We start from the raw sequence: 57,671 nt of genomic DNA, 5'->3' as shown, positions 1-57,671 counted from the left end.
AGGCGATTTGCAGGTTCCTGAAGAGACAGTAATTGAGAAGAAAGCATTGACTGAAAGTACAAAACTGTTGGATGGTTTCACATGGAATGATTCAAGAGGAAAAGAAATGTGGCCTACGCCTACGGAAGAGAATTTTGGAACCAAGATTGCTGCTGATGCGTTAGCTATTTATGGCTTGAGCATGACATATACAGTTGTTGAAGGCAGTAACCGTACTGATTTTGAAAAATATTTTGATACTACTGATGGCTATACCAATGGTGTATTGACTGAAGATGCAGTTAAGGATATTAAATTGAATAGTGATTTCTTGAAAATTATGGATGGTGGTCTTATTGCACCTATTACGGTAAAAATTGATGTTAAGGCTACTTCTGCTTGGGGACAGGTAATAGAGAATGGAACTACTACCATGACTATCACATATCCGATTGGTACTAAGAAATAAACTCATAAATTGAGAATATTTCTCTATAATACAAGCATCTCCCCTCTATTGACGTTAGGTGTTAGCAAGAGTGGGAGATAGCTTTTAAAAAACAGACTTATACTAGTCTGAATTAATAAATCTATCTTCATGTAATAGTATGAAGATGTTTTCCTGAGTACTCAGATGGAAAGTTCATGCTTGTGAAAGTATATCTTTTTTGTCTGATACTTAGAAAGGAAGATGTCTCCCTTATTTCCCACAGACATCTTCTTTTATATTCTCGAAGCATCTTCCGTATTGCGCTAGAATTAATATGCTAGTCCCTTATTTCCCTATAGATAAGAAGATGTTTTGAGAACACAGAAAGCCCGGGCTTGTGAAAGTCCGGGCTTTTTTGATTATAATGGTGATTTCCAAAACTTCTTTTGTATCTTATTCTAAGGCGACCCGTTGAAACGAGTCAGGTTACAAATCCCGCTGATAAGCCAGATAAATGTTTCGGGGTATAACCCTAAAAAACTTATATCTATCAGATGTTTTTCGGGGTATAACCCTAAATGATTTGGAGAAAAGGAGTATATTTGTGGTTAGAAGTGTAAATTAACAATATTGGAAGCTATGATTGAGAGAGACTTATACATGAGACAAATTATTCCTTTTATAGACCAGCCGTTCGTAAAAGTGATTGCAGGTATCCGTCGCTGTGGGAAATCTGTGGTTCTTCAACAGATTCAGAATGAGCTCTTGAAGAGAGGTGCGGATAAAGAACACATCATTTATATGAACTTTGAAAGTTTTGAATGGATAGATATTACGGATGCCAAATCGTTGTATGCTTATATGAGCGAAAAGATAAAAGGGGGGATTGGGAAATATTATATCCTATTGGATGAGATACAAGAAGTGGAGCATTGGGAAAAAGCTGTCAATTCATTCATGGTGGATTGGGAAGTAGATATTTATGTGACAGGCTCCAACTCTCGCATGCTCTCATCCGAATTGTCCACTTATTTGGCGGGACGGTATGTAGATGTCCATATCATGACGCTTTCTTTCAAAGAATATTTGGATTTTCACGGGTTGTCGGCTTCCGCAATGGGCCGGACGGATTTGCGGGAAGAATTCAAGAAATATCTGCGTATGGGCGGTTTTCCTGCTATCCACACGGCGCACTACCCTTATGAAGCTATTTACAAGATAGTATATGACATCTATTCCTCTGTAATATTGCGTGATACGGTACAACGTCATGGCATCCGCAATGTCGATTTGTTGGAACGTATTGTCCGGTTCGTTTTTGACAATATCGGTAACAGGTTAAATGCCAAGAATATTGCCGACTATTTTAAGAATCAGCAGCGAAAAGTGGATATTAATACCATTTATAACTATTTGAATGCGCTCGAGAGTGCTTTCATTATCCAACGTGTGCAACGCTATGACATCAAAGGCAAGGAGTTGTTGCAAACCAATGAGAAATATTTTGTAAGCGACTTGTCTATAATCTATGCGGTGATGGGTTATAAAGACCGTTTGATAGCCGGAGCATTGGAGAATCTGATTTATGCGGAGATGAAACGTCGCGGATATAATGTTTATATTGGCAAGCAGGATGAGAAAGAAGTGGATTTTGTGGCTTTGCGTCGTGAAGAGAAAATTTATGTTCAAGTGACTTATCTGTTGGCATCGCAGGCTACCGTTGACAGGGAATACGCTCCTTTGCTGGCTATTGCTGATCATTATCCCAAATATGTAGTGAGTATGGATGAACTGTGGCAAGATAATATAGAAGGAGTGAAACATAGGCATATCGCTGAATTCCTGTTAGAAGAAAATTGGGGATGATAATACTAAAAAAGGCGACTCGTCGCAACGGGCCGCCTTTTCTGTATAGTATATCAAAATATGTATAAAATTTAAGTTTCTTCGCACACTACCATTTTCATCCCTTGATAAACGACTATGATTTTGTGTAGAGTCGTTGTTCCGATTGCCTTTTGCACCGTTTCACTGGCAGCATAGCGGTTGGCTTGTGCGATAGCTTCCTGTCGGAGTTGTTCCACCTTTTCATCACTGTCCTTTCCTTTGGCATACTTTAATTCTATAATGTAGGAATGAAGCATGTCTTGGTAGATTTCCAATAGGGGGGACATGAAAATATCGGCATATCCTTCCTGGTTATCTTGTTCGGAGATGGGGCGATAAAAACGGTTTTGGGCGGTCATAGCTAATGTGAATCCATGTACGTATGCTTCACCCTTCTGCTTGTCACGCTGGGAAGAGTATCGGTGCAGGCATTCGGCAATATAGTCGAAATAGGCTTTCCAGTCGCCATCATAAGCCATCGCCGAGGCGAGTTCCCCCTTCTCCCAATTATCAAAACGGAGGTTTGCTTCGTTGTAGGTATCCAATAAGTAACTGTACAACTGTTCGCGCACCACCTGATTGGGGATAGTCAATACTGTTTTACCACGTTTGGTTCCACTGATAGTCAACATTCCGAAGTAGAACAACAGGCTGACAAAGTTATCCGGTTCTGCAACCGATTCGGCAGGAAATCCGGTTTTTAGTTCACCGGTGATATATCCTTGCTGTACCAATGTCTGGATGGTCGAGGCATCATGGGCAAATTCTTTGTCTTTGCGGATAAGCATCCGTAGTTTGTTATAATCTACACGGATATTTTCTTCTACCATATTACGGGGCATTTCTCCGCCGTTACGAATGTAATTATCTACGAAGTAGAGTACCATATTTGAGTTGTACATCGTTGTCCTGCCATAACTGTTCTCCGAAAAGCAGTAGTTGTCATACCACGGTTTCATTGTTTCTATCAACTTGTCGGTAGAATGATGGAACTCGCAAGTAGTGGCATAATAATCCAACATCGCCCGTACTTCTTCTTCGGTGAATCCGGTCATTTCGTTAAATTCAGCAGAGAGCGAATAGTTGGTACCGATGTTGAATCCACTGGTCAGGTCGTCCATAGTGACGGGACTGACACCTGTCACGAAGCATCGTTTGATAGTGGAATCCGTGCCTGCTTTCACCGTATCGAAGAAGCTGCGCAGATAACCGGTTCCGTGTGTCTCGCTCTTATAATCTTCGAGACAGGAAGGCTCGGACAGAATCTTGTTTGTGAAGTGGTCGTATTCATCAATGAACAGATAAATCTGTTGATTGGTTTTGACGCATTCTTTATATAGATAATCCAGTTGCTCTACAGCGCCTTTCTTCTTATTCATTTCTTCCTTTATTCCCTCGGGAAGATATTGGGCATATACATCGCAGAAAAAGTTGAACTCAGTGTTGCAATGTGCGTCTAATGACTGTCGGTAACTTTTCAGTTCGGCGTTTACTACGGCAAAGTTCAGGTAAATAATGAGATATGAATTTCGTTCGGGAGTGGGATGCTTTCCTATATACAGGCCGCCATACCATTTCTCAAACTTATCTGCTTCCAATATATTATAATAATGTCGGAGCATAGAGATTGTCAAGCTCTTTCCGAACCTGCGCGGACGGATATAGAAGAAATACTTGTTCGCATTCTCTATGAGAGGGATATAATGTGTCTTGTCCACGTAATAACAGTCATCTTCGCGGACATCGATAAAGTTCATCATTCCATACGGAATACGCTTGCGCTTTGCAGGTAGGTTCATAACTCTTTCATTTTCTCACAAAAATAAGAATAAAAAATGAGATTTCCGGTGATTGTACGATACAAAAAGGCGACCCGTTGCAACGAGCCGCCTTTTCTGTCTATTTGATTTCGAATTCTTCCTTCATGTCGATTTCCTCTCCATGTGTATCATAGAACACATATTGCAGGAATGCGAGTTTCTGACTTGGAATAATCTTGATACCGAATCCGTACTTCATCTGCCACTTCCGTTTCAGGGAAACGAGTCCCTGGTTGATGTAAGCGGCCACATACGGATGGACGTGTAACGAGAATTTCTTAACCTTCAGTTTATTGACCAGGTAATCAATTTTACTCTCCAAAGTGTCCGTAAAGAGAATGGACGACTTGATAGTGCCTTTGCCGAAGCAAGTAGGGCAGGTTTCGGTCGTGTTGACGTCCATTGCCGGACGCACACGCTGGCGTGTAATCTGCATCAGCCCGAATTTGCTGAGCGGCAGAATATTATGCCGTGCCCTGTCTTTCTGCATATTGGCACACATTCGTTCATAAAGCTTCTGACGGTTTTCGGCTTCATTCATGTCGATGAAGTCCACGACGATGATACCACCCATATCCCTTAACCGCAGTTGGCGCGCCAGTTCGTCGGCGGCTCCCAGGTTTACTTCGAGTGCGTTGCCTTCCTGTCCGTTGGCATTCTTGGTGCGGTTACCGCTGTTCACGTCTACTACGTGAAGCGCCTCAGTATGCTCAATAATCAGATAAGCACCACTCTTGTAAGAGATAGTTTTACCAAACGATGATTTAATCTGCTTGGTGATACCGAAATTGTCGTAAATGGGAAGCTGGCCTTTGTACAGTTTCACGATATTAGCCCGGTCGGGCGCAATCAGTGATACGTAGTCTTTGATTTCATTGTACACAGCCTCGTCGTTGACGTGAATATTCTCAAAAGAAGGGTTGAAGAGGTCGCGCAACAAACCTACGGCACGACTGGTTTCTTCATAAATCAACGTCGGATACTTGGTGGCTTTCTGTACTTTTGCCATCGCATCTTCCCAATGCTTTACCAGGACTTTAAGCTCTCCGTCGAGTTCGGCTACGCGTTTGCCTTCGGCTACCGTGCGGACGATGACACCGAAGTTTTTCGGCTTGATGCTCATCAGCAGTTGTTTCAGGCGGGCGCGTTCTTCGCTCGATTTAATTTTTTGTGATACGGAAACCTTGTCGTTGAAAGGGATGAGCACGAGGTAACGTCCGGCAAATGAAATTTCGGAAGTCAGTCGCGGCCCTTTCGTGGAGATCGGTTCCTTTACGATTTGCACCACTACTTCTTGTCCCACCTTGAGTGTGTTGGATACAGTTCCATCCTTGTCGAGGTCGGGAAGCAGGGTTGCCTTGCTGATGGAGGCCAGCTTCTTTTTGTCGCTTAAAGTCTGCTTTACAAACTTTTCGAGTGAGTTAAATTGAGGACCCAAGTCAAGATAATGAAGGAAAGCGTCTTTCTCGTAACCGACGTCTACAAAGCATGCATTCAGTCCGGGCATCAATTTCTTGATACGTCCCAAATACATATTGCCCACAGAAAAGGAAATGTTTCTTCCTTCGCTCTGAAGTTCTACCAGGCTCTTGTCTTCGAGAAGGGCGATGGACACCTCTTTGGGCTGTACGTCAACTACTAGTTCACTTGTCACTGTTTTGTTTCCTTATTATTGGTTGAATCTCATTTATATGAACAACTTTTTTGACAAATTGTTCATTTTGGGTTAGCTACTTAAACAAAGAACAAACTTGAAAGACATTGGCTTCGCAAGTTTGTTCTTTATTTCTGTGTGATCCAGACTTAAAAATTATTTTTTGCTTTTATGTCTGTTCTTTCTTAGTCTTTTTTTACGCTTGTGCGTAGACATTTTATGTCTTTTTTTCTTTTTTCCGCTTGGCATAGCTTCACATTTTATGGGTTAATACTCTTGTTTATTATTTCTTTACTGAAATTGTAAATGTCTTAGCCGGTTTGAAAGCCGGAATGTTGTGCTCGGGGATGATAATCGTAGTATTCTTAGAAATATTACGAGCAGTTTTCTGTGCTCTTTTCTTCACTACGAAACTACCGAACCCACGCAAATATACATTCTCGTCGTTTGACAATGAATCTTTTACAGCGTCCATGAATGCTTCAACTGTTGTAAGAACTGTCTGCTTGTCAATCCCAGTTTTCTTTGTAATCTCGTTTACAATATCTGCTTTAGTCATTTTTCCTTAAAAAAATATTATTACTATTATGTTATTGCTAATTTTTTGGACTGCAAATATATAGCTTTTTAAGCTCCTAAAAAAATATATTATGCACATTTTTCTAAAAAAATGGTGGCGTTGAGTTTTCTTAGAGCCAAAAGAGTTACTTTTGTGTGGCTTTTGAACAGCATATACAAGATAAATGTTAGATGATACATGATGACCGGGCCTATGAACAAGTTCAATGAAACAATTATAGAGTGGTATAAAGAGAATAAGCGTGAGCTGCCCTGGCGGGAGTCTTCCGATCCGTATCTGATATGGATTTCGGAGATTATCCTTCAGCAGACACGTGTGGTGCAGGGGTATGATTATTTTATGCGTTTCATCAAGCGCTTTCCCGATGTGCGGACGTTGGCTGACGCAGACGAGGACGAGGTGATGAAATATTGGCAGGGATTGGGATATTATTCACGTGCCCGGAATCTTCACGCTGCCGCAAAAAGCATGAATGGAGTTTTCCCGAAAACGTATCCGGAAGTGTTGGCTTTGAAAGGAGTGGGGGAGTATACGGCGGCGGCCATCTGCTCGTTTGCTTATGGCATGCCTTATGCGGTGGTGGACGGAAATGTGTATCGTGTGCTTTCACGTTATTTCGGCATTGACACGCCGATTGATTCGACAGAGGGAAAGAAACTTTTTGCAGGGTTGGCGGACGAGATGCTGGATAGAAAACAGCCGGCTCTCTACAATCAGGGAATTATGGATTTCGGAGCGATTCAGTGTACGCCGCAATCACCTGATTGTTTGTTTTGCCCGTTGGTGGATAGTTGTTCGGCTCTTGCGAAAGGGTTGGTTGCCAAGCTGCCTGTGAAGCGGCATAAGACGAAAACGACGAACCGTTATTTCAATTATATTTATGTACGTGCGGGCGCGCATACCTTTATAAATAAGCGGACGGCAGATGATATTTGGAAGAACCTGTTTGAACTACCTTTGATAGAAACTCCGGTGGCTGTGCCGGAAGAAGATTTTTTAGCTTTGCCTGAATTTCGGGCGTTTTTTGCGCCGGGGGAGCAGCCGGTAGTCCGTTCGGTGTGCAGGGAAGTGAAGCATGTATTGTCCCATCGGGTGATTTATGCTAATTTCTATGAAGTGACATTGCCCGGAGAAACGGCTTCTTTCAGTAAGTTTCAGAAAATAAAGGCGGAAGAATTGGAGCAATATGCTGTTTCAAGGTTGGTGCACGCTTTTATTGAGAAGTATATTGATTCGAAATAAAAGTTACAACAATTCTTGCATCCTATTGTTATTCTGTTTAATTTTGGCAGCGCATTTGAAACTAAGAATTATAAACTTGATACATATATGTCAGTAAATAAAGTGATATTGATAGGAAACGTGGGACAAGATCCGCGGGTGAAATATTTCGATACAGGCTCGGCTGTGGCAACTTTTCCGTTAGCTACGACAGACCGTGGCTATACATTGCAAAATGGAACCCAAATTCCTGAAAGAACGGAGTGGCATAATATCGTTGCATCCAACCGTCTGGCTGAGATTGTGGATAAATATGTGCACAAAGGTGACAAATTGTATCTGGAAGGAAAGATTAGAACACGTTCTTACAGTGACCAGTCGGGAGCTATGCGCTATATCACCGAGATTTATGTGGATAATATGGAAATGCTGTCTCCGAAAGGCGCTAATCCGGGAGTTGCTGCTTCTGCACAACAGCCTGCCGCCGGCCAGCCGCAGCAAATGCAACAGCAATCACAACAGACGCAGCAATCGCAAGCCCAGCCTGTACAAGATAATCCGGCAGATGACTTGCCGTTCTAGTAATGTGATAGTGTGCCAATAGGTTTTCGCGAGCAGATTGGCACATTGTCTTTTGTTAAACTAAAATATATACTCTTTGGACTCAGATGGTTATTTAAGCCAATTGGCTGACATTTTCAACGGTATTACCGTAAACACTCCTTCTATCTCTGCTATTATTGCCATAGTACTGGCAGGTGTGCTCCTGCTGGCTTCCGGTTTTGCTTCGGCTTCTGAAATCGCTTTTTTCTCGCTTTCTCCTTCAGACCGGAATGATATTGATGAACGGAATCATACTTCCGATGATAAAATAAGTGCCCTTCTTGGCAATTCCGAACGTCTCCTGGCGACGATACTGATTACTAATAATTTTGTGAACGTAACCATTATCATGCTCTGCAACTTCTTCTTTATGAATGTTTTTGTATTTCATTCTCCGTTGGCAGAGTTCTTGATACTGACTGTGATACTGACTTTTCTGTTGCTCCTGTTCGGCGAAATCATGCCGAAGATTTATTCTGCACAGAAGACATTGGCTTTCTGCCGTTTCTCCGCGCCGGGCATTTATTACCTGGAAAAGATATTTTATCCGATAGCTACTGTCCTGGTACGCTCTACTGCTTTTCTGAACAAGCATTTTGCCAAGAAAAGCCATAATATTTCAGTTGACGAACTGTCACATGCATTGGAGCTTACGGATAAAGCGGAACTTACCGAAGAGAATAATATCCTGGAAGGAATTATCCGTTTTGGCGGAGAAACCGTGAAAGAAGTGATGACATCACGCCTGGATATGGTCGATTTGGATATTCGCACGTCTTTCAAGGAAGTGATGCAATGTATCATTGAAAATGCTTATTCGCGTATTCCTGTCTTTGCCGGTTCGAGGGATAATATCAAGGGGGTGTTGTATATCAAAGACCTTCTGCCTCATGTGAGCAAGGGGGATAATTTCCGTTGGCAGTCGTTGATCCGGCCTGCGTATTTTGTGCCGGAGACGAAGATGATTGATGATTTGCTGCGTGATTTCCAGGCGAATAAGATTCATATTGCTATCGTTGTGGATGAATTTGGCGGAACTTCCGGACTGGTGACGATGGAAGATATTATCGAGGAAATTGTAGGGGAGATTCATGACGAGTATGACGATGAAGAACGTACATATGTCGTGCTGAATGACCATACCTGGATATTCGAGGCAAAAACGCAGTTGACGGATTTCTATAAGATTGCGAAAGTAAGCGAAGATGAATTTGAGAAAGTGGTAGGGGATGCCGATACATTGGCGGGTATGTTGCTCGAAATTAAAGGCGAATTCCCGGCATTGCACGAGAAAGTGACTTACCACAATTATGAGTTTGAAGTCTTGGAGATGGATAGCCGCCGGATTCTGAAAGTCAAGTTTACGATTCTGCCTGACGATACGGAAACATCGGAAGAAAAAGAATAAGTCATGAAGGAATAATCACGGAAGGACAATCCCAAGAGAATAATTACGGAAATATAATTTCAACCAAGCATAAGATGGCGTTATTCCTGCAAAGTAGAACCAATGATATACAGTGGGCTGTATGGAAGATGGAAGAATCTTTGGATACATTACTGGCTCTTCTGCCCGAAGCGCGAAGAATTTCCTGTGAGCAGGAACTGAACCGTTTTGTCTCTGAACGCCGGAAGATGGAATGGACATCTGTTCGTGTGCTGCTGTATTCAATGCTTCGGGAAGATAAGGAAATTGCTTATTCTTCAGAAGGCAAACCTTATCTGGCCGATCATTCTTTCTTTATCAGTATTTCTCATACGAAAGGGTATGTGGCTGTGATACTTGGTTCTCAGGCTCCTGTTGGCATTGATATTGAGCAATACGGTCAACGGGTTCATCGGGTGGCCGACCGTTATATCCGTCCCGACGAGCAGGTAGGAGTTTATAAAGATGATACAGTATGGGGACTGTTGCTGCACTGGTCTGCAAAAGAAGCTATCTTTAAACGGATGGAAAATGCCGACGCCGATCTCCGCAAACTCCGTTTGACACAGTTTGTTCCTCAGGAAGAAGGTACGTTTCAAGTTCAGGAGTTCGTGACGGAACAGCAAAAACTCTATACAACGGGTTATCGCATCCATCCGGATTTTGTGCTGACATGGACTCTGGATTGAATATAAAATAAAAGAGAAACGGTGAATAATGAATGGGAAATTTCCCTTCTTATTCACCGTTTCTCTTTTGGTTACTTATTTTTCCTTACTTATCTTTTCTTGCTTGCCGGGCTTTTTCTCATTCAGCCGGTAGCTTAATGCTCCTGACGGACATTTGCTGATTTGTGCAATTAATTCTTCCGTTGTCGCATTCTCAATTTGCACCCACGGCCTTTCTTTCGGATGATAGACGTTGGGTAACATCTTTACGCATATTCCGGCATGCTGGCATAATTCCGGCTGCCATACAATAGTCAGTTCGCCATTGGTATATTCAACTTTCTTTCCCATAGCTATACTTATTTAATGTGAATACCACGCATTACAATTCTCTTCCATTCAGGATGCTTATGGATATATCCGGCCACAAACGGGCAGAGCGGCACCAGGCGTAAACCTTGTTTCTCTATGTCCGTCAATACCTTTTCAGCAAGTTGCGAACCGATTCCTCTTCCGCCCAGTGAAGCAGGTACTTCCGTGTGAACGAGATAGATTTCTCCGTTATTTGATTTAATATAGTCTATTTCAGCTATCTTGCCATCAATCTGAAATTCATACCGATGTTTTTCTTCGTTGTCTATTAATTTATAATCTTCTGCCATAATTTTTACGTATTAAGTTTGAGCGATTATAATATAAACACTTTGGAAGAACTTTTGTTTATACGGACAATTGTTGACGGAGATAACTTTTCCTGTTTATATGGGCTTTCCTTGTTTACACGGACTTTTCCTGTTTATACTGACAACCTTTCTAGCTGGACTGTGAAATGTCGCATCAACGGAGCTTCCCAAGCGATACGTACTCCGCGGGTAATGCTTTCTCTTCGTTCATATACATTTTTGAGGGCGGCTATTACGTTCATATGATTGTCAGTGTACACTCTGCGGGGGATGGCAAGACGTAGTAAATCGAGTCCGTTGAATCGGTTTTCATGAGTAACCGGGTCACGGTCGGCAAGAATATAGCCGATTTCGCATCCACGGATACCGGCTTCCAGATAGAGCTCAACAGTCAGTGTCTGTGCCGGAAATTCTTCCTTGGGTACGTGTGTCAGCACTTTGGGCGCATCGATGAAAATGGCATGACCGCCGGCAGGACGCTGATAGGGGATTCCGTATTCATCCAGTTTCTTTGCCAGGTATTCCACTTGCTTGATACGTGTTTCTAGATTATCGAATTCGGTATTTTCATCCAGTCCGATGGCGAGTGCGTTCATGTCCCGTCCGTTCATTCCACCGTAAGTGAGATATCCTTCGTATTGTACGCAGAAACCTTTTGCGCCTTCATACCAGTCTTCACGCCGTGTGGCTATGAATCCGCCCATATTGACGATTCCGTCTTTTTTGGCGCTCATTGTCATGCCGTCGGCAAGGGCAAACATCTCTCGTGTAATTTCCTTAATAGATTTATCCCGATAACCTTCTTCGCGCATTTTGATGAAGTAAGCATTTTCAGCAAAGCGGGCGGAATCGAAAAGTACCGGTTTGCCGTATTTATCGGCAATGGCTCGTACTTCGCGTAAGTTCTGCATAGATACGGGCTGTCCGCCGGCTGTGTTGTTGGTAATGGTTACGATGATAAAAGGGATGCGTTCGGCGTATTGAGTCAGAGCTTTCTGTAATTTATCAGGGTCTACATTTCCTTTGAAGGGGATTTCAAGTTGTGTCTCTTTGGCGGCATCAATGGTACAGTCTAGTGCGGTGGCATGACGTCCTTCGATATGTCCTTTGGTGGTGTCGAAGTGTGAATTGCCGGGTACGATGTCTCCTTCGTGCACAAGATAGGAGAAAAGGACATTTTCTGCGGCACGTCCCTGGTGAGTCGGAATGATATATTCAAATCCGGTCAGTTTCGTAATCATCTCTTTCAATTTGAAGAATGATGTCGCACCGGCATAACTTTCATCACCGAGCATCATTCCCGCCCATTGGCGGTCGCTCATGGCTCCTGTTCCTGAGTCGGTGATGAGGTCTATATAAACTTGTTCTGATTTGAGTTGGAAGACGTTGTAATGTGCTTCTTTAATCCATTGCTCGCGTTCTTCACGAGTACTTTTACGGATGGGTTCTACCATCTTTATTTTCCATGATTCAGCAAAAGGTAATTCCATTGTAGTATATTTAAGTGTTTTGTGCGACGAATGTAGCTAAAACTGCTTTAAATACCAAAAGAATGATAGCTTTTTGTTAGAAAATAATGGACGAAAAATGTATTCGTAGAGAAATGTATAAAGAAAGAGTAGAAACTTTAGGCAAAGAGAAAGAATCTGAAATGATAAAAGAGCTAAACTTTTGAAATAAGAAGTTTAGCTCTTTTCTTTTAGATAAAGAATAAATTCAATTATGTAATATGATTATTCGAACGATTTCTTGTTATTAGTTGTAAGATATCGGGGATAAATATAAAATTGATAGTTTGGCAGAAAAATGTTTTATTTTTCTATTAGAGTAATGTCATCAAGACAAAAATATTTACTTGTATTCATGTATTGATCCATATCAGTAGAAGTAGGGACAAATTTTATTTTAACAGCTTTATGTAAAGCTGATAAATCGAACCAAATCCAGTCACTTATAGGTTTGTCCGTATTACTCTTATAGTCAGCTAACAAGATCTGAATATTACCAATCTCTTCGTCATTTTCATTGTAACCAGTTGCAGTTACTGTATATTTATCTCCTTTAACAAAAGGTCTTGCGGTATTGTCGCCTTCAGTCATACCGATGTAAGCGCTAGCGCTATTAGTAATCCAAGCCCCTTTTATACTATAGTTAGGATCATTGATAGTCATGATTGCTAACGTACTGCCAAATTCTGCATCACTGTATGTACTTAAATAAACTTTTCCAGTTTTGGCTTTTCCGCATTGTGGCTGTGCATTGTAGGGATGATTAGTTTTATTCATATAAGTAAATCCTGCAAAACTGTATCCACTTCCCCAGTCAGCATAGAAGTGATCAAATGTGACAAGTCCTTTGGGATCTGTGATTGAGTACTTGTACATAGAGTATGGATCGGAAGGATTGACTTTGCTTCCCTGGTCAGTAGTAAATTCACTTTCGGTTTCTGTAAGCTGGCTTTCGAAACTAATGACAACTTCTTTTTTATCACCATCTTTTGTTTCATCGTCACTATCACTACATCCGCAAAAAGCGAACACAGATACTAATAAGAATAAAGATAACTTTTTCATGTTTTTGCTCTAATTTTGATTATTAATTGTTTGATTATTTTTCGTAATGTAAGTCCTCTACAGTGACGACTTCGGTAGATATTTCTCCTGTCCAGCCTATGTCTTGATTGACGGCAGTATAGATTTTTACGAAGTCTATTTTGTCTAATAACACAGGTTGTCCGTTTTGGTCTACTGCCCAGTCTATTTTAAATTGACAGTATTCGGTTTTGTTGGGATGATTATCTGCATATCCCCAAGGGTAACAATAGCCTACCCAAACATTGCCTTCTTCCATAGCATTGTCTTTTAGACGTGTCCCATGGAACGTTATTTCGTTTTCTTCTATCCAGTTCGGATAATAAGAATCTTGTTGATGGAATGTGTTACGTTTGACGAATCCCTCTTTTCCTAAATTATCTTTCCATCGGACATCGCCATTGACCGGTTGGGGACGATAATAGGTGATTTCGTAATTACGTATTTCTGTATCTTTTCCATACTCACTACCTGCCAACTCATACCATTCATCGTCAGGTATCCCATTATTATTTATATCTTTCGAGACTAATACTATTCCCGGTTCAGCGCTTCCACCGAGTGCTCCCGTTCCAGTATTCTTGTTGTAAGTGGCATTTCCCCATATCTTGAAATCATATTCCCCTTCGATATTAGGGATTGGTTGAGGAAATCCTACTGTTATTGTTCCACCGAATCCGCCTAATGAGATAACTGATTTTTTCTTTAGCTTTTCTGTGGCACGTTCTAAAACTTGTTCGGTAGTAAATCCATTTTCATAAGCCGACGTACTCGTATTGATAAACTGTCCGGGAGCCGGTTTATATTCCCATACTTTATTGGCGAAAGCCAATGAATTTTCAGTTTCTTCGGTATTATCATCAATATCACTTTGTGAAGCTTTGTCGCTAAATACAATCGTGTTAGGATTCAGTCCGATATTATTCAGACGGAATTGTAGTTGTCCTTGTTGGTTGAAACAGAGCAAATCTCCATATATGGTATAATCATAAGCATCTGTGATATAAACGTTACCACTGTAAGGGTTCACATTGATACCGTAAGGAGTATCAATGCTTGTTCCATCCGTAATGAAATTCTCACGAACGGTTTTTCCTGTTTTCAGATTGAATGTCTTGATAGAAGATGTTTGCGTACTATAATTATAATTGTATAGATAGGCTATTTCTCCGTCAATGGCAAAGTTTTGTACTTTCTCATTGTAGTGAGTTACTTCATTTGTTTGACAGTCTATTTTGGCAAAGTTGTAATTTCCTGCTTCTACATCTTCTCCGCGGGTTGCTACATAAACGGTTGTTCCATCCGTACCGGCTACTATTTTACCAGGATTCGATCCTACTGTAATTTTATTAATCTCTTTGAATGTAGCAATATCGACGACAGATACAGTATTGTCTACGCCTGAACCGGATGCATGATCCAAGCCACCGGAATTGGAAATATATAACTTTCCGTTTTGTACACAAATTCCGTCGGGATTATGTCCTACTGATGCGACGCCATCTATAGTGAGGGAAGTTGTATCAATTCGTGTCACTGTTCCATCGTATGAACATACATAGGCTTTTTCTTTATGGAAAGCAATGTATCTTGGCTCTCGTGAACTTCCGTTTTCAGCCTGTATTTGAATTTGCTTCAAAGAGTTTCCTGTACGGAAATCTACTACTTCTACTGTACTGGAAACATTGACAATGACATATATCTTGCCGCCATAAATAGCTAAATCATTTGCCGTATCTCCCAATCCCCGATGATTGATTGTATTAAAATAGTTGCGTACCATTCTCTGGTTGCCAAAAGAGAAACGCATCAATGAACTGTTGTTCTGATTGAATAGTCCTTCACACAGCACATAGAGTTCGGCCGTATCCGTTTCGGTCGGGTCACCCGCAATATCCGAGGTAAAAGGCTTGTCTTCCATATCATCACAAGCTGTGAATAATAATAGCAGCGGCAGACAGAACCAAAATATATATGTTAATTTCTTTTTCAAATTCATATCCTGCTTTTAGTATATTATTTTTAGCGTTGCTCTTACCGAACGTCCCGGCATAGGGAAGTATCGTACTATCTCATAATTCTTATCCATCAGGTTCAGTACTTCTACACTGAGCGAACTTGTAACTTTTCTTATCCGGAAGTCGCGGCTTGCCGAGATACTGTGGTCACTGTAACTATCCAGTCGGTTTGCTGCGATGTTCTGTCCCACTGTATAGCGTTTTCCCGAATAAAGGAATGAGTAAGACATATTTATCCATGGAGTTTCGATTCCTGCCTGCCCTGAAGCTGAAACACGGGGAGTATAGGCTATCTGATGTTTATAAGTCGATTTATCCTTATTCGAATCAGGGTCAGTGACATCCAACGCCCGTTGATATGTATAATTACCGGACAGGTTGATGCGTATTTTCTCCCAAGGTTGAAGAGACAAGTTTCCTGTGACGTCGATACCTTTAATATCTACGCTTCCCAAGTTTCTCATACTCCATATTGCAAGGTTCTTGGTGGGATAGGCGATTATTTTATCCGTTACTTTGTTATAGTATGCATCAACGGTTGCAGAAAGATAAGGAAGGAATGAGCATACATTCTTGCTGTATGTCAGACCGATATTATATTGCCTGGCATTCTCAGGCTTTAGTTTGGTGTTTCCCACTTCCTGATAGTATAAGTCATTGAAACTAGGCAGGCGGAAAATGTCTTTATAGAAGAAACGGATACGGAACTCTTCGTTACGGAACGGCTTGAATGAAGCGCTGACATAAGGCGTTAATTTGCGGTGATTGCCGGCACTGCCGCCTTCTTTCACATCTTCATTGATGATGGTTGCCAGGGCGGATGCTGAGATTGTCAGCCAGTCATTCACGTACTTTCCGGCAAAAGCAGTTAGCCATGAGTAGCGGGTGGGTTGCGCAAAATTAGCAAGATTAGTATCCATGGTATTGATACTTCCATCTGTAGAAAGAGAGAATGAAAGATTACTCAGCAATCTGTATAATACCGATGCTGAAAGATAATATTCCTGCTGATAATAACTGTTCTCCGTTTTCCCTAAAGAGTTTTTAGTGTCGGGGTCTAAATAGCGTTGATAACTCCAGTTCCACTTGGCGGAAGTTTGGAATACCCATTGCCGGCTGAACTCTTTCTTGTATTGGCTTTGTACGAATGTATTCTTGTCCCAAAGATGCTGCGCAGAGTAGTCGTTATAAAGTGTAGTGGCTTTCGGCAGTCCCCGTGAAGATTGGAAGTAATAAGCTTTCAGCCGCCATTGTTCTTTGTCGGAAAAATTGCCGTAAAGTCCGGCTTCGGCACGGAAAGTCTGCACATCGGTATTCTTTCGTTTCTCTCGTGACGTCAGGTCGCCTGCTGTATTTCCGTAGTGCAGGGTATATGGATATTGTCCGTCCGAAGACATCCATTCGCCATTGGCTGTGACTGTCCATTTGGGGTTGAGTTGCTGCTCTATCAGGACGGACGGATTAACCAGTCCCCACGAACCGGTCTTGAAGGCGGCACTGATATTCGTGCGCTTTCCTTTTTTGAAACGGGGAGTGAGTGTCTGTATATTCAGTATTCCTGCGGAAGCAAAGAAACGTGCCGGTTGGAAGATATTGTCGCTCTGGCCGTTGCTGAGTGATAGCTGGTCTACATTGTCAAGAGAGAAACGACCGATGTCTATCTGTCCGGTTTGACAGTCGGTTACGGTGATTCCGTCATAACCTACGGCTGTATGCTGTGCTCCCAGGCTACGTATGGATACGGTTTTCAGTCCGCCGATACCACCGTAATCTTTCACGGTCACTCCGGCAAAGTGCTTTACTGCGTCGGAAACCTGCAAAGCGTGCAGATTCTTCAGTGCATCTTTGGATAGTACCTGCAACGGAGCGCTGGAGCGTACTTCTCTTGTTTGATAAATATCGGAAACGGTTATTTCGGGGATGGAGTAGGTATGCGTTGTATCCACTTTTTGCTGTTGCGCGAAAAGTGTTGCGGATAAAAGTTGGCAGCAGAATGCCGCGCAGATGCTTTTGTATGACATGATATGTTTCATCCTTATCCTACTAGTCTGTTTTTTCACTTTTAAAAAGTGTCCGGGCGAAATCCCTTCGACCGGACACGCATAAATAAACTTGGCAGAGTTTATTAATTAAAACACACTTTCTCTGAATCAGAGTGATGAATGAAATGATAGACGAATTGTCCGGGTCATTAGACTCAACGCTTTTTCCTCGAAAGCAGTGAAATTGGGTGCATGGCAGGTCTTCTGACTTGTTCCTGTTGCGGGCGCCTTCCCGGAAGTTTCTTTCCAGTGGCTAAAAGTAGGTTGCTCGCAACGAACATATGGAACTTACAGCAGCGGGACTGTTCAGGATTTACACCTGATTCCCTTTTAATCGCTTTCCTCGTGTGTTTTGAGGTCTGCAAACCAATGCGTGGCAAAGATAGGGAGTTTATTTGGCTTTTGCAAAGGGAGCGTTCTTTTTCTTTCGTCTTGATACGAAAGAAAAAGAACCAAAAAGAAAGAATCAAGGCTGCGTTTTTTCAGCTACTCCGGTGTTTACTCCGGCTAAAGGGCAGAAACTCGCTACGCTCAAACAGTCTGCCCTTCTTGACGCCGGAGAAAACACCTGCGCTTGACGCTGAAAAAAACGAGGCCGGGAAACCATGCGGCGTGGGCATGTGTTGTGTGGGCGTGTGCTACGGCATGGATGTGCGGCGTGGAAACTGTTTATTGTTCGCCTTTCATTAGTAGGTATTCCTCGATGGCTTGGACAGGAGCATCCTTCAGAAGTACCGTTTTATCCTTGTTCAATAGGTAGAGGGTGGGGATGGCTTTCAGGTCATACAGTTGTTGTTCTTTGATGATGAATTTCTTGTCGTACCCGTTAATCCATTCTTTGGGGAATTCGTTTAGATGCTTTTTCCACTCATCCAGTTCTTCGTCGGGGTAGATGGAAAGGACTATCAACTTCTTTTGTGCTAAAAGCTGGTTGATGATGGGGGAGTTTTTTAATGCGTCTATTGTTTCTGTACAGGCATGGCATCCGGGGTTGTTGATGAATAATAATGTATAGTCTGCTTTTTGTTGGTAAAGAGAGCCTTGTGTGCCGGAAGCTAGTGTGTAGTTGAAATCCAGCGCTTTGGTGCCGATACGGTTCTTCTGTGCTAATTCGCGACGGGCTTTGGGGCGCACCTTTTCTATTTCTTCCAATATGGGAGAGGCCAACATTGCGTCTAATACGGGAATGTAGAATTCTTCGTTACGCATTGGGGAGTTAGGGTCATACAGGTATTTGTCTGCCAGGTCGGTGATGTAAGTGAATACTTTCTTGTCTACATTTGTCCGTTCGATTGTTTTCCGCATCGCTTCCTGTGCAGTTTCCAACGGAACATGATTCAGAATGTCACAATAGTCCGCCCAGGCTTGTTCGGTAACTTCGGGGTGGTGAATGTAGTTGGTGTCGGCAAAGTTCACATTATCCCAATAATGCTTGACAAGGAAGTCGGCACGTTGATCCGGTGCTGTCATCATTGCGGGGATGGATGGCAGGGCAAAGGTCTTGATAGTATCCTGCGCTACTTCGTTTTTGTTTAAGCCGGAAGCATTACCGTTTTTGCAGGCACAGAGACAAAGAAGACATACAATCGGAAGAATATTTATGTTCGTTTTCATGATTGACTATTATTATATTGAACTTCTATGAATTACATGAAAGACAAAGATAATGCCTTTTCATCTTATTCAAAGAATTTTTCTTCCTTTTCTTCTCTGACCTCTTTTTTGTTTTCTTTCCTGTTTCTTTTCAAAGAACCTTTTTTATTAAACCCTTACTTTTTGAAAAACTTTACTTCTCCTTTGCCAATGTAAATACAAATTCCAGTCCACCACCCTGACTGTTTTTGGCAGAGATGCTGCCGCCATGAATGATAACCGCATTCTTCACGATAGCCAGTCCGAGTCCTGTTCCGCCTAACTTTCGTGAGCGACCTTTGTCTACCCTGTAGAAGCGTTCGAAGAGACGGTTCAGATGTTCGGGTGACACACCTACGCCCGTATCGGCAAAGCTGAAATAGTAGTAACTTTCATCTTCACGGAAACAGTTGATATTAATCTGAATGTTTGTGCCTGCATATGCAATGGCATTGTCCATCAGATTACGGAAAATAGAATAAATCAGAGAATAATTTCCTTTGACTTGTATGCTTTTCTTTAAGGAATTAATCACTGTGATATGCTTCTCGTCCAGTTCCAGTGCTACTTCGTTGATGATGTTTCCTACCAGTACGCTGATGTCCACACGCTCCATATCAATCATGTTGGCGGCTTCATCCATGCGGGTAAGCACAGAAATGTCACGCAATAACCGGCTCAAACGATTGCTTTGCGCATAACAACGTTCAAGGAACACATTAATCTTCTCACGTGGAATGTTTTCATTGCTGACAATAGTCTCCAAATATCCCTGAATACTGCTGACGGGCGTTTTCAACTCATGCGCAATATTCTGCGTCAACTGACGTTTCAGATTCACCTGTTCTTCTTCCTGGGTGACGTCATTGATTGAAATCTCGAAGCTCGCATCCTGGAAGATGATACATTCGACGATAAACGTGCGTCCGTTCTTGTTGATGGTGATGGACATTCTTTTCTCATCCTTACTTCTCGAACGTTGTTGCCGGTTCTTGTTGATAAAATGTATGATATCTTTCAATTCACTGATGGCGAAAACTTCCTCTGTCGTTTCCAGGTTGGAATCCGAAATTAGATTGCTGTATTGGGTAAAGAGATTATTGACAAGAATTTCCTTCTTATCCTTCGTAAATACTCCCAGACCTTCATGTGAAATCTGAAGATGGGTAATCAGCTTTTCACGTTCGATGTAAAGGGCTTCTTTCGTTTCGTGCAGGCGTTTGTAGATTTGGATGATATGCTGTGAGATTTCTCCCAGTTCATTGTGCGGGAAAGCCGATTGTATGGCCATTTCGATAGGCTCGTTCCGGTCGGCACGCATGGCAAACTCACGGAGTTGGCTGATGGAAGTCCCTAACTTATTCGTGAACTTGTAGAAGATAATCATTAACAGCGAAGTCACGATAACCGTAAACCATAAGTAATGTCGGTCGGCTTTCAGGTTATTGATAAGACTTACATTATAAGGTAGAGCCGAACGGACAATATAGTCTTTATAACGTGTCGCCGAATAGAAATAAGGGACACCGGTTGTTTCCGAGGTACGGCGCACATCAAATCCGTTGCCATGCTTCAGCGCTTTCTGAACTTCCGGACGGTTCAGATGGTTTTCCATCTGTTCGTCATGGTTCGGATAACTGTCGTAAATCACATTTCCATTCATGTCGATAAGCGTCACACGCAAATCTTCAAGGATATGATTATTGATATAATCGTTGACAGCCGCATTGTCAAGCGGTTGTGAGTCCAGTCGTTCGTAAAGCCGGCTGTTGTAATCTTGCAGCTTCGTGTTCAGCAGTTCTATTTTATATTCCCGTTCACGTTGGTACTGATAGGCTATGAAGCAGATGACGAATACCAAAAATAACGAGATAACCGAAAGGAATAGCTTTTGGCTGAAAGAAAGGAAATGTTTTTGAGTTACAGGCAGGTTCATAGTTGCTAATTATTCAGCTTCAAAACAGTATCCGTATCCGAGACGAGTGACGATGCATTTGCCGTAAATCCCTATCTTCTTGCGCAAACGGGTGATGTTCACGTCGATAGTACGGTCTAGTACATACACTTCGTCGCTCCAGATACGTGCCAGAATATCTTCACGTGAGAATACACGTCCCTTATTCTGTACCAGCAGAAGCAATATTTCAAATTCTTTTTTAGTCAGTGATACTTCTTCATCGTCGATGCTCGCTTTCTTTTTCGTGATGTCGATGACAAGCGTCTGATAAGTAAGCCGTTCCGGCGCTCTTTCTGTTTCAGCAGTAGCCGTACGCCTCAGCACAGCCTTCACACGCGCAATGACTTCACGAAGCGAGAAAGGTTTCGATATATAATCGTCCGCACCCAGGTTGAATCCGGTTACCGTATCGTTCTCAGTATCCTTTGCCGTGATAAAGATGATAGGCACTTTGGCCGTTTTCTTGTCTTTCTTCAGCATGTTCGCCATCTTGAATCCGGAGATTTCTCCCATCATCACATCGAGGAGAATTAAATGATAACTACTGATGTCCGTCTTCAATGCTTCCTCGGCAGAGTTTGCTGTATCTACCTCATAACCTTCGTTTTCAAGATTGAATTTCAGAATCTCACAGAGGTCTTCTTCATCGTCGACAACTAAAATACGGGTTTCGTTCATAAGATATATGTATTAATGTGATATGACAAAGTTACGTTTTTATTTTAACCTTTGCAAAGATGGGGAGACTTTGTTACGGACAGATGAAACAGGTGTTACAATCCTATTACATTCTCCGAATTGGGGAATTTGGTACAGAACAGGAAACTTTTTATGGATGGCAGGAGGAAAAAACGCCCGTTATTTGTTATCTTTGTTAGCGAGATAGGATAAAAATGCTTGATGATAGCATAGAAATATTTGATAATAGCATAGAAATGCTTGATAATAGAAACTACCGACAATGATAAAAATTGACTTGAAACGGCGGAGACGCGAAGTGATAGGTGCAGTGATTGTACTGTTGCTCCTGCTTGGCGGTGTGTCCGTCTTTAAATATACTTCCTTCAATACAGGCTTTGAGATAGCAGACGATTTGGGCGGGAATATTTTCCCCTCGGCTATTCTGTCCGTAGCCACTACTGATGCGCAAGTTATCATTCCGTCGGATTCCACCTATTTGGGAAATCCGAAATCCTGTATTGCCATCCGGCTGAAATCAAAGACTGCATATAGTCGCGTACGGATCGAAGTGGCAGAAACGCCTTTCTTTTCCCGTTCCGTTTCCGAGTTCGTCCTGAACAAACCGCGGACGGAATATACCATTTATCCTGATATTATCTGGAATTACGAAGCATTGAAGAATAACGCGCAGGCAGAGCCGGTGAGCGTTGCCGTAACTGTCGAGATGAACGGGAAAGACTTGGGTCAGCGTGTGCGCACATTCTCCGTTCGTAGCATCAATGAATGTCTGTTGGGGTATGTGGCGAACGGAACGAAGTTTCATGACACAAGCATCTTTTTTGCCGCCTATGTCAATGAGGAGAATCCGATGATTGACCAGTTACTCCGTGAGGCGCTGAACACCCGCATTGTCAACCGTTTCCTCGGTTATCAGAGCAAGGCTAAAGGAGCGGTGGACAAGCAAGTATATGCCCTTTGGAACATTTTGCAGAAACGCAAATTCCGTTATAGCTCCGTTTCCAATACCAGCCTTTCAAGCAATGTCGTATTTTCGCAACGTGTCCGCACCTTTGACGACGCACTGGAATCCTCGCAAATCAACTGTGTGGATGGTAGCGTACTGTTCGCCTCGCTGCTTCGCGCCATAAATATCGACCCGATTTTAGTACGTACTCCGGGACATATGTTTGTGGGATACTATACTGACAATTCGCATACCGACAAGAACTTCCTGGAAACAACGATGATTGGCGACGTCGACTTGGACGACTTCTTTCCCGACGAGCAACTGGATTCCACGATGGTGGGCAAATCACAGAATGAAATGTCCCTGCTCACCTTCGAGAAATCCAAACAATACGCCAATAAAAAGTACAAGGAGAATGAAGAAGGTATCCATTCCGGCAAGCTGAATTATATGTTTTTGGAAATTTCCAAAGAGGTACGCAGGAAAATACAGCCGATAGGTAAATAGTTTCTTATCTATCTTCATGCAATTTCCCTATTTTATTGTATTTTTGCCAAGTAATCATTTAATGAAAAAGGATGCAAGGCAAGAAATTTATCTCTCCCGGAGCATGGTTTTCTATGAACTATCCATCGGACTGGAATGAGTTTGAAGATGGCGAAGGCTCTTTTCTTTTCTATAATCCCGATGTATGGTCGGGCAATTTTCGTATTTCCGCATTTAAGGGAAAGGCTGGTTATGGCAAAGACGCCGTCCGGCAGGAACTGAAAGAGAACGAATCGGCTTCACTTGTGAAGGTCGGAACGTTGGAATGTGCGTATAGCAAAGAGATGTTCCAGGAAGAAGGAGTTTATTATACTTCCCATGTATGGATTGCAGGCATTGACAATATTGCTTTCGAATGTTCCTTCACCGTTCCCAAAGGCGGAATCGTGAAAGAAGCCGAAGACATACTCTCTACTTTGGAAATACGGAAGGAAGGAGAGAAATACCCGGCCGAACTGATACCTGTCCGCCTTTCCGAAATCTATCAGATTAATGAAGGATACGAATGGGTTGTATCTACCGTAAAACAAGAACTGAAAAAAGACTTCCAGGGCATAGAAGAAGACTTGGAGAAACTTCAGCAAGTGATTGACAGCGGCAAGATAGGTGCGAAGAAGAAAGAAGAATGGCTGGCAGTCGGCATCACAGTCTGCGCGATTCTTGCCAACGAAGTGGACGGCATGGAATGGCAGACATTGGTTGACGGCAACCGTGAAGCCCCTGTGCTCCAATATGAAGGCCGAATCATCGACCCGATGAAACTGGCATGGAGCAAAGTAAAGGCAGGAGAGCCTTGCAACGTCATTGAAGAGTATAAATCCGTGATTATTAATCACTAATCACTAACCCGTTAATCACTAATATACGTGGCAGTACCTTATTTACAGATAGATAACCTGACCAAGTCTTTCGGCGACTTGGTTCTTTTTGAAAATATATCTCTTGGCATTGCCGAAGGCCAACGCGTAGGATTAATAGCAAAGAACGGCAGCGGAAAAACCACCTTATTGAATATCATCGCCGGAAAGGAAGGCTATGATAGCGGAAGCATCGTTTTCCGCCGCGACCTTCGTGTGGATTATCTGGAACAAGACCCGCAATACCCCGAAGAACTGACCGTACTCGAAGCCTGCTTCCATCATGGAAACAGCACCGTAGAACTTATAAAAGAGTACGAACGTTGCATGGAAACCGAAGGGCATCCGGGACTGGAAGACCTTTTGGCACGTATGGATCAGGAGAAAGCCTGGGAATACGAACAGAAAGCCAAACAAATCCTTTCGCAACTCAAAATCCGTAACTTCGACCAAAAAGTGAGCCAACTCTCCGGTGGACAGTTGAAACGTGTTGCCCTTGCCAACGCTCTGATTACCGAACCGGAACTCCTGATTCTCGACGAGCCCACCAACCACCTCGACCTTGATATGACCGAATGGCTCGAAGACTACCTGCGCCGTACCAACCTCAGCCTGCTGATGGTGACCCACGACCGTTACTTCCTCGACCGTGTCTGCTCGGAAATCATCGAAATAGACAATCAGCAAGTCTACCAATATAAAGGTAATTACAGCTATTACCTTGAGAAACGCCAGGAACGTATTGAAGCTAAAAGCGTAGAAATAGAACGTGCCAACAACCTCTACCGTACGGAACTCGACTGGATGCGCCGGATGCCGCAAGCACGCGGACACAAAGCCCGGTACCGTGAAGACGCTTTTTATGAACTGGAAAAGGTGGCAAAGCAGCGTTTCAATAACGATAACGTAAAACTGGAAGTAAAGGCATCTTATATCGGCAGCAAGATATTCGAAGCCGACCATCTGTACAAGAGTTTCGGCGACCTGAAAATCCTGGAAGACTTCTCTTATATCTTCTCCCGCTACGAAAAGATGGGAATCGTAGGAAACAACGGAACGGGAAAGTCTACTTTCATCAAAATACTAATGGGACAAGTACAACCCGATAGCGGCACAGTGGACATCGGCGAAACAGTCCGTTTCGGCTATTACTCGCAAGACGGGCTCCAGTTTGACGAACAGATGAAAGTGATTGACGTCATTCAGGACATTGCCGAAGTCATCGAACTGGGCAACGGAAAGAAACTCACCGCTTCCCAATTCCTGCAACATTTCCTGTTTACCCCCGAAACCCAGCATAGCTATGTCTACAAATTGAGTGGGGGAGAACGTCGCCGCCTTTACCTGTGCACCATCCTGATGCGCAACCCTAACTTCCTTGTACTGGACGAGCCTACCAACGACCTCGACATTATCACATTGAATGTGCTCGAAGAATATCTTCAGAACTTCAAAGGATGCGTCATCGTCGTTTCCCACGACCGTTACTTTATGGATAAGGTAGTAGACCATTTGATGGTATTCAACGGACAGGGCGACATTCGTGACTTCCCCGGCAATTACAGCGACTACCGTGACTGGAAAGACGCGAAAGCCAAGGTAGAAAAAGAAGCAGAGAAGCCACAGGAAGAAAAGACAGCCCGTGTCCGCCTGAACGACAAGCGGAAAATGAGCTTCAAGGAAAAGCGCGAGTTTGAACAACTGGAAAAGGAGATAGCCGACCTGGAAGCGGAAAAAGCCCGGATTGAAGAACTCCTTTGCAGCGGTACGCTCTCCGTTGACGAACTGACCGAGAAATCGAAACGCCTGCCCGAAGTGAACGACTTGATTGACGAGAAAACAATGCGTTGGCTGGAACTCAGTGAAATAGAAGGCTGATTTGTGACACCGCATTGGCACGGTTGTGCCAACGCGGTGTCATTGTTGTGCCACTGCGTTGGCACAGCTGTGCCACTACGATGTCACAAGCCTGGCTCTGCACGCTACCAGAGCAGCCTGATAATGATAATAACCCTGATAACATAACCTTGTATGACAAACCTTACTAACTATCATAGCCATTGTCTCTATTGCGACGGACGAGCCAATATGGAAGACTTTATACGTTTTGCCATCAGTGAAGGTTTCTCCTCTTATGGCATTTCCTCTCATGCCCCGCTGTCGTTTCCTACTGCATGGACAATGGAATGGGACAGAATGGAAGATTACCTTTCCGAATTCGCCCGTCTCAAAAGGAAATACGCAGATAAGATAGAGCTTGCCATCGGTCTTGAAATAGATTACCTGAATGAAGACAGCAACCCTGCTTCACCCCGTTTTCGTGAATTGCCGCTCGATTACCGGATAGGCTCCGTACATATGTTATATTCCCCGGAAGGAAAAATCGTGGACATTGATACTCCGGCAGATACTTTCCGTCAGTTAATAGACAAGCATTTTGACGGTGACTTGGATTCCGTTGTCCGCCTTTATTATAAGAACCTGCTTCGTATGGTCGAACTGGGCGGATTCGATATTGTCGGCCATGCGGACAAGATGCATTACAATGCTTCCTGCTACCGTCCCGGATTACTGGACGAACCGTGGTACGACATTTTAGTCCGCGATTATTTCGCAGCAATAGCCCGTCGTGGATATATTGTCGAAATTAACACCAAGGCTTATCACGAATTAGGTACTTTCTATCCCAATGAGCGTTATTTCACTTTGTTGAAAGACTTGGGTATCCGCGTGCAAGTGAACAGTGACGCCCACTATCCCGAAAGAATAAATAATGCCCGTCCCGAAGGCTTGTCAGCTTTGAAGAAAGCGGGCTTCACGTCGGTAGTGGAGTGGCACGGCGGAAAGTGGGAAGACAAGGAAATTCTGTAAATAACATATAACAAAAAGAGCGCAGCCGTTTCGAGTAATGACTTGAGACGGCTGCCCTCTTTTTATGCCCGGTGCTTATGAGATACACATTGTGTACAGATGGCTGTACTTGAGGTACAATTTCCCGCCCATATCCCGAATACAGCACTATTTGTATTGTATGTGTACGTTGAAAGTACGTAAAGTGCATACTGATATTGATAGCTTGTCGCATCTTTGCAATGTCGAGATAAAAGAATTTTTATGAAACCCCAATAACATATGAAAGCAGTATATTTTTTACAGATGATTGTAGTTGCAGGATTGTTTTGTTCCTGTAAGCAGAGCGTGGAAAAAGCCGAGTCGTTCCCTTTTTGTCACAGTCTCACTTTCGACAAACTTCCTGAAGTATGGGATGAGGCTGTTCCGCTGGGAAACGGGCTGACCGGTGCATTGATATGGCAGAAGGAAGGACGTTTGCGCATTGCCATTGACCGTGCGGATTTATGGGATTTGCGTCCGGTAGAGCAGTTTGCCTCTCCCGATTATACCTATAAGTTTGTTTGCGACCAGGTGATTGAGAAGAAGGATATCACTCCTGTCTATAAACTGATTGATGAACGGACAAGATACGATTCCGCACCGACGAAGATACCTGCCGGATCCATCGAACTGAATACGGCTTCTTTGGGTAAAGTCACGAATGTAAAACTTGATTTGGCATCCGCTGTCTGTACCATAGAATGGGAGAGAGGTACCAAAGCCCGTATTTTTGTTCCTGCCAATGAGAAAGGCGGACGTTTTCAGTTTGAGAACCTGTCCGATACACTTCCCATCCGCCTGGTTACGCCGCTGTATGAAGAAAACGGAGAGGTACTGGACTATCAGCCGGGAGTGAATAAACTGACCTCTTTAGGATATAAGTTGGGCAAAGTGGAAGAAATAACCCCTACTTCCTTGCTGTACCGCCAGCAAGGATGGGGAGACATCTCTTATGAAATAGCTGTGGACTGGGAGATGATGCCCGGCAAAAAGATGGAAGGAAAATATTGTGTTACTTCCACCGGAACGTGGTATTCGGAGAACGAAGGGGCACTGGACTGCATCAGCCGTTGCATGAACGATGACTTTGAGAACAGCCTGGCCGGGCACGAAGAATGGTGGAAAGGATACTGGAAGAAATCGGGCATACATATACCGGACACTCTGTTGGAAAAGCAATGGTATCTTGAAATGTATAAGTTTGCTGCCGCTTCCCGCAAAGGAGCGCCCCCTATCTGCCTGCAAGCGGTGTGGACTGCCGATAACGGGCAAACCCCACCGTGGCGGGGAGACTTCCATAACGACCTGAACACGCAGTTAAGCTACTGGCCGGGATATGCATCCAACCACCTGGAAGAGTCGTCCGTTTTCACTGACTGGCTATGGCGGATAAAAGACAATTCGGAGAAGTTCACCCGCAAATTCTACGGTGTGGAAGGGATGAACGTAGCCTGCATCGCCACGTTGACCGGAGAACCTATCGGCGGATGGAACCAGTATGCCAATTCTCCTACTGCTGCCGGCTGGCTTGTGCACCATTTCTATTTGCAATGGAAATATAGTATGGATACGGACTTTCTTTCCCAAAGAGCTTACCCGTGGGTGAAAGAGGTAGCCCGTTATTTTGAAAACGTTTCCGTCAGGGACAAGAAAGGCATGCGGAAGCTGCCGCTTTCCTCGTCACCAGAAATTAATGATAACCGGATAGACGCCTGGTTTCAGGAAACCACCAACTACGACCTTGCCAATATCCGCCTTGCCTATATGGTAGCGGAAGAAATGGCGGATACGCTCGGATTCAAGGACGAAGCCATACACTGGAAGAAGCAGTTGACCGAATGGCCCGACTTCGCGAAGAATGAAAGCGGCTTGCTGATTGCTCCGGGAACCCCCTTGACCGAATCCCACCGCCACTTCTCCCATTTGCTGGCTTTCCATCCCTTCGGCATCATTGATGCCAGTCAGGGTAATGGAAGCATCGACCTGATTCTCCGCTCCATTAAAAACATCGAACAGTTGGGACCGGACTATTGGACTGGATATACTTATGCATGGCTTGCCAACCTGAAAACTCGTGTATTTGACGGAGACGAAGCCTTGCGCAACCTGCACATCTTTATCAAAGCCTTTTGCGGGCCGAACAGTTTCCATCTGAACGGCGACCAGTTGAAGGCGGGCTTTTCACAATTTACCTATCGTCCGTTCACGCTAGAAGGAAATTTCGCCTGTGCCGCTGCCATTCAGGAAATGTTGCTACAAAGCCATACCGGAGTAATTAGGGTATTCCCCGCCATGCCTACCAAATGGCAGGATGCATCTTTCTGTAACCTGCGGGCGATGGGAGCATTCCTGGTAACCGCCTCTTACGAAAAAGGCAAGGTAAGCTCCATCACCGTCGAATCGGAAAAAGGCGGAATGATGAAACTGCTCAATCCTTTCTTGGGAAGGGTAACGGAGAAACAAATGAAACCGGGTGAAAAGTTACTATTTACAATAAGCTCTCCTATGGGGAAGAAAATATAATCAGAATGAGAAACATGAAAACACACTTTTGCAGTATTATCCTGGCAGCAGCATTGTCTGCAAGTACACTATCCTGCTTTGCGCAGCAACAGCCGGAATCGAAGACCGGACTGTCGGCAATGGTTCCCGATAAAGGGGAACTTGATAAAAGGATGCGATGGTTCGACAATGCCCGCTTCGGCATGTTCATTCACTGGGGAGTTTATTCTCCGCTGGGATGTTCATGGAACGGGAAACGCTATAACGGATACGGCGAACACATACAGCGTATGGCGCGGATTCCTGTCGAAGTATATAAGAAAGAAGTGGCAGGCAGATTCAATCCCGAAGAATTCGATGCGGAAGAATGGATACGTATAGCCAAGGAGACAGGCATGGGATACTTTATCATCACTTCCAAGCACCATGACGGATTTGCCATGTATGACTCGAAGGTGAGTGATTACAATATTGTGAAAGCCACTCCGTTCGGTCGTGACCCGATGAAGGAACTTCGGGATGCCTGCCGCAAGGCCGGAATCAAATTTGGCTTTTACTATTCTCACGCATTCGATTGGGGCGAGAAGGATGGAGTAGGCAACGACTGGGATTATGACAATCCGGGTGGAGACAAACTGTTGGGCGGACGCAACTGGTGGGAAACCCGTAAGGAATTCCTGCCCGTCGCCCGTAAATATGTAGATGAAAAGGCGATTCCTCAGATACGCGAACTAATCGCTAATTATGACCCCGATATTATGTGGTACGATACTCCCCATAAACTCCCGGTGGAAGAATGTATCCGTATCGTGAAAACCACCCGCGAAGCCAGTCCCGGCATTATCATCAATGGTCGTGCCATCTCGGGATTCGACCGATACGATTATTACAATACCAGTGACTGCCCATACGAGTTCAGCAATTATGGAGACATCTATTGGGAAGGCATTCCTACTACCAACAACTCATATGCCTACAATGAGAATGACAATGAATACAAACCCGCTTCCTTCTTCATAAAACTGCTTGTCAAAGCCGCTGCCCGTAACGGTAATATTCTGATGAACATCGGGCCGATGGGAAACGGAAAGTTCAGTTCGCCGGACAAGACGATATTAAAAGGAATTGCCGACTGGTGGAAAGTGAACGGCGAATCTTCTATCAGAGGAACGAAAGCCACCCCGCTTGCAGTCCAGTCGTGGGGAGAGACTACTCGGAAAGGCAATAAACTCTATCTGCACGTATTCGACTGGCCCGAAGACGGAAAGTTGTGTGTCGGCGGGCTGCTTACAGATGTGAAGCGTGCCTGTCTCCTAAGCAATCCTCAAAAGAACCTCAAATGTGTCCGTTCCGGGAAAGACCTATGGGTGGACGTGCCGTTGAATTGCCCGGATACGGTCAATACGGTTATCGTCTTGGAATGTACGTCGGAGCTTAAAGCAGACCCCCGCCGCCGTATTTCCGCCACCCAACCGGTGGATTACTTGCGTACATTTGATGCCCGTCTGGAAGGTAATGCCCGCTATGGTGGTGAGGAAGTCGAGGCGCAGTGTGTGCAGAATATGACGCAGAAAGGAGATGCAGTGGTATGGTCTGTCCGTCTGGATAAGCCGATGACTTATGAAGTGGGCATCGCCTATGTAGCTCCTGCTCCTAAATATAAAGATGAACTGGTGGAAGGTGACGCCGGAAAAGAAGTGCGTAAGGCAAGCATGGGAGCAGCCGGAGTATATTCGATTACATTAGGCGGCAAAAAACTGACAAAGAAAGTCAGTAATGGAGCGAATGTGACCGAAACGGTAGGTACGGTCACATTGTCTGCCGGAGAGTACGATATACGTATCGAACCGGAATCCGTTACCGCTGTAGAATTATTCCGCCCCCGTTATATTTCATTGAAACCGTTGAAAAACTGACACTAACCTGTAATAGAAAACAGATGAAACACTATATCAAATACCCGTTGTTAGTATTATCATTGTTCTTATTCCCTTTTTTGGTTGCAAGGGGACAGGCATATCCTTATAAGAATGCCTCTCTGCCCGTTGGCGAAAGAGTGGAAGACCTGTTGCGCTGGATGACGCTCGAAGAGAAAATAGCCCAAATCCGCCATATACATTCCTGGAATATATTCGACGGACAGACGTTGGACGAAAAGAAGCTCTCCGCCTTTGCCGGGAATATCGGTTGGGGATTTGTAGAAGGTTTCCCGTTGACAGGGGAGAATTGCAGCAAGAATATGCGGCTCGTTCAGAAGTATATGATAGAGCGCACCCGGCTGGGAATTCCTGTATTTACCGTAGCGGAGTCCCTGCATGGCTCCGCCCACGAAGGTTCCACTATATATCCTCAGAATATAGCGTTGGGAAGTACCTTCAATCCGACGCTGGCTTATCAGAAGGCAGCTTCTACGTCCCGTGACCTTCATGCGCAGGGGATGCGTCAGGTATTGGCTCCCTGCATTGATGTAGTCCGCGATTTGCGTTGGGGACGGGTGGAAGAATCCTATGGGGAAGACCCTTTCCTTTGCGGGGTATTCGCCTGTGCGGAGACAAGCGGTTATCTGGATAATGGCATTTCTCCGATGCTGAAGCATTTCGGCCCTCATGGCAATCCGTTGGGCGGGCTGAACCTCGCGTCCGTGGAATGTGGGGTGAGAGACTTGCACGATGTATATTTGAAACCGTTTGAAATGGTAATTACCCGGTTGCCTGTCATGGCTGTGATGTCCACCTACAACTCCTGGAACCGTGTCCCCAACTCCGCATCCCGCTATCTGCTGACCGATATTCTGCGGAAACAATGGGGCTTTAAAGGATATGTCTATTCCGATTGGGGCGCGATTGAGATGTTGCAGAACTTTCATCATACTGCCGGCAGTCCGGCAGAGTGCGCCGTGCAGTCCATCAGTGCGGGACTGGACGTAGAGGCTTCCAGCGAATGTTATCCCTATCTGAAAGAGTTGGTTGAAAAGGGACAGATGGATATAAGCGTGATTGATGAGGCGGTACGCCGGGTGCTTGCTGCCAAGTTTGCGGCAGGCTTGTTTGAAGACCCGTATGGAGAGAAGTTCGGCAAACAGGAAATGCATGATGCGGAAAGCGTCGCCTTGTCCCGTAAGATAGCGGATGAATCTACCGTATTGCTGAAAAACGAAAACGGATTATTGCCGTTGAATATCGACCGGATTCGTTCGCTTGCAGTCATCGGGCCGAATGCCGCGCAGGTGCAGTTCGGTGATTACACATGGAGCCGGAACAATAAGGATGGCGTCACTCCGTTGGAAGGGATAAAGCGTCTGGTGGGTGACAAGGCTACCGTCCGTTATGCCCGTGGATGCAGTATGATGTCCAAAGATACTTCTGCTATTTCCGAAGCGGTGGAGATTGCTTCCCAAAGTGATGTAGCCCTGCTCTTCTGCGGCAGTTCCAGTGCATCGCTGGCGCGTGATTATAACCAGGTGAACTGCGGGGAAGGCTTTGACCTGCACGACCTTCAACTGACGGGAGCGCAGAGCGAGCTTATCCGTGCGGTCTACGAAACAGGAAAACCGGTAGTGTTGGTACTTGTGGCAGGAAAGCCCTTTTGCATCCCCTGGGAAAAAGAACATATTCCCGCCATTCTTGCACAATGGTATGCAGGAGAACAGGCGGGCAACTCCATAGCCGATATTCTTTTCGGGAAAGTGAATCCGTCGGGAAAACTGGCTTTCTCCTTTCCCCAGAGCGTAGGGCATCTGCCGGCTTATTACAACCATTTGCCTTCCGACAAAGGCTTTTATAAGAAGCCGGGCAGTTATGAAGCCCCCGGCAGGGATTACGTCTTTTCGTCTCCCGCATCTTTGTGGACGTTCGGACATGGGTTGAGTTATACCACTTTTTCTTTGGAGAAGATGACGGTCACTTTGGAACATGATTCCATCCGCGTAAAGGCACAAATCCGGAATACAGGAAATAAAACAGGGAAAGAAGTTGTCCAGCTTTATGTGCGCGACCAAGTAAGTTCAGTTGTTACCCCCATAAAACAACTGCGCGCATTTATGAAAGTTGAATTGCAACCGGGGGAGAGTAGGGAAGGCGTTCTCAGTTTCCCGGTTGCCGAACTTTCCCTTACCTTGGAAGATGGTAGGAGACTGATAGAACCCGGTACGTTTGAACTGCAATTGGGAACCGCTTCCGACCGTATCTTACTAAAGCAGACTATTCATATCGGAGCAAACGGACAGCTTGTCGGAGTGGACGGACAATCCGTTTCCGCCTCGGACAATCTTCCGGCATCTTCCGTAAGCAAATCCGCATCAGCCGGAAAAGAGATAACCGTAAGCGGCACTGTCAGAGATGTGCAGGCTACATTGATAGACGGTGTTTCCATCCATTCAAAAACTTCCGGACGTGAACTGGGACGAACCGATTCAAAAGGGAAATACAAGGTGCGTATATCCGCAAGCGACATTCTGGTCTTTGAAAAGAAAGGATACCTGAAACTGGAAGTACCCGTAAATAACCATATTTCCCTGAACGTGAAGATGACTTATGGTGAGAATAATATGTAATATCGAATAAAGATGAGAAAACTTTTATTAAATAGCTGGTTAGTGGCGATACTTTGTGTGTTGTCGGTAGAAATGTCTGCAACTAGTAGAAAAGAGAAAGAAAAACTTTCGTATTTGCAGTCGCATCAAACGAAAGAGGATTACTTTGTAAAGCATCTCCGTTTTCCCGAAAATGCCACTTTGGAGCAGAAAGTGGATATGGCAGCCCGTTTGGTTCCCACTCCGGAGCAGTTGAATTGGCAACGACTGGAACTGACTGCTTTCCTGCACTTCGGTATCAACACTTTCACTGGCAATGAATGGGGAGACGGCAAGGAAGACCCCGCCCTTTTCAATCCTTCCGAACTGGATGCCGAACAATGGGTACGTACCTTGAAAGATGCCGGCTTTAAGATGGTACTCCTCACCGCCAAACATCATGACGGTTTTTGCCTGTGGCCCACGAAAACAACTCCTCACTCTGTTGCTTCTTCTCCCTGGAAACAGGGAAAAGGAGACGTTGTGAAAGAACTTCGCCAGGCGTGTGACAAGTATGGCATGAAGTTCGGAATTTATCTCTCTCCGTGGGACAGGAATGCCGCTTGTTATGGGGATTCTCCGAAATACAACGATTTCTTTGTTCGCCAGCTTACGGAACTGCTGACCAATTACGGGGAAATCCACGAAGTATGGTTTGACGGAGCCAACGGCGAAGGCCCCAACGGTAAAAAACAAGTCTATGACTGGGATGCTTATTATAAGACTATCCGCCGCCTGCAACCCAAAGCTGTAGCGGCCATCATGGGCGATGATGTACGTTGGGTAGGAAATGAGAAAGGCATCGGCCGTGAAACCGAATGGGGGGCTACGGTACGTACTCCGAGCATTTATAGCCGTTCTACCGAAAATAACAAGCTTCTCAATGTATCGAGCACAACTGCCGATTTGGGCAGCCGCAAGATGCTGGCAAAGGCTCGCGAACTGTTCTGGTATCCGTCGGAAGTGGATGTATCTATCCGTCCGGGATGGTTCTACCATAAAGAACAGGACGCTCAAGTGAAGACTTTGCAGCATCTGATGGAAATCTATTACCAGTCGGTAGGATACAACTCCGTTCTCCTGCTCAATATCCCGCCGGATAAACGGGGACTTATCAGCGAAGCGGATGCCACCCGGCTGAAAGAATTTGCCGATTACAGAAAGCAGGTATTTGCTTCGGACAAGATAAAAGACGGAATGAACCTATGGTGTGCTGCCCCACAAGACAGCCGGATTTATCAGTTGGAACAGGAAACTTCTGTCAACGTAATAATGTTGCAGGAAGACATCGCTAAAGGACAGCGGGTTGAGAAGTTCACAGTAGAGGCGCTGACGCCCGAAGGATGGCAAATCGTAGGACAGGGAACCACAATTGGCTATAAACGATTGCTGCGTATCCCCACCGTGAAAGCCAATAAAATCCGGGTGACTATCGACGAATGTCGCCTGATAGCCAACGTATCCCGGATAGCAGCCTATTATGCCGCTCCATTGCAAGACGAATCACCGCAGGTGGCACAAGAAAGTATGTCCAAAGATGCCTGGCGTCTGTTGTCATCATCTCCTGTCACGATTGACTTGGGAGAGCAGACTGTTATTGCAGGATTTACATACGCTCCCGCAGGAGCCGAAGCAAAGCCGACCACTGCTTTCCGCTATAAATTCCAGATAAGTAACGATGGGAAGACATGGACAGAAGTACCGACTAATGGCGAGTTCAGTAATATTATGAATAATCCGATACCACAGACAGTACTGTTTGGCAATAAGGTGTCCGCCCGTTTCATTCGCTTGGATGCCAAAGTGCTGAATGGCAGTCCGGCACAGGTTTCGATGGAAGAGTTGTTGGTAAGATAAGTCTGGCATAAGATTTGGTTTTGACGCATAAACCTGAGACTACTACTCAAGCTGACGAAGAGGAAGCCAGAAGAATCCTTTTGCAAAATTCTCGTAAAGGTTATTATGGGTCAACAAGAACATTCAATGAAGACGGTTATACTTATCAGTGCAATGTGGATGAAAAAATGGGATCTACTCCTAATATATTATAGTTATAAGGGAAAGGTAGAGGATGAGGACTGGACAGCACCCAAGCGTATTGAAATCGTTAATGATGTATTTTCGAGTCTCGAGAAAGAAAGGCTGAAAGGTTCTAAATTTACAATATTACTTTATATCGATTCTAATTTAGGGCAAGTTTCAGAAGTCGAGTTTCAATTCTCCTCTTTTTGGCCTTGCGCTACAATACCTTTATCCGTATATCGTAAGATTGAAACAGAATTAAAAAAGAATATTTGGTTTACTCCCACAGCAGAAGGAAAAAATTGAATTATATACTTGTAGGTTGGATGCAAGAAACTGAATAGAGCTTATGTCTCATTATTTGTGTTCCTTTCTGTTATTTATCACGAACTTAATCACCATTTGGGATAAAATAACTGTCGGGGAAGTTTTTGCTAAAAAATGTAGCTTTCGTTAATAATGACGATTAAGGAGAGTGTAATTATTGAAGTTGTATGCAAGCTTACTGTGCTAAAATTATTGTATATAGTGTGTATCTTGTCTGTTATCAGAAGAGATGGACGCAAAGTCTAATTCTTGTTTAATCAATCATTGAATCTGTAAGTCAGCCGACTTAAGTCGGCTACATAGTCAACTCAAGTCGGCTAATCAGACGGCTATAGTTGGCTAAGTGGACAACTCCAGTCGGCTGATAGTGAAAAAGCTGTTGCTTATCCCAACCATATCATCATCAGCCGTCATTCCTTTATGTACTACGTGCCACTTGATTGCTGATATGAGTCGGAAGAATGCAAATTCAAGGAAGGGCGTGAAGGCGTGAACCTTAGTGAATACTGTATTTCTTATCTCTTCTTCACCGGAACTGTCTATGAATGAGAACTTAAGGAAACCGTGATGAATGTGAATAAGAGATTTTATAATTAAGTATAATTATACTTGTTTTTTTAGTATCTTTGTTCCGCTTCTAACAATACAGAATATTTATGAGATACACACATTTATACTCTTTAAATACACTCCTGCGGTTATGCCTTTGGTTGATTGCCGTGTCAGGAACCACCACACTCTCAGCCCAAGACATATCCTTCAACTATCTATCCACAGAAAACGGACTGTCCCAATTCTCCGTTTATGCCTTGCATAAAGATGAGCTCGGACGGATATGGATCGGAACGCGCGACGGGCTGAATGTGTATGACGGCAACCGGATACAATACTACAAGTATGACAAGGAAGACGAACATTCACTTGTGGGTAATCAGATCCGGAATATTTGCGGAAATGATAAAGGAATGTTGTATGTACAGACATCAGAAGGATTATGTGAGTTTGACATGTATTCGGAAAAATTTCATACCATTCAGAAAGGCGGAGTGTATAATATCACCTATGGAGCTGATACGCTGTTTACGGGTGGAAACTGGCAGGTGAATTATTATGACCCGAAGTCACGTGAACTGAAACCTTATTGTTCGTTGGATGTCCATCAACTGATTGTGTCTCTGTTGAAAGATGACGACGGAAACCTGTGGATGGGGACACGTAAAGGATTGTATTGTCTCAAGAAAGGACACAGTGTGCCGGAGTGTGTGTTGTCTCAGATCCATGTGTATAACCTATATCAGGATACGTCCGGTGATATGTGGATATGTACTTGGGAAGACGGGCTTTTCCATCTGTCGGATAGTGGAATAGCTCACTATACGGACGGCAGGAAAACGGGAAAGGAAGAACTTTCGTCCAATTCGGTAAGGGACTGTTGTGAGGATAATCAGGGAAATATGTGGATTGCCACCTTCAACGGACTGGACAAGTTTGATAAGAAAACACGGAAGTTTACCTGTTATACCCCTTCCGATGTGCCGGGCAGCCTGAGCAACTCCTCTGTCTATTGTATCATCAAAGACCATCAGGGAACCATGTGGGTGGGAACCTACTTTGGCGGAGCGAACTACTTCAACCCCGAATATGAAATCTACACCTACTATCGTCCCGGAAAGAATGAAAGCGAAGGACTGACCTATCCCGTCATCGGCTGCATGGCAGAGGACAAGCGGGGGAATATATGGATAGCTTCCGAAGGCGGCGGACTGAACTATTACAACCGGAAGACAAAACAATTCAAGTGGTATAAACATAAAGAAGGGGAGAATTCTCTTTCGTCCAACAATATAAAATCATTATATTATGACTCGCAGGAAGATGTGCTCTGGATAGGTACGCATCAGGAAGGCTTTAATAAATTGGATATCAAGACCGACCGGATTACCCGATACCGTATGCCTGACAGTCGTAGTGAAAATTCGTCCAACGTGGTTCTGGATATTATTCCTTATGGTCAGGATATTCTGTTGGCTTCTTATGGCGGTGTATTCCTTTTCAATCCGCGGACAGAGAAGTTTTCCTTGTTATTCGATCTGTTCAGTAACAGCCTGTATCTTGATTCGCAAGGGATTCTTTGGGTTGCGGTAGAAGGCAGTGGCGTATATGCCTATCATTTTGACACCAAAGAACTGATAAATTACCGTTATTCGCCCGAAGGGGAAAATTCGATAAGTTACAGCAGGGTGAACACTATCATTGAGGACAGGCATCATAATATGTGGTTCTCCACAAGCGGCTCCGGTATCGACGTCTTCTACCGGGAAACAGGGAAATTTGAAAACTTCAATGCACGGAACAACAAGCTTGGCAGCGATTGCGTCTATTCCATCGTCGAATCCCAGAATGGAAAGCTGTTGCTGACTACGAACCAGGGATTCACTATCTTCGATTACTATACCAAGGTATTCAACAACCATAGTGCCGAGAGTGGTTTTCCGTTTACTACACTCAACGAGAAGTCGCTTTACCAGTGTAAGGATGGGGAAATATTTCTGGGTGGTGTGAAAGGCATGATTTCTTTCTATGAGAAAGACTTGGACATACCTCTCAAACCTTACAGTATTATCCCCGTGCGGTTGTGGGTGAATGGTGATGAAGTCGGTATCAATGATGAAACCGGCATCCTGCAATCTTCACTCTATGACGCTTCTTCCATTACCTTGAAAAGTAACCATTCCGTACTGAGCATTGAATTTGCCATGACCAATTACATTGCGGCGAATAAGAACGAACTTGTCTACAAACTGGAAGGTTTCTCTAATGAATGGGCGCAAACGCACGGACAGAAGATGATTACCTACACCAATCTTCCCGCGGGAGATTATACGCTGATTGTCAAAACTGTGGGAGAAAACCATGTGTACCAGTCGGAATGCCGTCTGGCGGTAACCGTCCTGCCACCGTTCTATAAGACGGGGTGGGCTTATCTGCTATATGTCATTGTCATAGCCGTTATCCTGTTTTATCTCATCAAGGCGTATCGTGACCGTATCCGGTTGCAGGAATCCTTGAAATACGAGCAGCAGCATATCCGTGATGTAGAGGAACTGAACCAGTCGAAACTCCGTTTCTTTACCAATATCTCCCATGAGTTCCGTACTCCGCTGACCATCATCATCGGGCAGATAGAAATGCTGCTTCAGGGGCAGTCTTTTTCGCCTGCGGCTTACAATAAGTTGCTGAACATCTACAAGAACGGTTTGCAGCTACGGGAGTTGATTAGCGAACTGCTTGATTTCCGTAAGCAGGAACAGGGACATATGAAGATAAAGGTGAGCAGGCATGAACTGATTGATTTCCTGTATGAGAATTATCTCCTTTATGTGGAGTATGCCGCTACTTGTAACATACATTTCCATTTTGATAAGGGAGAGGAGCATCTGGAAGTGTGGTATGACTCGCGACAGTTGCAGAAGGTGATAAATAATCTGCTGTCCAATGCATTCAAATATACGCCGAAAGGGGGAACCATCTCCTTGAATGTATATAAGAAAGGAGAAGAAGCGGTGATTGAAGTCCGCGACAGCGGTACGGGCATCAGTCCGGAAGAGATAGAAAAAATCTTCGAGCGTTTCTATCAAGTGGGAGCTGACTCGGGCAATATTCAGGGAACGGGCATCGGTCTGGCTTTGAGCAAGGGTATTATCGAACTGCATAAAGGACGCATTGAGGTCAGCAGCCATTTGGATAAGGGCACCACCTTTACCATTTATCTGAAACTGGGCAAAGAGCATTTCCTGGAAGAACAGATTGACACCGAACCTGTGAAAGAAGAACCTCTGAGTATGCCTGCCGAACCGCAGTTGCAACTGGAACAGCAAGTGATGGACGAAGATGTGCAAAACAGAATCAAAGGGGCTAAAATGCTGATTGTGGAAGACAATACTTCTTTGCGGGAGATGCTGGCAGGATTGTTTGAACCTTACTATGAAGTGGTGACCGCTTCCGATGGGGAAGAGGGGTTGCAAAAGGCTCAGGAAGTAATGCCGGACATCATTATAAGTGATATTATGATGCCCAAGATGACGGGTATAGAACTTTGCAAGCAGATAAAAGCGAATTTTGAGACATGCCATATCCCTGTTGTATTGCTGACGGCACGTACCGCCATCGAGCATACTATCGAAGGGTTGCGGATTGGCGCAGATGATTATATCACAAAGCCTTTCAATGTGAACCTGCTGATTTCAAGATGTAATAATCTGGTGAACAGCCGCAGGGTATTGCAGGAGAAGTTCGGCAAACAGCCGCAGACACAGGTACAGATGTTGGCTACGAATCCGATGGATAAGGACTTGCTGGATCGTACGGTTGCCATTATCGAGAAGAATCTGGATAACTCGGAGTATTCTTTGTCCGATTTGATAAAGGAACTGTATATCTCACGTACCAATTTCTTCACCAAGATAAAGGCTATCACAGGGCAGACGCCGAACGAGTTCATATTGACCATACGTTTGAAGAAAGCCGCCTGGTTGCTGAAACATGAACAGTACTTGTCTGTTACCGAAGTTGCAGACCGTACTGGATTCAGTTCCCAACGTTATTTCAGCCGTTGTTTCAAGGATATGTATGGCATCAGCCCGTTGTATTACCGGACGGGGAATAAGGAAGATAATCAGGAAGAATAAAAGATACTTTATTTAAGATAATCAATATCCGGCAAATATCCCAGCCGACGTTGTAACTGGGCCTCATAGAGGGAAAGCGGGCGAACCTTCTTGCCATAGCTCTCTATCAGTTTCACGTGTGAAGTTTCAAAATTAACATTTTCTCCATGAAAACCGACAATAACCGGTGGAAGAAATTTCCAGCCGCGTTCGTCGCTCCACCATATCCACTTGTCGGCTTCGTTGGAAAGGGTACGGGTTGCGCAGAAATTCCAAAGTACCAAATCGTCCAGATGATTGGGCAGTTGATTCGTATCCCCACCTTGATGGGACTGGAGAAAGCCGCCTGTGCAACCATCCAGCAAAGTTGCTCTGGGTTGTGTAGCGTGCGATTCGAAATTAGTGTCATTTCCCCAGATACAGTCCTTGATGACTGTTCCCAACGATTGCTTGCTGACACCTACTGCATGCCATTGTCCTGCATTTGTCATCGTTTTGGATTTAGCTTCGTCCCTTACGTCCGCTATCAGCACCCGTGACGAGCCGGAAGTATGTACGGAACAATGCCCTCGGTTTCCGCCGATGTGGATGTCGTAGGCGGAGATATTGGCGCACAAGGTGAAGGTGGCCGCTTCGCTGACACTGTAGAAATCCACCCGGCGTACCCAGCCATTGACAATTTGCTGGAAGGCGAGTGGCTTGTAGGCGGAGTTCTCATACCATTGGCTATGAACAAAATCCTCTCCTGCCTGCCCTTTGAAAGACAGGTCTTCCACTCCCACGTTCTCGTAGCAGTCGTAGTGGCAGACAGTCCAGTTCCAGCGGGGATTCACTTCATGCATGATGGGCTCGGTGAAGGTGATGCGGTTGCCGCTGACGGATTTCACTTCGTGGAAATCGTACACTTGCACGCCTTGCGTCTGCAACTGCGTCATGGAAGTCATCCACCGATAAGGATGCAGTTCTTCGGCAATCAGTTCGGGAGAGTTGTCTTCCAGTTTCAGGCAGACGCGGTCGCCCGGACGGATGCTTCCCGTAGAAGCCACCTCAACGGAGAAACTGCCTTTCGGCGAACTTCCCGTTACTTTTGCCAACAGGTTCGAGAATCCGTTCCAGTTCTTGAAGTCGAACATGGAGCCTGCCCATTCCACATTGGGCAGCGGCGGGTAGGGGACTGCCATGGTGAGGATGGTCTTGTCTCGTCCTGCCCCTTTCAGGATGATATTTCCGGCACGTATCTGCATTCTCACGTCGTTGTCCGTGCCGCCCCGGTCGCTTTCATCATAAAGGATGAATTCACCTTCGGGAAAATAAATAAGGGCGTTGGCTTTGCGGTTACCGTTGATACCTATTTTATCAAGAATCTTCAGTATGGCATTCCGGTCGGATTTGCCGTCGTCGGGGATGGCTCCGTAGTCGGTGACATCATAAACAGTATATCCCAATGTCCATACATCGGGTGGTGCCGTTTCTCCGTGTTTGTAACCGGCATAGGAGAAATCAAGGAGTATGTTCGCTTCGTTACCTGCCACGAAGTCTGTCCATGCCTTGCAATCGGACGTTTCCGGTTCGGGCTCCGGTTCAGGGGTGGGTACAACAGGCAAAGGGCCTGCCTCTTCCGGCTTTTCGTCGGAATGACAGGCCGCTATCACCAGTAGACAAAACAGGTAAAGAATACTCTTTCCCGGCATGTTTCCTAGTCGTTTCATTGGCAAATGGCGGTTATCGTATTAATGCTGTTCGCTTGCAATGTCGTCGGACTGTCGGCTGTGTACCGATATGACGCGCCGTTGTCACTGATGATTTTGATGCATCTTTCGCTTAATTCCTGTGCGGGGACTACACCGCGGAAGGTGTCGTCACTGAGCCTCATCAAAGTTATTTCGGATACGGGCACATCTGCCTTCACAGTTGCGGTCTGTGCTTTGAGGTCTACCGAAGCGGTCGTGTGGGCTTTCAGTATCACTTTGTCTGCCTTTACTCCTGCGGGTAGGGTGACTTTTACTTCAAGCAACGCCAGGGCATGGGTGAATGAAAGGGTAACCGCCTCATCGTTCGCTTCCGATGTCACGTTCTCAGCCAGCAACAGGTCGCTCGGGTTCAATCCGTTGGCTGTCTGGTCTGTACTGACGATAAAGTCGAAAACGGTTGCCGTGCTTCCTTCTGCGTATGGGTAGTAAGCATAGAAATTGACGTCGCTTCCGTCGAGAGGGAAAGTGACGGGAGTTTCAGAGCTCCATGCGTTTTCTTTATACAGATAATTCAGGTTGCTGTGAAGAGTTGCGGAAGTAGACCGGTTGAGGACGAAGACCCCGATGTGGTCTTCGTCTACAAACACCGTCTTCCGGTCGGTGGTCTGCGTGCGCGTCTGCATGATGCTGGTACTGAAAACAATCTCTTTACCCGTTTCCTGGGGGAATGTACCGTCTATTGCATCCTGGCTGCACGAACCGAGAATGAGCGTCAATAAAGACGCTATTCCCAATCGTATGTATTGTGTTTTCATGATTTTCAATTGTTATGGAAGTTGTGTTACTTTTTCAGTTCGAGTTTCACGTCGTCCAGAACAAACTTGGTGAATTCACTGTTCGGAGAGAACATGATGAAGAAATTAGTCAGCGTCTCGTCCGATGTTTCTCCCAGTTCACCGTTGCCGTCAGGATACGGGTAGGGGGCTTTTACTTTTTGGGAGAAGTCGAAGTCGAGTGCATATTCGGTATAGTCTTTCTTCAGATTAATCTGTTTGTATCCGGCAGGCGTTTCGGATTCGCTCTTGCGCGCTGTGATGACACATTCCTTGCCGTTATTGCCGACGATGATAACTTTCATGTTATTGCCCGAAGTGCCTTTTGCCTTGAAAGTGAGGCGATATACTTTGCGTTGCATTTCCTGATTCTTGGTACGGTAGCACAGGTAAGTGCCGTACCAGCTCTTCTGCTGGTAGAAGTCGCAACGGATTACGTTACGATTCAGAGCTTTGTCGAGTTCCACCTTTACGTCTCCTGTTTCCAGTTCGTTCATCACGCGATAGAGCCATAAGTCTGTTTCTTCGGGATTGGTCTTGTCATCGTGTACAGGGTCTATTTTTCCCACAGGCAAGCTGGCGATGGCTTTAATTTCCACTTTGTCTTTTTGCTTGTCGGCGTTGTTGTCAGATGCTTTTGCGTTCACTGAAGTCAGAAGGGCGGCAGCCAATAAAGATGCCAATCCCAGTTTAAAGTTCATTGTTTTCATACTTCTTGTTTTTTTAGAGTTGTTATTAATTAGTTCTTTTTGAGTTCAAGTACTACATCGTACAGGTAGAATTCAGTATCATTGTTTGCAGGTGAGAACTGAAGGAACAGATTCTCCAGGACTTCATCTGTTGTTTCTGTATAGTCTGTGACGGTATTATAGATACTTAAAACCTGTTTGGAGAAATCGAAGTCTATCTGATATTCCTTGTATTCTTCTGTAAGGTTGAGCATATAGGCTCCCTGATATTTATTATCGGGGGCATTGATAGCTATAATCTTTTTATCTTCTCTTAAGATGATACATCTTACCGACTTGTTGGCAGTACCTTTCATTTTGAATTTGAGAGTATATACTTCCCGTTTCGGAGTCGGCATTCTGTGAGCGATGTAGGTCTTATACCAAGTATTATTGTCGTTTATCTTGCAATGTATCACGTTGTGTCCCAAAGACGATTCATTGATAACTGCCGCTTCTCCGATTTGGCTAACACTCTTCGCTACAAAAATCCAGTTGCCAATCTCATATTGCCAGGGCTTATCATTTACTGTCTCTACTTTTATTGCTCCTGTCGGTAAATCGTCAATTGTCCTCTGTATCCAGTTCTCCTGCAAATTGCCGGTAGCCTGATTACCGTCAGTCCAGTCTGCAATCGGTTCTTCCGTTGTTTCAACGGAAATCTTGTCCAAAGAAATTGTGGCAGTACATATATAACGATAACCTTGTTTAAGCTCAGATAACTTTTCCGATAATTCCCAAGTATATTCCCGGTTCATTTTGGGGAGTGAAACATAAAGTTGGGCGCCTTCTATCGAAGCTGTCGGAATCACTTGTGCCGTGTCGCTGTTGGCTGTTTCACTGGCTCTCATTTTGATATCCTTCTTTGCTTCTAAGTTCTCGAACTGAGCGCTCAGCAGATTGAACTGTGCTTTACTATTCATCCCTTTCAGTAGGACGGTTGCTTCTTCCAGATATTCCTTCGTCACTCCGTCACCGGGAACAAGGTCGAGCACGACTTGTGACAACACCGGACGGAGTTCCATAACTACCTTATTATTGTCTTTACCTACTCCTTTGCAATTGTTGGAATAAAGAAAATTAAAGGGCGATGCACTGTTCTGGTTGGATACATCCATTGCAATGCGGTTCTCCGTCAGACTCTCCGAGTAGGGGAAGTAGGCGATGAGATTCGTCTTGCTGCCGTCTTGCGGGAAATAGACAGGGTCGTCTACCACAGGCGGGGCAAAATAGCCCGCAGGCACTTCGATGGACTTATACAAAACATTCTCGTAAGAGTTTATTATCTCCTCTCCATTTTCCGTCGTCAGGAAGATACCGATATTCTTTCCGTTTTTCCACTCTGCACCTGCGGCTTTCGGGTCGAAACTGTAGTTTTTCCCGGTCAAGACCAAAGGCGTGTCGGTGGTCTGTATTTCATCTTCTCCTTCGTTGTTATTGTCACATCCGCAGAAGGTTAGCGATGCGGCGGCCATTAATAAAGCCGTATAAAGTAATTTGTTTTCCATGTGATTTTAATGATTGTTATTTATTAGGCTGTGTATGTCGGACATTATTCCACCACAGTTACTTTTATCTCTTTTACCTGTTCCGTGCAATTCCATGCATTGGCGTTGCGTGCAACGAAAGTGACCGTATATTCGCCCGGTTCGTTGTAAATGTGCGAGTATTTGGGCAAGGCTGCGGAATAGTTCTTGATAGAAAGTCCTTCGTCCGCACTGACCTTTGCTGCATCTATGGGCAAACTGATTGCCCATACGTGTGTACCGTTTTTCCCGTTACGTCCATTGATGGAAACTTTCGAGTCGTCTACTGCGGTAACGGTCGGGTTGTCACTTGAAGTGTCGTTCGATTTGATTCTTACGAAGTTAAATCCAAAATCAGCTTTCGGAGATGTCTTCTGTGTCATTTTTCCGTCTATGGTCTGATTCAGCTTCGGATAGAAGTAGACATCGGGATGAACATACTTTCCTTTTTCTTCCTCATTCAGGGCAGGCAGATTATATTCGGTGGCCAGATAGAAGTTTTTATATTTGTAGTCCGACAAATCGACCTGCACGTTGCTGATGGTTCCGTGTTGGTAGCCCTCATTATCCGACTCTATGACAGGCACTTGCAATTGTCCGTTCATATCACTCCAAGTAGCTTTATTGATGTTTTCTTCGTCATAAATCCCGTTGAAGTCTTCCGAAATCAATACGCGTGTTCCGTTTCTGAATCTTTTGGCGGCATATTTTAATTCTAAGTTGTATGTTAAACTCAGGGCTTCCACATCAGCCATTGTCCTGTTGCGGTTAGCATATTTCTTACCATATTCTCCGGAATAGAAGAGCAGATAATCAGGGTCTCCGTACAGATTGAAAGTGACAGGTTCGCCTACTTTAAAAGTTTCTTGCGGATTGTCCAGACTTATGCTGAAATCCAGGTCGTCAATGCCGTTATTGTCGCAGGCTTCGAATGTACCTGCCAGTAGCAGGAGCATTCCATATAATAGTGTATTTTTGTACTTCATAAAGCGTTGTTCTTTTATCGTTTATAAAATTACCATCCCTCGTTCTGTCCGCATATAGGATTGGTGTTCAGTTCTGTTTCCGGAATAGGGAAATAGATATGCTTGGGTTGCAGCTCGATAGCCGGTTGTGCCTTGATGTTCGTTCCGCCACTAGATACCAAATCATAACCTATTTTGTCACCGTCATATTCTCCGCCTACGATGATGTTCTGGTCTGCCAGCATCTTGATACGTTTTTCGAAATAATCCTTGCCCCAACGGCGCAAGTCCATTTTGCGGTTGCCTTCATAACACAATTCACGGGCACGTTCGTCGCGAACCAGTTCGCGGAAACTTTCGTAATCGTAGTCACCAAGTTTGACTTCACTGGCTTTCGCTCTCTTTCTTACCTCATTGATGGCATCCACCGCTTCCTGGGTAGGAGCCTGGTTCACCTCGTTGGCAGCTTCGGCAATCATCAGCAATACGTCTGCATAACGCATGATGGGGATATTAATGGACGTGCTGTATTGTGTCAGCGGTCGTACTACTTCATATTCCCTGCGGTATTTGGCTGCATCTCCGTCACGCATGGATTTCAGTTCGGATTCCGTCTTGTACTTGCGTGTTACCTTTTCCACGTTCTCGCTTATCTTTTCCGTTTGGAAACCATAGTTGGAGAAGTTCCACCATTTGCGTTTGTCGCCCTCTTCATACATACGGAACAGGATACGGGTACCGTTATAGAAGCCGTAGCAGAAACCGTTGTCGGGGTCGAGGGCCGAACCCTGGGTGATTCCGATTGAAAGGCCGATAGAACCGGATTCGCGGGTGATGTTCAGGTCGTTGCCGTACATTTCCGCTTCAAACATATTTTCCTTCCAGTTATATTTGTCGGAACACAGGTCGATAAAAAGCGCTTCATAGCCGTTCAAGTCACCACGGTCTTGTACCAGTTCGTGCAGTTCGCTGTCTCTTACCTTGCGGGCGTAAGTCAATGCTTCGTTCCATTTGTCGGCATAGACCGGATAACCGGACATCCACATATAGGCTCTTGCCATCAGTGCTTGTGCCGTGGTTACCGATATATGTCCGGCTTGTGCCAGTTCATCTGCGGTGAGGCAGCCTTTTTCGGCTTCCTCAAGGTCTGAAATGATTTGATTGTAGATGTCTATTTGCGGGCTGCGCTTCAGTTTCTGCGATTTCAGGTCGCGGGTAGCCGTCAGGCGCAAGGGGACTTCTCCCCAAAAACTGACCAGATTCATGTAGTAAAGGGCACGCATACCTTTGGCTTCTGCCAGCAGGCGTTGTTTGGTACGCTCATCCTTGCATACGTCCGCCGGTTTGTCGGTGATGGCTTCGATGTAAGTATTGGCACGGTTGATGCCTTTGTACAGTTCCGTCCATGCTTCTTTCAGCTCTTTGTCAACGGAAGTATAGTTGTTGAGGTAGAGCTTTGTCATACCGATACTATACTGCTTGTTGTACACCATGATGTCCGAGCCGGCATCACAGGTCGTAATAAGGTGTCCGCCGTAGAGCTTTGAACTGCTCATCGGGTCGTAGATTCCCGCCAGTCCTGCTTCGCAACTTTCGAGGGTGTTGTAGACATTGTTTTCCGACAGTTCATCGTAAGTGTCCGTTTCGAGGAAGTCACAAGCTGACAGGCAAGTTGCCAGGCTGATATATATCAATAGTTTCTTCATTTTCTTCTTTCGTTTAATCAGGTTATTACAAACTCATTTTCACACCGAATGTATAAGTTGCCGAGCGCGGATATGCCGAGTAGTCGAATCCTCTCGTCATGGACGAGTTGCGGGTAGACACTTCGGGGTCGTAGCCGGAATAGTTAGTCCATGTAATCAAATCCTGTCCGGTGACATAGAGCCGCAGTGATTTGATTTTACACTTGCTCAGCCATTTGGCGGGGAAGTTGTATCCCAACTGTATCGTTTTCAGGCGGAGAACGGAAGCGTCTTCCACTTCACGGTCGGTATTGAATCCCGGTTCGTAGAAACCTCTGGTGGGAGCCCACAGGTAATTGGTGTAATTTCCCGGAGTGATGGAACCGTCCGCGTTGACCGTGCGGGGTGTCCAGTGGTTCACCGCAGTAGCCAGTTGGTTGGTGTGCGCGCTCTTGAGCTCTTCCAGCAGTTTGCGGTTGTAGTTAATCAGGTCGTTACCGTAAGACCATTGCAGGAAAATGCTTAAATCAAATCCTTTGTATTCGAACCGGTTGGTGAAACCGCCGATATGTATCGGAAGTCCGTGACCGATGATGGTGCGGTCGTCCGTCGTAATCTTACCGTCGCCGTTGATATCTTTCAGTTTCGGGTCGCCCGGACGGATTTCGCTTCTCTTGCGTCCGTTGTCGGGGATACCTTCTTTCAGTACAAATGTGTTCGGTGATACTTCGTTGAAGTCTTCGTACTGATATACTCCGTCAAATACATATCCGTACATTTCGGAAAGCGGATGGCCTACCTTGGCGATATACATATCCGGAATTTCCGGGTAACGGATGCCCACTACGCGGCTTGTCTGTCCGTCGGACAATGCGGTGATTTCGTTCTTGTTGAACGAGATGTTGAATGAACTTGTCCATTTCAGCTTATTGTTTCCGCCTTTCAGGTTGACTGTGTTGATGGCAAACTCAAAACCGGAGTTGCGAACGCTACCGATATTCTGCTGCACTTGTTCGAATCCGATGGATGGGGGAGTGTCGGCATACAGCAACAGGTCTTTGGTATGCTTGTTATAATAGTCGATGACTGCATTGATACGGTTTCCGAAGAATCCGAGGTCTACTCCGATATTCGTCTGATAAGTGGATTCCCACTTCAAGTCTTTATTTGCCATCTGGCGTATGTAGATGGCGGGCGACATAGTATTATTGAACGCATAATTCTCATTGCCGGCATACAGCAGGTGTGACGGATAATTCTCCTGCGTACGGTTGTTTCCCGTGATACCCCAGCCTACTCTCAGTTTCAGGTTGGACATCCACTTACGGGCGGGTCTCATGAATTTTTCTTCGGAGATTCTCCAGGCTCCGGATGCTGACGGGAAGTAGCCCCATTTGTTGTATATCAGTCGTGAAGAACCATCGGCACGGACTGTTCCTGTGAGCAGGTAGCGTGATTTCCAGTCATAATTGGCACGTGCAAAGAAAGACATCATGTGTTGCTCGGTCTTCTCGGCATAAATTTTCTTGGGAGTTCCCTGGTCTATGCCCCAGAGTCCGAGTTCTTCCCATGGAACCAGTGATGCCTGACCGCCGAGGTATTGATACTGGTTGCTGGAGATTGACGCTCCCAACATCCCCAAGATATTATGGTTCTTCACTTTCGTGCGGTAAGTCAACGTGTAGTCGTTTGACCAGTTGTTGTATTCCCTGTAGTTGAAGCTACCGTTCTGCTTGTCGGGTTGGTAACGTGCGTCACCCCAATAAGTCTGTGAATTATTGAATGTGGTACTTCTGACAATATTCGAACTCAGTGCGCCTGTCACCTTGAACTCCAGTTTTTTGGTGATTTTCCAGGTCAGGTATGCGTTCATGTTCAGTTGGCGGCTTAAATTGCCGGAATCTTCATTCTGGACGGTTTTCACCGGATTGTAGCGGTAGTCGGTAGCACTGTTGATATTCGGGTCAAAAGGCTGGTTCAATATATCTTCGTCCAGCTTGTAAGCCAGCGGGCGGTATCCTAATACGGAGTAGAAAAGGTAGTGGCTCGATGTCCATCCCCCGTGACTTTCGGACGGGTTGGCACCATGTGTCTTGTTGTTGGCATAGTTCACGGTAAATCCTACGGTAACATTGGATGTAATCTGCTGGTCAAGGGTCAGACGTGTACGGAAGCTGTTGTATTCAGAGCCGGTCAATGTACCTTTCTGGTGGAAATAAGAGGCACTTGCGCTGTATTTGGTGCGTTGCGTACCACCGTTGAGGGACACATGATGGCTGGTGAACGGTGCGCCGTCCAGTACGATGTCCTGCCAGTTGTATGCTTTTCTGTTACGGTAATCTTCCAGTGTCTGGTGACGACCCAACTTCTCATCATAACTCAGGTAAGTTCTGTCCAGGTATTGTTCGCTGTACTGGTTCAGCTCTGTCTGCAACTTCACGAAGTCGTAAGCTCCCATCATTTTGAGGAACTGCGGTTCCGTCTGCCAGGAGAAGTAACCGTCGTAAGTTACGGTAGGGGGAGCTTCCTTTCCTCTTTTCGTCTGAATGATGATGACACCGTTGGCTCCGCGCGCTCCATAGATAGCGGTGGCCGATGCGTCTTTCAACACGTCGATAGACTCGATATCGTTCGGGTTGTAAGCTGCCAGGTTAGGGTCTTCCGTCGGGAAACCGTCGATTACATAAAGAGGGGAACCGTCGGAACTGTCGGAGATAGTGTTACTACCCCGGATGACGATATTGGAGGTGGCTCCCGGTCGTCCATCGGTGGCAACTACCTGTACGCCTGCGATGCGTCCCGCGAGAGCCTGGTCGATGGAAGCAACCGCCGCCTTTGTTAAGTCTCCCATGTCGGCTTTGCTGACGGAACCGGTCAGGTCGCTTTTCTTCACCGAACCGTAACCGATGGCTACCACTTCGTCCAGCATCTTGGCATCTTCTTTCATTTCGACGTTGATTTGTTTCTTGTTGCCTACCGTTACTTCTTTAACGGCGTATCCTAAAAAAGAAAAGGTGAGCACGGATGAACCTTTCGGCATTGATATACGGTAGCGTCCGTTGGTATCGGTGACAGTTCCCGTTTTTGTCCCTTTGACAATGACGCTTACGCCGGGCATCGGTTCTTTGAGTTCGTCTGTCACCACTCCGGTTACGGCAACCTGTGCGAAGACAGTGGAAATAGAGAAAAGCAGTATCCAAAGAAAGGACTGGCTTCTTTTCGAAAATAAGATTCGATTCTTTTTCATGTTCTTAAATTAAGATTAGACATTTCTGTTTTTAAACGATACGGCAAATGTCGGAACTATGGCAATTTACTACCGGCATTGTCAGTACAAACGACGGACACAATGCGTACAAATCGCGGCTGTACTATCTGAGACGGCGATTTGTACGGGGAGTTAACCTGCATTGTACGCTATGTGCCCCTGGAGGTTTTTTGTATCTCCTATCTTTGTACCAAGACACTAATATCAAAAAAAATCTAATATCAAAAAAATGATTATGAGTAAAAGTTGGTTGGTGCTTGTCGCAGGTTTGTTATTCTTCAGTTGCGGCAAGCGGAATCCCGAAAAAGAAACAGAGCCTCTTCCGCGGACGCAGAAAGAAAGAGTCAAGTGGTTTGAGGAAGCACGTCTCGGCATAATGATTCACTGGTCGTTGTGTACTCCGGCGTCCGGTCGTTTTTATGGTGAGAAAGTACGTAACTCGGAATATGCCGAATGGATACGCTGCCATAATAAGGTACAGAAGTCCGACTGGGATCAAATGGCCAAACGCATGCCGATTTCCGAGAAGGAGATAGAGGACTGGGTGATTGCCACGAAAGAGGGGGGATTCAAATATCTCACTTTTGTGACGAAGCATCATGACGGGGTTGCTTTCTGGAACTCGAAAGTCAGTGACTATACCTATGGGAAGCTGTCGGGAACCAATTTCGACGTATTGAAATGCTTGAAAGAGAAATGCGAGAAACATGGTATTGTTCTTTGTGCTTATTATTCCCACTGGTTGGACTGGGGACATCCGAACGGACGTAATAACGACTGGGACTATGCGGACGAGCAAAAGCCCGGTTTTGACCGTGTTGCGGCAGGGCGCGGGGAGGTACAGGCTCCTTTTCGCCAATTGCCGACAGAAGAAGAGTATGATAAATACTGGCGTGAAAAGGCAATGCCGCAGGTAGCCGAACTGATAAAGGACTATGGTGTGAAACTGTTCTGGTTTGACTGTTGGCGCGAAGACCCTGTTGCCGAAGGGCAAATGACGGAAAAACAGATGCGCGACATGCTTGCCATGGTGCGCGAACTTGACCCTACCGTATTGGTAAATACCCGCTTGGGGATTCATGAAGTAGGAGATAACGGCGTTGATTTCCAGACGATGGGTGACAATGAGTTTCCGGCTCAACCGCTCGGACATACATGGGAGACGGCGGCGACTTTCAATCATACTTGGGGGTACAACCGTGATGACCAGAATTGGCGTTCTACCACATACTTTGTCCGCGAAATCGTGAAAGGTATCTATAAAGGCGGCAATGTGATGCTGAATATCGGCCCTCGTGCCGATGGTTCCATCCCGCCCGAAATCAAGACCCGTATCTCTGAAATAGGCAAGATGATACATCAGAATAAGGTTGGTTTCCACGGTACTTATCCTTCTCCTTTTGCTGAAGACTCACAGGACTGGGGGCTTATCACGCAGCGTACCGGGGATGGTAAGACGAAAGTGTACTTGCATGTGTTTGAATGGCCTTCGGACGGCATTATCCGTGTCAACGGATTGAAGAATAAGGTATTGGCAGCACGCATCCCTTCTTTGAATAATAAAAATGTGGAATTTGTGCAGAAAGGCTTACTTTTGCATGTACAAGGGCCGATAAGCGAGCCGGTATCTTATGACTCGGTCATCGAACTGGAAGTGGAAGGCGAATTACAGGCAGAGAACGGTTTCTGTGGCGAAATCAACTTCGGTGGTATTGCGATGGAACAGGCGAAAGCATCCCTTGCGGGCGGACTGGAACGTGCGAAAGGAGTGGATGTCACCGGAGTGGGGTATATATCTCCTACCAGTATCCGCGGATGGAAGTCGGCAGATGATGTTGCTTCCTGGAAAGTGTATATCCCTGAAGCAGGGGAGAGGGAACTGGCAATCTGTTATTCCTGTGATTCGGCGTCTGCCGGGCAGCCTTATCAGGTGGAAGTGGAAGGAGTGGATTCCATCAAGGCTGTGACCCTGGCAGGGCCTAAGGGATTCGGAGAGTTCTACACCCGCCATTTGGGCAAGGTTAAATTCCCGGAAGCCGGGATATATACTGTGAAAGTTCGTCCTGCCGATACTCCGAAGAAGGAATTGTTCGGATTGAACTGGCTGTTTATTGAATGAAATTTTAAATCGGTTAAATATGAAAAATAAAAGAATTTTTTGCCTGTCGTTTTTATTGCTGATAGGCGTTGTGGTAACCTTTGCACAGTCGGACAAGGAAAAGGCTGTTCTTAAATTGCGCAATTATTATGCTCAGAATTACAGTACGTATCCTGTCCGCAATAAGATAAATAAGGCGGATACTTACTTGAAACAGTTGAATGAAGAGGGGCAGTTTGAAGACCTGATAGCTTATGAGAAGGAGATTCATGATAAGAAATGGCTGGATAAGGTGTCTTTCCAGGATCAACAGAACATGGGACTGTTTCTTGCCGATGCGACAGAACGTTTGTGGGTGATTGCCAACAACTTCAAAAGGAAAAAAGTGGAAGATGTACCGGAAAAGTTTTGGAGAGCCGTATTGAGATATGGTGACATCGAAACCCGCCGTCAACCGAACGACCGCTTTCACGCTTCTTGTTTCGCTATTCCCAAAGCTGCCTGCGGTGTCTATTTCTCTCTGTTCAAGCAGATGGATATACCGGGGGATACGATGAAACTGCGCACTTCTGCCTGTGAAATGCTGAAGAAACTGGCTTTTCAATCGTGGACACAACCCAAACGTAATGATGATACGGAAAAGAATATTGTAAGTGTGGAGAGATTCCGCCATCATGTGTCATGGGTGGGCGGAAATGCACTGGCTTATCGCCCGTTGCTGGAGACGGCTGCCATGCTGGATTCCATTCCGATGGTAGATGTAGTGGCGGCAGTGGCGAAAGGCAGTTTGAGCAGTGTGTCGCAGCCTACTTATGAAGAAGCTTTCTGGAATGAAGGTTTCACTGCTGATGGAGCCGGTTGGGGACATGGCATGCAGTGCCTTGTGTGGGGCTATCCGATTCATGGAGCGCAGAGCGCGCAAAACTTATTGTGGATGCTTCGCGGAACGCCTTGGGCGGAAACTCTGACCCGTGAGAATGTGGATGCGTTGCTTAATTTCTATCGTGGCAGCACGTTCTACTATTATAAAGGATTCATTCCACCGTGCCTGGATCGTTATTCAATGGTATATTATGAAGGAAAGCCGGCTCATATTCCTTATCATCAGATGATGAAAGCTTCGGTAGAACGTTGGCCGAAATCTTTCACGGAGGATGAAGTCCGCGAATTGAAACAGCTTATCACGGAAGTGGAAAAAGACAATATCCGTATGGACGGTTATCCGGGAGGACATTATAATGGTACGCGCTGGTTTTATAATAACGATGACTTGATTAAGCGTAACGCTGATTATTATATGATGGTGAATATGGCTTCCAACCGTTGCGACGGTTTGGAAAGTGCCAATAACTTTGCGGACGAATATAATATCTATACGAACGACGGGCTTACTTATTTCCAGCGTAACGGTGATGAATACCGGAAAGTGATTGGAGCTATGGACTTGACAGCGTTGCCCGGAATCACTGCCCGCGAAGGTCAGGAAAGGTTGAAACCGTTCACCAACTGGAGAGGATTTACCAGTAAGCACAACTTTGCCGGTGGGGCGACTTATGGCGGACAAAATGCAGTAGCAGGCTTTATCTTTGAGAAAGTAGACGCTATGACCAGAGAAAAGAAAGAGGTGAAAATCATCAATCCGGTGGCTTTCGGTGTAAAAGCGTATAAGTCGTATTTCATGCTGGGCGATTATATGATTGCTCTTGGAGCCGGTGTCACCAACCTGGAGCCGGAACAGGAAGGTACGATACGTACTACTATGGAGCAGACTGCGCATCAGGGGAAAGTCACTTTGTATGATGGGAAGAAGCAGCTTGAACCGACGTCCGGTGTCAATCCGTTGATTGATAAAGGTAAGTCATTGTGGGTAATGCAGGAAGGCGGATTCGCTTATATGCCTCTGCCGGAGTTTACATCGAAAGCTTTCTTTTGCTGCGAAACCCGTCCCAACGAATGGTTGAAGAGAAACTTATCGAACAAGGGTAAAAAGAATCTTCCGGAAACGGCTGACATATTCCGTGTGTGGGTGGATCATGGTCGGGAAGTAAAGGATGGCACGTATGGTTATGCTGTATATGCCGGCAAAGGACTTCCGGCAAAGAAAAATCCGTTTGCAGTTCTCAGGAATGACACATTGGTGCAAGCTGTCCAGTCCACTGATAAGAAAGTGTTGGAAGCTGTGTTCTATTCTGCCGGTGAAACGCTGAAATGGCAGGGGATTCCGGTGAAAGTGTCCGCTCCTTGTGTACTGCTTGTCGAGAAAGAGGGAAAAGGCTACAAAATCTCTGTGACAGACCCGACGATGAATACGCAACTCAAGGAAATGAAAGTGGAAATAGGAAACACTTCTGCTACGATTGCTCTGCCGACCGGGAAAGATTGCGGAAAGAGTGTGACAAAAGTTGTGTAATCTGATTTTTAATAGAATTGGTTAAACGGTTAGACGGACGATAAGTTGGTTTTAAAAAGACCTGTCCGGATTGTTTGGAAATTAATAAGGGTATCAAAAGCTCAGGATTCTAAGAGAATCCGGCTTTTGATACCCTTTTCTTAGTGTTCATATTTTACATGTTTTATTCATCTTGAAAACGCTTCAAATCATAAAACATGGAACGGGTGACATCATTTTGGTCTTTCTCTGAAATGAAGTCAAATCCGCATCTTTGATAAAATCCTACTGCATTCTGGTAAGCATCTACGGTTATAAAGCGACATCCTGTACGATTATCATGCGTAAACATGAATTTTATCAGGCGTATAATATCTCTGCCAAGCCCTTGACTGGCAAATTCTTCTGATATAGCTAATCTACCTATTTTAACAGCAGGATAATGTTTTCTCCGTTTAGGATTGGCCACACGTCGGCTTAATTTATTCCAAATAGAACGTTGTTCCGGATCAAAAGTTATCTTATCATTCAGTAAACTAAAATAGGCAACAGTTTTACTTTGTGGTAAATCTTCAAGTAGATAAGTTACAGCCATTAGCTCTGTCAAATACTTTTGTGCGTCATCAAACAAAAAACCGTTTAAGTCACTATCCTTGCACTTAAACGGTTTTATTTTAGTATCTACCTTTAACGGTATAAAATCATAATTTTCAATAGCCATTGTTACAATGTAAATGAAGCAATGGCTTTGAATTTCTCGTAAACTTTCTTTGCAGCTTCTTTCTCTTCCTTACTTTCAGGTTTGAGATTTGCCATTTTCTCTGCAAAGCGTTTAGCATCTTTTCCAGTTAAAACCGGAGTTTCTTTAATTGGTCGAGCCATAGCATTTATATGAATTAATAATCTAGAACAAAGGTACTTCTATTATTTGAATCCTCAAAATAAATCAGATGCTATTTTTTGATAACGAAAGGCTTGGCAGCTACGAACTTTCCCTCTTTTACATGAATAATATACGTTCCCGGTTCTGATATAATTATCGGATTCTGACTTTCTATTAATATTTGGGTAGGATGGTAAACGCTTACGTAACATAAATCTTTGATAACAACCGCTTGCGCTTCCTTGTCATTACGGAGAATATGGATAGGGCTACTGTCGAATTTGCGGACTTTCTGTTGTGTGGTGGCAGGAAGTGTCAGATATATATAAGACGCAGGCATATCTTTGCGGTGTTTCAAATAAATGGAGAATAGTTTGTTTTTT

Annotated in this window: 41 protein-coding genes and 1 riboswitch (2 of these 42 running past the window's edge); of the genes, 19 read left to right on the top strand and 22 right to left on the bottom strand. The window is 44.9% G+C overall.

Annotated elements, in window-relative coordinates; genetic code table 11:
• Positions 1-448, top strand: partial view of a hypothetical protein gene (locus BQ7997_RS02540; protein WP_139260878.1) — the 3' portion only. 2,804 nt of this gene lie to the left of the window's left edge; the window shows 448 of its 3,252 coding nt (coding positions 2,805-3,252); the start codon falls outside the window, past its left edge; it ends in the stop codon at positions 446-448.
• Between the two features lie 600 nt (positions 449-1,048).
• Positions 1,049-2,275 (top strand): ATP-binding protein, encoded by a 1,227-nt coding sequence (locus BQ7997_RS02535; RefSeq protein ID WP_073343569.1) that lies wholly within the window; start codon positions 1,049-1,051, stop codon positions 2,273-2,275.
• A gap of 71 nt (positions 2,276-2,346) precedes the next feature.
• Here the strand turns inward: BQ7997_RS02535 and BQ7997_RS02530 are convergent, their stop codons facing one another.
• From BQ7997_RS02530 to BQ7997_RS02520, 3 genes are all read right to left on the bottom strand, one after another.
• Positions 2,347-4,095: an ATP-binding protein gene (locus BQ7997_RS02530; protein ID WP_073343212.1), complete on the bottom strand. Its 1,749-nt coding sequence runs from the start codon at positions 4,093-4,095 to the stop codon at positions 2,347-2,349.
• Between the two features lie 100 nt (positions 4,096-4,195).
• Positions 4,196-5,770: an Rne/Rng family ribonuclease gene (locus tag BQ7997_RS02525; protein ID WP_073343209.1), complete on the bottom strand. Its 1,575-nt coding sequence runs from the start codon at positions 5,768-5,770 to the stop codon at positions 4,196-4,198.
• Between the two features lie 283 nt (positions 5,771-6,053).
• Positions 6,054-6,329 carry an HU family DNA-binding protein gene (locus BQ7997_RS02520; protein WP_004300646.1) on the bottom strand — a complete coding sequence of 92 codons (276 nt, stop codon included), beginning with the start codon at positions 6,327-6,329 and terminating at the stop codon, positions 6,054-6,056.
• A gap of 213 nt (positions 6,330-6,542) precedes the next feature.
• On the opposite strand from BQ7997_RS02520, the gene mutY reads away from it, so the two are divergent.
• The 4 genes from mutY to BQ7997_RS02500 all read left to right on the top strand — a co-directional run bounded on the left by mutY (position 6,543) and on the right by BQ7997_RS02500 (position 10,289).
• Positions 6,543-7,592 (top strand): A/G-specific adenine glycosylase, encoded by a 1,050-nt coding sequence (mutY, locus tag BQ7997_RS02515; RefSeq protein ID WP_073343566.1) that lies wholly within the window; start codon positions 6,543-6,545, stop codon positions 7,590-7,592.
• Between the two features lie 87 nt (positions 7,593-7,679).
• Entirely contained in the window at positions 7,680-8,153 is a 474-nt protein-coding gene (locus BQ7997_RS02510) for a single-stranded DNA-binding protein (RefSeq protein WP_073343563.1), read from the top strand.
• Positions 8,154-8,229: 76 nt separating this feature from the next.
• Positions 8,230-9,582, top strand: a complete 1,353-nt coding sequence (locus BQ7997_RS02505) for a gliding motility-associated protein GldE (protein ID WP_073343206.1) — start codon at positions 8,230-8,232, stop codon at positions 9,580-9,582.
• 74 nt (positions 9,583-9,656) lie between these two features.
• A complete protein-coding gene (locus BQ7997_RS02500; protein ID WP_073343204.1) occupies positions 9,657-10,289 on the top strand; it encodes a 4'-phosphopantetheinyl transferase family protein in 633 nt (210 codons plus the stop codon).
• 75 nt (positions 10,290-10,364) lie between these two features.
• On the opposite strand, the gene BQ7997_RS02495 is transcribed toward BQ7997_RS02500, so the two are convergent.
• The 6 genes from BQ7997_RS02495 to BQ7997_RS02470 all read right to left on the bottom strand — a co-directional run bounded on the left by BQ7997_RS02495 (position 10,365) and on the right by BQ7997_RS02470 (position 17,593).
• Positions 10,365-10,619: a (4Fe-4S)-binding protein gene (locus BQ7997_RS02495; RefSeq protein WP_022136814.1), complete on the bottom strand. Its 255-nt coding sequence runs from the start codon at positions 10,617-10,619 to the stop codon at positions 10,365-10,367.
• An 8-nt stretch (positions 10,620-10,627) separates the two neighbouring features.
• Positions 10,628-10,930 carry a GNAT family N-acetyltransferase gene (locus BQ7997_RS02490; RefSeq protein ID WP_022136813.1) on the bottom strand — a complete coding sequence of 101 codons (303 nt, stop codon included), beginning with the start codon at positions 10,928-10,930 and terminating at the stop codon, positions 10,628-10,630.
• Between the two features lie 134 nt (positions 10,931-11,064).
• Entirely contained in the window at positions 11,065-12,441 is a 1,377-nt protein-coding gene (locus BQ7997_RS02485; RefSeq protein ID WP_073343202.1) for a tryptophanase TnaA, read from the bottom strand.
• Between the two features lie 321 nt (positions 12,442-12,762).
• Entirely contained in the window at positions 12,763-13,524 is a 762-nt protein-coding gene (locus BQ7997_RS02480; protein WP_073343198.1) for a DUF4465 domain-containing protein, read from the bottom strand.
• Positions 13,525-13,558: 34 nt separating this feature from the next.
• A complete protein-coding gene (locus BQ7997_RS02475) occupies positions 13,559-15,541 on the bottom strand; it encodes a YncE family protein (protein WP_083589147.1) in 1,983 nt (660 codons plus the stop codon).
• 9 nt (positions 15,542-15,550) lie between these two features.
• Entirely contained in the window at positions 15,551-17,593 is a 2,043-nt protein-coding gene (locus BQ7997_RS02470) for a TonB-dependent receptor plug domain-containing protein (protein WP_073343195.1), read from the bottom strand.
• Positions 17,594-17,779: 186 nt separating this feature from the next.
• Positions 17,780-17,989, bottom strand: a riboswitch (cobalamin riboswitch).
• An 8-nt stretch (positions 17,990-17,997) separates the two neighbouring features.
• Between BQ7997_RS02470 and BQ7997_RS24910 the strand changes: the two genes are divergently transcribed.
• Complete coding sequence (locus BQ7997_RS24910; protein WP_083589146.1) at positions 17,998-18,180, top strand: hypothetical protein; 183 nt, start codon at positions 17,998-18,000, stop codon at positions 18,178-18,180.
• A gap of 91 nt (positions 18,181-18,271) precedes the next feature.
• Here the strand turns inward: BQ7997_RS24910 and BQ7997_RS02460 are convergent, their stop codons facing one another.
• The 3 genes from BQ7997_RS02460 to BQ7997_RS02450 all read right to left on the bottom strand — a co-directional run bounded on the left by BQ7997_RS02460 (position 18,272) and on the right by BQ7997_RS02450 (position 21,869).
• Positions 18,272-19,216 (bottom strand): DUF5106 domain-containing protein, encoded by a 945-nt coding sequence (locus tag BQ7997_RS02460; protein WP_073343192.1) that lies wholly within the window; start codon positions 19,214-19,216, stop codon positions 18,272-18,274.
• Positions 19,217-19,388: 172 nt separating this feature from the next.
• Positions 19,389-21,170, bottom strand: coding sequence for a sensor histidine kinase (locus BQ7997_RS02455; RefSeq protein ID WP_073343190.1), 1,782 nt, complete (start codon positions 21,168-21,170; stop codon positions 19,389-19,391).
• A 9-nt stretch (positions 21,171-21,179) separates the two neighbouring features.
• A complete protein-coding gene (locus tag BQ7997_RS02450; RefSeq protein WP_073343187.1) occupies positions 21,180-21,869 on the bottom strand; it encodes a response regulator transcription factor in 690 nt (229 codons plus the stop codon).
• 283 nt (positions 21,870-22,152) lie between these two features.
• Here BQ7997_RS02450 and BQ7997_RS02440 point away from each other — a divergent pair, with 283 nt between their 5' ends.
• From BQ7997_RS02440 to BQ7997_RS02395, 10 genes are all read left to right on the top strand, one after another.
• A complete protein-coding gene (locus BQ7997_RS02440; protein WP_073343181.1) occupies positions 22,153-23,346 on the top strand; it encodes a hypothetical protein in 1,194 nt (397 codons plus the stop codon).
• Positions 23,347-23,417: 71 nt separating this feature from the next.
• Entirely contained in the window at positions 23,418-24,224 is an 807-nt protein-coding gene (locus tag BQ7997_RS02435; protein WP_073343178.1) for a DUF3805 domain-containing protein, read from the top strand.
• Positions 24,225-24,251: 27 nt separating this feature from the next.
• A complete protein-coding gene (locus tag BQ7997_RS02430) occupies positions 24,252-26,120 on the top strand; it encodes an ABC-F family ATP-binding cassette domain-containing protein (RefSeq protein WP_073343175.1) in 1,869 nt (622 codons plus the stop codon).
• Positions 26,121-26,273: 153 nt separating this feature from the next.
• Positions 26,274-27,113 carry a histidinol-phosphatase gene (locus tag BQ7997_RS02425; protein WP_073343172.1) on the top strand — a complete coding sequence of 280 codons (840 nt, stop codon included), beginning with the start codon at positions 26,274-26,276 and terminating at the stop codon, positions 27,111-27,113.
• A 261-nt stretch (positions 27,114-27,374) separates the two neighbouring features.
• Positions 27,375-29,657 (top strand): glycosyl hydrolase family 95 catalytic domain-containing protein, encoded by a 2,283-nt coding sequence (locus tag BQ7997_RS02420; RefSeq protein WP_073343169.1) that lies wholly within the window; start codon positions 27,375-27,377, stop codon positions 29,655-29,657.
• Positions 29,658-29,662: 5 nt separating this feature from the next.
• Positions 29,663-31,552 (top strand): alpha-L-fucosidase, encoded by a 1,890-nt coding sequence (locus BQ7997_RS02415; protein ID WP_083589145.1) that lies wholly within the window; start codon positions 29,663-29,665, stop codon positions 31,550-31,552.
• Between the two features lie 23 nt (positions 31,553-31,575).
• Complete coding sequence (locus tag BQ7997_RS02410; protein WP_073343163.1) at positions 31,576-34,188, top strand: glycoside hydrolase family 3 N-terminal domain-containing protein; 2,613 nt, start codon at positions 31,576-31,578, stop codon at positions 34,186-34,188.
• Positions 34,189-34,200: 12 nt separating this feature from the next.
• Positions 34,201-36,063 carry an alpha-L-fucosidase gene (locus BQ7997_RS02405; RefSeq protein WP_235817247.1) on the top strand — a complete coding sequence of 621 codons (1,863 nt, stop codon included), beginning with the start codon at positions 34,201-34,203 and terminating at the stop codon, positions 36,061-36,063.
• 105 nt (positions 36,064-36,168) lie between these two features.
• Positions 36,169-36,534, top strand: a complete 366-nt coding sequence (locus tag BQ7997_RS02400; RefSeq protein ID WP_235817246.1) for a DUF5043 domain-containing protein — start codon at positions 36,169-36,171, stop codon at positions 36,532-36,534.
• Positions 36,535-37,211: 677 nt separating this feature from the next.
• The gene (locus tag BQ7997_RS02395) at positions 37,212-41,243 is read left to right on the top strand and encodes a hybrid sensor histidine kinase/response regulator transcription factor (protein ID WP_073343160.1); all 4,032 of its coding nucleotides are present in this window, start codon (positions 37,212-37,214) and stop codon (positions 41,241-41,243) included.
• Between the two features lie 8 nt (positions 41,244-41,251).
• Here BQ7997_RS02395 and BQ7997_RS02390 read toward each other — a convergent pair whose 3' ends face one another.
• Genes BQ7997_RS02390 through BQ7997_RS02360 form a run of 7 tightly spaced genes read right to left on the bottom strand, consistent with a single transcriptional unit; the run spans position 41,252 to position 51,897 of the window.
• Positions 41,252-42,931 (bottom strand): DUF4955 domain-containing protein, encoded by a 1,680-nt coding sequence (locus tag BQ7997_RS02390; RefSeq protein ID WP_235817245.1) that lies wholly within the window; start codon positions 42,929-42,931, stop codon positions 41,252-41,254.
• Positions 42,928-43,728 (bottom strand): fimbrillin family protein, encoded by an 801-nt coding sequence (locus BQ7997_RS02385; protein ID WP_073343156.1) that lies wholly within the window; start codon positions 43,726-43,728, stop codon positions 42,928-42,930. Before BQ7997_RS02385 ends, BQ7997_RS02390 begins: the two co-directional genes overlap by 4 nt.
• A gap of 26 nt (positions 43,729-43,754) precedes the next feature.
• On the bottom strand, positions 43,755-44,456 hold the full coding sequence (locus tag BQ7997_RS02380; protein ID WP_073343153.1) for a DUF4627 domain-containing protein: 702 nt from the start codon (positions 44,454-44,456) through the stop codon (positions 43,755-43,757).
• A 29-nt stretch (positions 44,457-44,485) separates the two neighbouring features.
• Positions 44,486-45,982: a fimbrillin family protein gene (locus tag BQ7997_RS02375; RefSeq protein WP_073343150.1), complete on the bottom strand. Its 1,497-nt coding sequence runs from the start codon at positions 45,980-45,982 to the stop codon at positions 44,486-44,488.
• Positions 45,983-46,026: 44 nt separating this feature from the next.
• Positions 46,027-46,986, bottom strand: coding sequence for a DUF5017 domain-containing protein (locus BQ7997_RS02370; protein ID WP_073343146.1), 960 nt, complete (start codon positions 46,984-46,986; stop codon positions 46,027-46,029).
• A gap of 29 nt (positions 46,987-47,015) precedes the next feature.
• Positions 47,016-48,671 (bottom strand): RagB/SusD family nutrient uptake outer membrane protein, encoded by a 1,656-nt coding sequence (locus tag BQ7997_RS02365; RefSeq protein ID WP_073343143.1) that lies wholly within the window; start codon positions 48,669-48,671, stop codon positions 47,016-47,018.
• A gap of 25 nt (positions 48,672-48,696) precedes the next feature.
• Complete coding sequence (locus BQ7997_RS02360) at positions 48,697-51,897, bottom strand: SusC/RagA family TonB-linked outer membrane protein (protein ID WP_073343140.1); 3,201 nt, start codon at positions 51,895-51,897, stop codon at positions 48,697-48,699.
• A 256-nt stretch (positions 51,898-52,153) separates the two neighbouring features.
• Here BQ7997_RS02360 and BQ7997_RS02355 point away from each other — a divergent pair, with 256 nt between their 5' ends.
• Positions 52,154-54,037 carry an alpha-L-fucosidase gene (locus BQ7997_RS02355; protein ID WP_159436739.1) on the top strand — a complete coding sequence of 628 codons (1,884 nt, stop codon included), beginning with the start codon at positions 52,154-52,156 and terminating at the stop codon, positions 54,035-54,037.
• 19 nt (positions 54,038-54,056) lie between these two features.
• A complete protein-coding gene (locus tag BQ7997_RS02350) occupies positions 54,057-56,426 on the top strand; it encodes a polysaccharide lyase family 8 super-sandwich domain-containing protein (RefSeq protein WP_073343550.1) in 2,370 nt (789 codons plus the stop codon).
• A gap of 163 nt (positions 56,427-56,589) precedes the next feature.
• Here BQ7997_RS02350 and BQ7997_RS02345 read toward each other — a convergent pair whose 3' ends face one another.
• The 3 genes from BQ7997_RS02345 to BQ7997_RS02340 all read right to left on the bottom strand — a co-directional run.
• The gene (locus BQ7997_RS02345) at positions 56,590-57,126 is read right to left on the bottom strand and encodes a GNAT family N-acetyltransferase (RefSeq protein ID WP_022139653.1); all 537 of its coding nucleotides are present in this window, start codon (positions 57,124-57,126) and stop codon (positions 56,590-56,592) included.
• Between the two features lie 2 nt (positions 57,127-57,128).
• Complete coding sequence (locus BQ7997_RS25650) at positions 57,129-57,287, bottom strand: hypothetical protein (RefSeq protein ID WP_022139652.1); 159 nt, start codon at positions 57,285-57,287, stop codon at positions 57,129-57,131.
• 71 nt (positions 57,288-57,358) lie between these two features.
• Positions 57,359-57,671, bottom strand: partial view of a polysaccharide lyase family 8 super-sandwich domain-containing protein gene (locus BQ7997_RS02340; RefSeq protein ID WP_073343133.1) — the end only. Its footprint extends 1,709 nt past the window's final position; only the last 313 of its 2,022 coding nucleotides appear in the window; the start codon falls outside the window, past its right edge; the stop codon is at positions 57,359-57,361.

The organism is Bacteroides congonensis (assembly GCF_900130125.1).
GTDB lineage: Bacteria > Bacteroidota > Bacteroidia > Bacteroidales > Bacteroidaceae > Bacteroides > Bacteroides congonensis.
Note: the sequence above shows the minus strand (reverse complement) of the source record. Positions and strands in the feature narration are given on the sequence as shown.

Excerpts from the sequence above, each read along its gene's own strand:
- BQ7997_RS02535 (WP_073343569.1), top strand. The coding sequence starts at position 1,049 with ATGATTGAGAGAGACTTATACATGAGACAAATTATTCCTTTTATAGAC.
- BQ7997_RS02530 (WP_073343212.1), bottom strand. The coding sequence starts at position 4,095 with ATGAACCTACCTGCAAAGCGCAAGCGTATTCCGTATGGAATGATGAAC.
- BQ7997_RS02520 (WP_004300646.1), bottom strand. The coding sequence starts at position 6,329 with ATGACTAAAGCAGATATTGTAAACGAGATTACAAAGAAAACTGGGATT.
- mutY (WP_073343566.1), top strand. The coding sequence starts at position 6,543 with ATGAACAAGTTCAATGAAACAATTATAGAGTGGTATAAAGAGAATAAG.
- BQ7997_RS02510 (WP_073343563.1), top strand. The coding sequence starts at position 7,680 with ATGTCAGTAAATAAAGTGATATTGATAGGAAACGTGGGACAAGATCCG.
- BQ7997_RS02500 (WP_073343204.1), top strand. The coding sequence starts at position 9,657 with ATGGCGTTATTCCTGCAAAGTAGAACCAATGATATACAGTGGGCTGTA.
- BQ7997_RS02495 (WP_022136814.1), bottom strand. The coding sequence starts at position 10,619 with ATGGGAAAGAAAGTTGAATATACCAATGGCGAACTGACTATTGTATGG.
- BQ7997_RS02490 (WP_022136813.1), bottom strand. The coding sequence starts at position 10,930 with ATGGCAGAAGATTATAAATTAATAGACAACGAAGAAAAACATCGGTAT.
- BQ7997_RS02485 (WP_073343202.1), bottom strand. The coding sequence starts at position 12,441 with ATGGAATTACCTTTTGCTGAATCATGGAAAATAAAGATGGTAGAACCC.
- BQ7997_RS02480 (WP_073343198.1), bottom strand. The coding sequence starts at position 13,524 with ATGAAAAAGTTATCTTTATTCTTATTAGTATCTGTGTTCGCTTTTTGC.
- BQ7997_RS02475 (WP_083589147.1), bottom strand. The coding sequence starts at position 15,541 with ATGAATTTGAAAAAGAAATTAACATATATATTTTGGTTCTGTCTGCCG.
- BQ7997_RS02470 (WP_073343195.1), bottom strand. The coding sequence starts at position 17,593 with ATGAAACATATCATGTCATACAAAAGCATCTGCGCGGCATTCTGCTGC.
- BQ7997_RS02460 (WP_073343192.1), bottom strand. The coding sequence starts at position 19,216 with ATGAAAACGAACATAAATATTCTTCCGATTGTATGTCTTCTTTGTCTC.
- BQ7997_RS02455 (WP_073343190.1), bottom strand. The coding sequence starts at position 21,170 with ATGAACCTGCCTGTAACTCAAAAACATTTCCTTTCTTTCAGCCAAAAG.
- BQ7997_RS02450 (WP_073343187.1), bottom strand. The coding sequence starts at position 21,869 with ATGAACGAAACCCGTATTTTAGTTGTCGACGATGAAGAAGACCTCTGT.
- BQ7997_RS02440 (WP_073343181.1), top strand. The coding sequence starts at position 22,153 with ATGATAAAAATTGACTTGAAACGGCGGAGACGCGAAGTGATAGGTGCA.
- BQ7997_RS02435 (WP_073343178.1), top strand. The coding sequence starts at position 23,418 with ATGCAAGGCAAGAAATTTATCTCTCCCGGAGCATGGTTTTCTATGAAC.
- BQ7997_RS02425 (WP_073343172.1), top strand. The coding sequence starts at position 26,274 with ATGACAAACCTTACTAACTATCATAGCCATTGTCTCTATTGCGACGGA.
- BQ7997_RS02420 (WP_073343169.1), top strand. The coding sequence starts at position 27,375 with ATGAAAGCAGTATATTTTTTACAGATGATTGTAGTTGCAGGATTGTTT.
- BQ7997_RS02415 (WP_083589145.1), top strand. The coding sequence starts at position 29,663 with ATGAGAAACATGAAAACACACTTTTGCAGTATTATCCTGGCAGCAGCA.
- BQ7997_RS02410 (WP_073343163.1), top strand. The coding sequence starts at position 31,576 with ATGAAACACTATATCAAATACCCGTTGTTAGTATTATCATTGTTCTTA.
- BQ7997_RS02405 (WP_235817247.1), top strand. The coding sequence starts at position 34,201 with ATGAGAAAACTTTTATTAAATAGCTGGTTAGTGGCGATACTTTGTGTG.
- BQ7997_RS02400 (WP_235817246.1), top strand. The coding sequence starts at position 36,169 with ATGGGTCAACAAGAACATTCAATGAAGACGGTTATACTTATCAGTGCA.
- BQ7997_RS02395 (WP_073343160.1), top strand. The coding sequence starts at position 37,212 with ATGAGATACACACATTTATACTCTTTAAATACACTCCTGCGGTTATGC.
- BQ7997_RS02390 (WP_235817245.1), bottom strand. The coding sequence starts at position 42,931 with ATGAAACGACTAGGAAACATGCCGGGAAAGAGTATTCTTTACCTGTTT.
- BQ7997_RS02385 (WP_073343156.1), bottom strand. The coding sequence starts at position 43,728 with ATGAAAACACAATACATACGATTGGGAATAGCGTCTTTATTGACGCTC.
- BQ7997_RS02380 (WP_073343153.1), bottom strand. The coding sequence starts at position 44,456 with ATGAAAACAATGAACTTTAAACTGGGATTGGCATCTTTATTGGCTGCC.
- BQ7997_RS02375 (WP_073343150.1), bottom strand. The coding sequence starts at position 45,982 with ATGGAAAACAAATTACTTTATACGGCTTTATTAATGGCCGCCGCATCG.
- BQ7997_RS02370 (WP_073343146.1), bottom strand. The coding sequence starts at position 46,986 with ATGAAGTACAAAAATACACTATTATATGGAATGCTCCTGCTACTGGCA.
- BQ7997_RS02365 (WP_073343143.1), bottom strand. The coding sequence starts at position 48,671 with ATGAAGAAACTATTGATATATATCAGCCTGGCAACTTGCCTGTCAGCT.
- BQ7997_RS02360 (WP_073343140.1), bottom strand. The coding sequence starts at position 51,897 with ATGAAAAAGAATCGAATCTTATTTTCGAAAAGAAGCCAGTCCTTTCTT.
- BQ7997_RS02355 (WP_159436739.1), top strand. The coding sequence starts at position 52,154 with ATGAGTAAAAGTTGGTTGGTGCTTGTCGCAGGTTTGTTATTCTTCAGT.
- BQ7997_RS02350 (WP_073343550.1), top strand. The coding sequence starts at position 54,057 with ATGAAAAATAAAAGAATTTTTTGCCTGTCGTTTTTATTGCTGATAGGC.
- BQ7997_RS02345 (WP_022139653.1), bottom strand. The coding sequence starts at position 57,126 with ATGGCTATTGAAAATTATGATTTTATACCGTTAAAGGTAGATACTAAA.
- BQ7997_RS25650 (WP_022139652.1), bottom strand. The coding sequence starts at position 57,287 with ATGGCTCGACCAATTAAAGAAACTCCGGTTTTAACTGGAAAAGATGCT.